The 56,801-nt window shown below is 74.1% G+C and carries 50 protein-coding genes (2 of these 50 running past the window's edge); 30 read left to right on the forward strand and 20 right to left on the reverse strand.

Going from position 1 to position 56,801, the window contains the following annotated elements:
* From serC to G339_RS0100295, 3 genes are all read right to left on the reverse strand, one after another.
* Positions 1-36: the 5' portion of a phosphoserine transaminase gene (gene serC, locus G339_RS0100285; protein WP_019629074.1), read on the reverse strand. 1,101 nt of this gene lie to the left of the window's left edge; only the first 36 of its 1,137 coding nucleotides appear in the window; its start codon is at positions 34-36; its stop codon lies beyond the left edge, outside the window.
* A gap of 68 nt (positions 37-104) precedes the next feature.
* Positions 105-461, reverse strand: a complete 357-nt coding sequence (locus G339_RS0100290) for a hypothetical protein (RefSeq protein WP_157407218.1) — start codon at positions 459-461, stop codon at positions 105-107.
* Positions 462-580: 119 nt separating this feature from the next.
* Positions 581-1,693 carry a citrate synthase 2 gene (locus G339_RS0100295; protein ID WP_019629076.1) on the reverse strand — a complete coding sequence of 371 codons (1,113 nt, stop codon included), beginning with the start codon at positions 1,691-1,693 and terminating at the stop codon, positions 581-583.
* A gap of 127 nt (positions 1,694-1,820) precedes the next feature.
* Between G339_RS0100295 and pdxH the strand changes: the two genes are divergently transcribed.
* From pdxH to G339_RS32030, 5 genes are all read left to right on the forward strand, one after another.
* The gene (gene pdxH, locus G339_RS0100300) at positions 1,821-2,555 is read left to right on the forward strand and encodes a pyridoxamine 5'-phosphate oxidase (protein WP_019629077.1); all 735 of its coding nucleotides are present in this window, start codon (positions 1,821-1,823) and stop codon (positions 2,553-2,555) included.
* Positions 2,552-4,045, forward strand: a complete 1,494-nt coding sequence (locus G339_RS0100305) for an MFS transporter (protein WP_019629078.1) — start codon at positions 2,552-2,554, stop codon at positions 4,043-4,045. Before pdxH ends, G339_RS0100305 begins: the two co-directional genes overlap by 4 nt.
* 165 nt (positions 4,046-4,210) lie before the next feature.
* A complete protein-coding gene (locus G339_RS0100310) occupies positions 4,211-4,912 on the forward strand; it encodes an iron-dependent transcriptional repressor DtxR (protein WP_026341005.1) in 702 nt (233 codons plus the stop codon).
* 206 nt (positions 4,913-5,118) lie between these two features.
* Complete coding sequence (locus tag G339_RS0100315; protein WP_019629080.1) at positions 5,119-7,359, forward strand: ATP-binding SpoIIE family protein phosphatase; 2,241 nt, start codon at positions 5,119-5,121, stop codon at positions 7,357-7,359.
* A 217-nt stretch (positions 7,360-7,576) separates the two neighbouring features.
* Positions 7,577-8,230 (forward strand): zinc ribbon domain-containing protein, encoded by a 654-nt coding sequence (locus G339_RS32030; protein WP_157407219.1) that lies wholly within the window; start codon positions 7,577-7,579, stop codon positions 8,228-8,230.
* Between the two features lie 137 nt (positions 8,231-8,367).
* Here the strand turns inward: G339_RS32030 and G339_RS0100325 are convergent, their stop codons facing one another.
* Together G339_RS0100325 and G339_RS38380 are read right to left on the reverse strand one after the other, a co-directional pair.
* Entirely contained in the window at positions 8,368-9,063 is a 696-nt protein-coding gene (locus tag G339_RS0100325) for a class I SAM-dependent methyltransferase (protein ID WP_019629082.1), read from the reverse strand.
* Between the two features lie 147 nt (positions 9,064-9,210).
* Positions 9,211-9,375, reverse strand: coding sequence for a hypothetical protein (locus tag G339_RS38380; protein WP_169514697.1), 165 nt, complete (start codon positions 9,373-9,375; stop codon positions 9,211-9,213).
* A 109-nt stretch (positions 9,376-9,484) separates the two neighbouring features.
* On the opposite strand from G339_RS38380, the gene G339_RS0100335 reads away from it, so the two are divergent.
* From G339_RS0100335 to G339_RS0100350, 4 genes are all read left to right on the forward strand, one after another.
* Positions 9,485-9,895: a hypothetical protein gene (locus G339_RS0100335; RefSeq protein ID WP_026341006.1), complete on the forward strand. Its 411-nt coding sequence runs from the start codon at positions 9,485-9,487 to the stop codon at positions 9,893-9,895.
* Between the two features lie 144 nt (positions 9,896-10,039).
* Positions 10,040-12,052 (forward strand): MFS transporter, encoded by a 2,013-nt coding sequence (locus G339_RS0100340; RefSeq protein ID WP_019629085.1) that lies wholly within the window; start codon positions 10,040-10,042, stop codon positions 12,050-12,052.
* A gap of 175 nt (positions 12,053-12,227) precedes the next feature.
* Positions 12,228-13,361, forward strand: a complete 1,134-nt coding sequence (locus tag G339_RS0100345) for an acetyl-CoA C-acetyltransferase (protein WP_019629086.1) — start codon at positions 12,228-12,230, stop codon at positions 13,359-13,361.
* A gap of 245 nt (positions 13,362-13,606) precedes the next feature.
* Positions 13,607-14,416: a class I SAM-dependent methyltransferase gene (locus G339_RS0100350; protein ID WP_026341007.1), complete on the forward strand. Its 810-nt coding sequence runs from the start codon at positions 13,607-13,609 to the stop codon at positions 14,414-14,416.
* Between the two features lie 286 nt (positions 14,417-14,702).
* On the opposite strand, the gene G339_RS0100355 is transcribed toward G339_RS0100350, so the two are convergent.
* Positions 14,703-17,582: a helix-turn-helix transcriptional regulator gene (locus G339_RS0100355; protein WP_240489717.1), complete on the reverse strand. Its 2,880-nt coding sequence runs from the start codon at positions 17,580-17,582 to the stop codon at positions 14,703-14,705.
* 41 nt (positions 17,583-17,623) lie between these two features.
* On the reverse strand, positions 17,624-18,658 hold the full coding sequence (locus G339_RS36260) for a CaiB/BaiF CoA transferase family protein (RefSeq protein WP_019629090.1): 1,035 nt from the start codon (positions 18,656-18,658) through the stop codon (positions 17,624-17,626).
* A gap of 110 nt (positions 18,659-18,768) precedes the next feature.
* On the opposite strand from G339_RS36260, the gene G339_RS0100365 reads away from it, so the two are divergent.
* Both G339_RS0100365 and G339_RS0100370 read left to right on the forward strand, forming a co-directional pair.
* The gene (locus tag G339_RS0100365; RefSeq protein ID WP_019629091.1) at positions 18,769-19,638 is read left to right on the forward strand and encodes a biotin--[acetyl-CoA-carboxylase] ligase; all 870 of its coding nucleotides are present in this window, start codon (positions 18,769-18,771) and stop codon (positions 19,636-19,638) included.
* A gap of 46 nt (positions 19,639-19,684) precedes the next feature.
* On the forward strand, positions 19,685-20,713 hold the full coding sequence (locus tag G339_RS0100370; protein ID WP_019629092.1) for an adenylate/guanylate cyclase domain-containing protein: 1,029 nt from the start codon (positions 19,685-19,687) through the stop codon (positions 20,711-20,713).
* Here G339_RS0100370 and bfr read toward each other — a convergent pair.
* Together bfr and G339_RS37315 are read right to left on the reverse strand one after the other, a co-directional pair.
* Positions 20,706-21,203, reverse strand: a complete 498-nt coding sequence (gene bfr, locus G339_RS0100375) for a bacterioferritin (protein ID WP_019629093.1) — start codon at positions 21,201-21,203, stop codon at positions 20,706-20,708. The two genes, G339_RS0100370 and bfr, sit on opposite strands and share 8 nt — an antisense overlap.
* A 109-nt stretch (positions 21,204-21,312) precedes the next feature.
* A complete protein-coding gene (locus G339_RS37315; protein WP_084693058.1) occupies positions 21,313-21,585 on the reverse strand; it encodes a (2Fe-2S)-binding protein in 273 nt (90 codons plus the stop codon).
* Positions 21,586-22,041: 456 nt separating this feature from the next.
* Between G339_RS37315 and G339_RS0100385 the strand changes: the two genes are divergently transcribed.
* Together G339_RS0100385 and G339_RS0100390 are read left to right on the forward strand one after the other, a co-directional pair.
* Positions 22,042-22,713: a response regulator transcription factor gene (locus G339_RS0100385; RefSeq protein ID WP_019629095.1), complete on the forward strand. Its 672-nt coding sequence runs from the start codon at positions 22,042-22,044 to the stop codon at positions 22,711-22,713.
* A 96-nt stretch (positions 22,714-22,809) separates the two neighbouring features.
* The gene (locus G339_RS0100390; RefSeq protein WP_019629096.1) at positions 22,810-24,084 is read left to right on the forward strand and encodes an ATP-binding protein; all 1,275 of its coding nucleotides are present in this window, start codon (positions 22,810-22,812) and stop codon (positions 24,082-24,084) included.
* A gap of 29 nt (positions 24,085-24,113) precedes the next feature.
* On the opposite strand, the gene G339_RS0100395 is transcribed toward G339_RS0100390, so the two are convergent.
* Positions 24,114-24,659 (reverse strand): GtrA family protein, encoded by a 546-nt coding sequence (locus G339_RS0100395; RefSeq protein ID WP_019629097.1) that lies wholly within the window; start codon positions 24,657-24,659, stop codon positions 24,114-24,116.
* A gap of 224 nt (positions 24,660-24,883) precedes the next feature.
* Here G339_RS0100395 and G339_RS0100400 point away from each other — a divergent pair, with 224 nt between their 5' ends.
* Together G339_RS0100400 and purE are read left to right on the forward strand one after the other, a co-directional pair.
* Positions 24,884-26,053, forward strand: a complete 1,170-nt coding sequence (locus tag G339_RS0100400; RefSeq protein ID WP_026341008.1) for a 5-(carboxyamino)imidazole ribonucleotide synthase — start codon at positions 24,884-24,886, stop codon at positions 26,051-26,053.
* Positions 26,050-26,541 (forward strand): 5-(carboxyamino)imidazole ribonucleotide mutase, encoded by a 492-nt coding sequence (gene purE / locus G339_RS0100405; protein WP_019629099.1) that lies wholly within the window; start codon positions 26,050-26,052, stop codon positions 26,539-26,541. The genes G339_RS0100400 and purE overlap by 4 nt, the downstream gene beginning before the upstream one ends.
* Positions 26,542-26,624: 83 nt before the next feature.
* Here the strand turns inward: purE and G339_RS0100410 are convergent, their stop codons facing one another.
* Both G339_RS0100410 and G339_RS0100415 read right to left on the reverse strand, forming a co-directional pair.
* Positions 26,625-27,038 carry a CoA-binding protein gene (locus G339_RS0100410; protein ID WP_019629100.1) on the reverse strand — a complete coding sequence of 138 codons (414 nt, stop codon included), beginning with the start codon at positions 27,036-27,038 and terminating at the stop codon, positions 26,625-26,627.
* 61 nt (positions 27,039-27,099) lie between these two features.
* Positions 27,100-28,374, reverse strand: coding sequence for a UDP-glucose dehydrogenase family protein (locus tag G339_RS0100415; RefSeq protein WP_240489738.1), 1,275 nt, complete (start codon positions 28,372-28,374; stop codon positions 27,100-27,102).
* Between the two features lie 153 nt (positions 28,375-28,527).
* Between G339_RS0100415 and G339_RS0100420 the strand changes: the two genes are divergently transcribed.
* Positions 28,528-29,697 (forward strand): acyl-CoA dehydrogenase, encoded by a 1,170-nt coding sequence (locus G339_RS0100420; RefSeq protein ID WP_026341009.1) that lies wholly within the window; start codon positions 28,528-28,530, stop codon positions 29,695-29,697.
* Positions 29,698-29,761: 64 nt separating this feature from the next.
* Here G339_RS0100420 and G339_RS0100425 read toward each other — a convergent pair whose 3' ends face one another.
* Positions 29,762-31,429 carry an LCP family protein gene (locus G339_RS0100425; RefSeq protein ID WP_019629103.1) on the reverse strand — a complete coding sequence of 556 codons (1,668 nt, stop codon included), beginning with the start codon at positions 31,427-31,429 and terminating at the stop codon, positions 29,762-29,764.
* A gap of 210 nt (positions 31,430-31,639) precedes the next feature.
* On the opposite strand from G339_RS0100425, the gene G339_RS0100430 reads away from it, so the two are divergent.
* Positions 31,640-32,698 (forward strand): glycosyltransferase family 2 protein, encoded by a 1,059-nt coding sequence (locus G339_RS0100430; RefSeq protein WP_026341010.1) that lies wholly within the window; start codon positions 31,640-31,642, stop codon positions 32,696-32,698.
* A gap of 111 nt (positions 32,699-32,809) precedes the next feature.
* Positions 32,810-33,613 carry a hypothetical protein gene (locus G339_RS40750; protein WP_026341011.1) on the forward strand — a complete coding sequence of 268 codons (804 nt, stop codon included), beginning with the start codon at positions 32,810-32,812 and terminating at the stop codon, positions 33,611-33,613.
* 36 nt (positions 33,614-33,649) lie between these two features.
* Here G339_RS40750 and G339_RS0100440 read toward each other — a convergent pair whose 3' ends face one another.
* Together G339_RS0100440 and ispD are read right to left on the reverse strand one after the other, a co-directional pair.
* On the reverse strand, positions 33,650-34,399 hold the full coding sequence (locus G339_RS0100440; RefSeq protein ID WP_019629105.1) for a glycerophosphodiester phosphodiesterase: 750 nt from the start codon (positions 34,397-34,399) through the stop codon (positions 33,650-33,652).
* Complete coding sequence (ispD, locus tag G339_RS0100445) at positions 34,396-35,094, reverse strand: 2-C-methyl-D-erythritol 4-phosphate cytidylyltransferase (RefSeq protein ID WP_019629106.1); 699 nt, start codon at positions 35,092-35,094, stop codon at positions 34,396-34,398. Before ispD ends, G339_RS0100440 begins: the two co-directional genes overlap by 4 nt.
* Positions 35,095-35,191: 97 nt before the next feature.
* On the opposite strand from ispD, the gene G339_RS40755 reads away from it, so the two are divergent.
* The 6 genes from G339_RS40755 (at position 35,192) to G339_RS0100475 (ending at position 40,925) form a co-directional block, all read left to right on the forward strand.
* Positions 35,192-36,619, forward strand: a complete 1,428-nt coding sequence (locus tag G339_RS40755) for a CDP-alcohol phosphatidyltransferase family protein (protein WP_019629107.1) — start codon at positions 35,192-35,194, stop codon at positions 36,617-36,619.
* A complete protein-coding gene (locus tag G339_RS40760; RefSeq protein WP_157407221.1) occupies positions 36,616-37,254 on the forward strand; it encodes a DUF5941 domain-containing protein in 639 nt (212 codons plus the stop codon). Before G339_RS40755 ends, G339_RS40760 begins: the two co-directional genes overlap by 4 nt.
* Positions 37,251-37,982, forward strand: a complete 732-nt coding sequence (locus G339_RS0100460) for a phosphocholine cytidylyltransferase family protein (protein WP_019629109.1) — start codon at positions 37,251-37,253, stop codon at positions 37,980-37,982. Before G339_RS40760 ends, G339_RS0100460 begins: the two co-directional genes overlap by 4 nt.
* Before the next feature lie 85 nt (positions 37,983-38,067).
* The gene (locus G339_RS0100465) at positions 38,068-39,141 is read left to right on the forward strand and encodes an iron-containing alcohol dehydrogenase family protein (protein WP_019629110.1); all 1,074 of its coding nucleotides are present in this window, start codon (positions 38,068-38,070) and stop codon (positions 39,139-39,141) included.
* Positions 39,119-39,988, forward strand: coding sequence for a CDP-alcohol phosphatidyltransferase family protein (locus G339_RS0100470; protein WP_019629111.1), 870 nt, complete (start codon positions 39,119-39,121; stop codon positions 39,986-39,988). The genes G339_RS0100465 and G339_RS0100470 overlap by 23 nt, the downstream gene beginning before the upstream one ends.
* A gap of 28 nt (positions 39,989-40,016) precedes the next feature.
* Positions 40,017-40,925: a glycosyltransferase gene (locus G339_RS0100475; RefSeq protein WP_026341014.1), complete on the forward strand. Its 909-nt coding sequence runs from the start codon at positions 40,017-40,019 to the stop codon at positions 40,923-40,925.
* Between the two features lie 14 nt (positions 40,926-40,939).
* On the opposite strand, the gene G339_RS0100480 is transcribed toward G339_RS0100475, so the two are convergent.
* The 3 genes from G339_RS0100480 to G339_RS0100490 form a co-directional block, all read right to left on the reverse strand.
* Complete coding sequence (locus tag G339_RS0100480; RefSeq protein WP_019629113.1) at positions 40,940-43,351, reverse strand: HelD family protein; 2,412 nt, start codon at positions 43,349-43,351, stop codon at positions 40,940-40,942.
* A 61-nt stretch (positions 43,352-43,412) separates the two neighbouring features.
* Entirely contained in the window at positions 43,413-43,901 is a 489-nt protein-coding gene (locus G339_RS0100485) for an SRPBCC family protein (RefSeq protein WP_019629114.1), read from the reverse strand.
* A gap of 19 nt (positions 43,902-43,920) precedes the next feature.
* Positions 43,921-44,502: an HD domain-containing protein gene (locus G339_RS0100490; protein ID WP_019629115.1), complete on the reverse strand. Its 582-nt coding sequence runs from the start codon at positions 44,500-44,502 to the stop codon at positions 43,921-43,923.
* Between the two features lie 108 nt (positions 44,503-44,610).
* Here G339_RS0100490 and G339_RS0100495 point away from each other — a divergent pair, with 108 nt between their 5' ends.
* A complete protein-coding gene (locus tag G339_RS0100495) occupies positions 44,611-46,569 on the forward strand; it encodes an outer membrane protein assembly factor BamB family protein (protein WP_019629116.1) in 1,959 nt (652 codons plus the stop codon).
* A gap of 157 nt (positions 46,570-46,726) precedes the next feature.
* On the opposite strand, the gene G339_RS0100500 is transcribed toward G339_RS0100495, so the two are convergent.
* Both G339_RS0100500 and G339_RS0100505 read right to left on the reverse strand, forming a co-directional pair.
* On the reverse strand, positions 46,727-47,887 hold the full coding sequence (locus G339_RS0100500; protein WP_019629117.1) for a glycosyltransferase: 1,161 nt from the start codon (positions 47,885-47,887) through the stop codon (positions 46,727-46,729).
* 116 nt (positions 47,888-48,003) lie between these two features.
* Positions 48,004-49,260 (reverse strand): nucleotide sugar dehydrogenase, encoded by a 1,257-nt coding sequence (locus G339_RS0100505; RefSeq protein ID WP_019629118.1) that lies wholly within the window; start codon positions 49,258-49,260, stop codon positions 48,004-48,006.
* 213 nt (positions 49,261-49,473) lie between these two features.
* Here G339_RS0100505 and wecB point away from each other — a divergent pair, with 213 nt between their 5' ends.
* The 5 genes in view from wecB to G339_RS32055 are tightly spaced (at most 37 nt apart) and all read left to right on the forward strand, a layout consistent with a single transcriptional unit that may run on beyond the window.
* Positions 49,474-50,583 (forward strand): non-hydrolyzing UDP-N-acetylglucosamine 2-epimerase, encoded by a 1,110-nt coding sequence (gene wecB, locus G339_RS0100510; RefSeq protein ID WP_019629119.1) that lies wholly within the window; start codon positions 49,474-49,476, stop codon positions 50,581-50,583.
* Positions 50,576-51,373: a hypothetical protein gene (locus G339_RS0100515; RefSeq protein WP_019629120.1), complete on the forward strand. Its 798-nt coding sequence runs from the start codon at positions 50,576-50,578 to the stop codon at positions 51,371-51,373. Before wecB ends, G339_RS0100515 begins: the two co-directional genes overlap by 8 nt.
* Positions 51,313-53,541, forward strand: coding sequence for a glycosyltransferase (locus G339_RS0100520; RefSeq protein WP_019629121.1), 2,229 nt, complete (start codon positions 51,313-51,315; stop codon positions 53,539-53,541). Before G339_RS0100515 ends, G339_RS0100520 begins: the two co-directional genes overlap by 61 nt.
* 31 nt (positions 53,542-53,572) lie before the next feature.
* Entirely contained in the window at positions 53,573-55,159 is a 1,587-nt protein-coding gene (locus G339_RS0100525; RefSeq protein WP_157407223.1) for a hypothetical protein, read from the forward strand.
* A gap of 37 nt (positions 55,160-55,196) precedes the next feature.
* On the forward strand, positions 55,197-56,801 hold the 5' portion of the coding sequence (locus G339_RS32055; RefSeq protein ID WP_157407224.1) for a hypothetical protein. 147 nt of this gene lie beyond the right edge of the window; 1,605 of the gene's 1,752 nt are visible here — the first part of the coding sequence; its start codon is at positions 55,197-55,199; its stop codon lies beyond the right edge, outside the window.

Here is a 56,801-nt window from a genome sequence, read left to right on the forward strand (position 1 = left end):
GGGAATGTCAATGGCTGGATTCGCGCTGTCGGTCACCCACAGGAGGGTACTTGACCTGCCGTGGAGATCACCGTCGAACCCCTGCCCCGCAGGGTCTCCCGGGGTCAGTGCCCGCGCCGGCGGCGCAGCGACCGCAGCGCGAGGACGGCCAGCAGGACGAGCCCGGCGACGAACACGGCGGCCAGCACGGCGGGCGGGTAGAGCCACGGGTCGCCCTTGGACCGCGCCTCGACGGCCGTCCGGATCGAGTCCTGGGCGAGGAAGGCGAGCAGCAGCGCCGCGAGCCACTTCGCGACGGCCCCCGCCCGCGCGTTCGCGCGCCGCCGCCGCTCCTCCCGCTCGGCCTCGAACCGGCGCAGCTCCGCCGTCCGGGCCGCCGCCGCACGCGGGACTTCGGCCGGGCCTGCCTCGGCAGAAGGCCCGATATCCCCCTCAAGCGGCTCATCCACGGCATCCGTCACGCCCCCATGATGACAAACCCCGCCCCGTGCCCCGTCCGCACCACGGGAAGTCCGGGGACGACGAAAGGCCCCCGGCGGACCGGGGGCCTCAAGGCGTTGCGGGGGCGGGTACCGGCGGGTCAGCCGGCGTAACGCTTGAGGGCCTCCGCGGAACCGGTGACGTCGTCGATCGAGCGGCTGCCCGGTCCGGTGTAGCGCGCGCTCGGCCGGACGAGGCGGCCGGTGCGCTTCTGCTCCAGGATGTGCGCCGCCCAGCCCGCGGTCCGGCCGCAGGTGAACATGGCGGGCATCATCGCGGTCGGGACCTGCGCGAAATCGAGGATGACCGCCGCCCAGAACTCGACGTTGGTCTCGATCGCGCGGTCCGGGCGGCGCTCGCGCAGCACCGCCAGCGCCGCGTCCTCCAGGGACTTGGCCGCCTCGAAGTGGGGCGCGTCCAGCTCGCGGGCGGTGCGGCGCAGCACGCGGGCGCGCGGGTCCTCCGCGCGGTACACGCGGTGCCCGAAGCCCATCAGCCGCTCGCCGCCGTCGAGGATGTCGGTGACGACCCTGCGGGCGTCGCCGGACTGCTCCACCTTCTCGATCATTGGGAGGACGCGGGCGGGCGCGCCGCCGTGCAGCGGTCCCGACATCGCGCCGATCGCGCCGGCGACGCTCGCCGCGACGTCCGCGCCCGTGGAGGCGATGACGCGCGCGGTGAACGTCGAGGCGTTCAGCCCGTGCTCGGCCGCCGAGACCCAGTACGCGTCGATGGCCTGGACGTGCTTGGGGTCAGGCTCACCGCGCCACTGGATCATGAAGCGCTCGGTGATGGTGCGGCCCTCGTCGACCCGGCTCTGCGGGACGAGCGGCACGCCCACGCCGCGCGCGGACTGCGCGACGAACGACAGCGCGAGCGCGGAGGTGCGGGCCAGGTCCGCGCGCGCCTGCTCGTCGTCGATGTCCAGCAGCGGGCGCATCCCGTATTCCGGGGCGATCGTGGGCAGGGCGGCCTGCACGTCCACCCGGACGTCGCCGGACTTGACCGGCAGCAGGTGGGGCTCGGCCGGGGCCAGGCCCGGCTCGAAGCTGTCGTCCACCAGCAGGCCCCAGGCGTCGCCGAAGGAGACGCGGCCGACGAGTTCCTCGATGTCGACGCCCCGGTAGCGGAGGGCGCCGCCCTCCTTGTCCGGTTCGGCGATCTCGGTCTCGAAGGCCACGACCCCCTCAAGCCCGGGTTTGAAGTCGGACATGTCGTCCCTGCCTTTCGTCCCCATGAGTGATAAGGCGGTAGCCGTGCCATTGAACCGTGTCGCGCTTACCGGTCAGTATCCAGGTCCCCGCGAGTTCGACGAGTCCCTGGTGAGAGGGTGTGACGCTGTGGAACGCCCCATTGACCGGCCGGCGCACGACCCCGCGCGGCTCCGCGCATCCTACGAAAGCGGTTCCCTGGTGGAAGAGGCCGTCCCCGCCGACCCCCTGGCGCTGTTCGCGGCCTGGTTCGAGGACGTCGTCGCGGCCGGGCTGCCGGAGCCGAACGCGATGGTGCTCGCCACCGCGTCGGCGGACGGCGCGCCGAGCGCCCGGACCGTCCTGCTCAAGGGCTACGGCCCCGCCGGGTTCCGCTTCTTCACCAACTTCACCTCGCGGAAGGGGCTTGACCTGGCCGCGAACCCGCGCGCGGCGCTCGTCTTCCCGTGGCACGCGGCGTCCCGTCAGGTCCGGGTGACGGGCCCGGTGGCGCGGCTCCCCGAGGCCGAGTCGGCGGCCTACTTCCGGACGAGGCCGTACGGGTCGCGCCTCGGCGCGTGGGCCAGCGAGCACCAGTCGTCGGTGATCCCGGACCGGGACGAGCTGGAACGCGGCTACGCCGAGGTAGCCTCACGGTGGCCAGAACTGGACAATGCGGACAGTCGGGCCGACGCTGTCCCGCTGCCGCCGTTCTGGGGCGGCTACCGCGTCGGGCCGGAGGAGATCGAGTTCTGGCAGGGCCGTCCCAACCGCCTGCACGACCGGCTCCGGTACCGCCGCACGCGTCCCGCCCCCCGCCGCGCACCGGCCTCGGGGGAGTCGGACGTTCCCGACGAATGGAAGGTGGAGAGACTGTCCCCGTGACTTCGGAACAGCAGTCAACCCCCTCGGACACTCCTGACGGCTCCGGTCCCTCCGCCAAGGACGACGCCGACGACGCCGCTAGGGACGATGCCGACGACGCTGCCGGAGACGACGCCGAGTACGCCGCTGGGGACGACGCCAAAGACGCCGCCAAAGACGCCGCCGAGGACGCCGCCCCGCGCGCGTCCGGGCTGCGCCGCCTCGCGATCGACGTCCGCCCGCTCGCGCACGGCCCGTTCCGGCGGCTGTGGCTCGGCCAGGGCGTCTCGTTCATCGGCTTCCAGGTCACCGCCGTCGCGGTGCCGGTCCAGGTCTACGACCTCACGCACTCGTCCCTGTGGGTGGGCGTGCTCGGGTTCGTCAACCTGGTCCCGCTGATCGTCTTCGGGCTGTGGGGCGGCGCCATCGCCGACCACGTCGACCGGCGCAAGCTGCTGTTCGGCTCGTCCTGCGTGACGTGGCTCTCCACGCTCCTGCTCCTGGTGCAGGCGCTGCTCGGCCTGGACAGCGTCGCGTTCATCATGGCCGTCGTCGCCGTGCAGGCCGTCGGGTTCGCGATCTCCTCCCCGACGCGGTCCGCGATCATCCCGCGCATCATCGACCGGCCGCTCGTCCCCGCCGCGAACACCCTGAACTTCACCGCGAGCCAGGTCGGCATGCTCGCCGGGCCGCTGCTGGCCGGCGTCATCCTCGCCCGCTGGAACTTCTCCGTCGCCTACGGCCTGGACGCGGTGCTGTTCACCCTCGGCCTGTACGCGGCGCTGCGCCTCCCGTCGATCCCGCCGCTCGGCGAGGTCGCGGGCGCGCCCGGCCTCCGCGCGGTGTTCGACGGGCTGCAGTACCTCGCCACCCAGCCCGTGCTGCTGATGTCGTTCGTGGTGGACATCATCGCGATGGGCGTCGCGATGCCGCGCGCCCTGTTCCCCGAGGTCGCCGACGACCGGTTCGGCGGCGACGGCGCGGTGGGCTGGCTGTTCGCCGCCATCGCGATCGGCGCGGTGCTCGGCGGGCTGTCCTCCGGCTGGATCGGGCGGGTGCGCAGGCAGGGCGCGGCGCTCGTCGCGGCGATCGTGGTCTGGGGCCTGGCCGTCGCGGCGGCCGGGCTCGCACACTCGCTGTGGCTGGCGGTCCTCCTGCTCGCGGTCGGCGGCGGCGCGGACCTGATCTCGGCCGTGTTCCGGCAGACGATGCTGCAGACCTACGCGCCCGACGAGATGCGCGGCCGCCTCCAGGGCGTCTTCACCGTCGTGGTGGCGGGCGGCCCCCGGCTCGGCGACCTGCGCGCCGGGGCGACCGCCGCCGTCGCGGGCGCGACGGTCTCCTGGGTGAGCGGCGGCATCGCGTGCGCGGTGCTGGTCGTGGTCGCGGGCCTGGCCGTCCCCGCCCTGCTGCGGTACGACACCCGGACGGCGCGGGGGCCGGTCGAGACCGCCGCCGACGCGGCCGCGGCCGGTCCGAAGGACCGCGGGGAGCAGGCCCCCGCCGTCTGACCGGAGCCGCCCGTACCCGCCCTTCGGCGTGACGATCGGGACGCCTGGGAAGAAGCGCGAGTTCTCGGACGTTCTTCACTATCCGGCATGGACGGGTTGCGGCTCGCGCCCCTCACGGGGACCTGCGAGCAAGTAGACTCGAGGGTCATAAGTCTGGAGGGAGCTGTGACCTCACACGGCCTGATCGACACCACGGAGATGTATCTCCGGACGGTTCTGGAGCTCGAAGAGGAGGGGATCGTCCCCCTCCGCGCGCGCATCGCCGAGCGCCTCTCGCAGAGCGGCCCGACGGTGAGCCAGACGGTCGCCCGGATGGAGCGCGACGGGCTGCTTCGGGTCGAGGGGGACCGGCACCTGGTGCTCACCGACGCGGGCCGCGAGCTGGCCACGCGCGTCATGCGCAAGCACCGGCTGGCCGAGTGCCTGCTGGTCAACGTGATCGGCCTCCCCTGGGAGGACGTCCACATCGAGGCGTGCCGGTGGGAGCACGTGATGTCGGAGGAGGTCGAGCGCCGGCTGGTCGCGCTGCTCGACAACCCGACCACCTGCCCGCACGGCAACCCGATCCCCGGCCTCGACGAGCTGGGCGGCCACGGCGACGACGTCGACGTCTCCAAGCTCGCCGTGATGACCGCCGTCGCGTCCTCGGGCGGCTCGTCCGCCGTCATCCGGCGGATCAGCGAGCAGGTCCAGGGCGACAGTGATCTGATGCTTAAACTGAAGCAAATCGGGATACAACCGGGACGAGAGGTGACTCTCCGGACAACGGATGACGGAGTGCGGGTGACGGTCGAGGACGAGCCGGACGTGCCGGAGCGGGAGGTCCCCCGGGACATCGCGCAGCACGTCTTCGTGAGCAGGCGCTGACGCTTGCGGCGGGACGGCGGGGCAGTGGGCACGCGCGCCGTGCCGCGGCGGTCTATACCGAAGATCTCCCCACCGGCGCGCCGTTCCACCGCGTCCGCGCCGCGGGTTCGTCGTTCAATACGACGGTGGCCCCCGCGCGCGGCGGGTCCGGGCCGCGCCGGGCGTCGCGGTGAGCTGGGTTCGGGATCGGCCGTCAGGATGGGCAGATGAAGCGCTGGGGGGAGCCGCCGTTCGAGGCGCACCTGCCGCCCGAGACCGTCCTGAACCAGATGGAGATGGCGGTAGTCGTCTGCGACCGCTTCAGCAACGTCATCTACGGCAACGACTTCGCCCGCCGGCTGTTCGGGTTCGGCGGCGACGGCTTCGTCGGCCACTCGGTGCTGTCCCTCGGCATCGCCGAGGAGGACCACGAGCAGGCCACCGAGCTGGCCCGGCACGTGCTCAAGGGCAACGTGTGGGAGGGCACCTTCTGCAGCATGCGGTCCGACGGCGGCACCGTCTACACGCGGGCGCACGCCGTCCCGCTGCGGCACCCGTCCGGCTCCGTCGACGGCATCGTGATCTTCGCGCGCGAGGCGCTGCGCTCCAACCAGCGCGAACAGGACCGCTACGGCCTGCTGGACCGCATCGGCACCCGGCTGGCGGGGTCGCTGGAGCTGGAGAACACGCTCCGCCGCGTCGCCGACACGCTCGTCCCGCAGTTCGCCGACCACTGCTTCATCGACCTGTTCAGCGGTGACCGGCTGATCCGCCGGGTGTCGCGGCACGCGGGCGGCTGGACGCCGCCGCCGGGCACCTGGGCCGAGGTCGGCGAACCGGTGTCGTACCCGCCGGGGCACCACGCGGCCAAGGCGATGCACCGGCGCGACACCGTGCTGGTGGAGGACATGCTGCGCCGCCGCGACCACGACGCGGGCGGCGGCATGGGCATCACCTCGGTGATCTCCGCGCCGCTGCTGGTGCGCGGCGAGCTGCTGGGCGTGATGAGCCTGGCCCTGTCGAACCTGTCCCGCCGCCCCGACCCGCACTACGACGGCTTCGACCGCGACCTGCTGGGCGCCATCGCGAGCCGCGTCGCGCTGTCGGTGGACAACGCGCTGCTGTTCGAGCAGGAGCGCGAGACCGCGCTGGCGTTCCAGAAGCACCTGCTGCCCGGCGAGAGCCCGCCGCTGCTGGACGGGCTGGAGATCGCGTGGCGCTACGAGCCCGCGCGGCCGATCGAGTCGCACGGGCACGGCATCCAGACCCAGGTCGGCGGCGACTGGTACGACGTGATCCCGCTCTCGGCGGGCCGCGTCGGCCTGGTGATCGGCGACGTCGAGGGCCGGGGCGCGCGCGCCGCCGCCGTGATGGGCCAGCTCCGCGCGGCGCTGCGGGCGTTCGCGCAGGACGACAAGCCGCCCGCCGACATCCTGCGCAAGCTCGACGAGTGGGTGCGGACGATGACCCGCCCGGAGCGGACCCGCTCGGGCTGGAACAGCGACGAGCTGGTCCGGCCGCCGCTGGTCTCCTGCACCTACTTCGTCTACGACGCCTGGTCGCGCGTTCTGGAGTTCGCCAACGCCGGGCACGACCCGCCGCTGCTGGTCGTGGACGGCGAGGTCGGCGAGCTGGGCTTCGAGAGCGAGGGCGCCATGCTCGGCGTCCGCGCGCCGGGGCTCGGCGGCGAGATCGTGTTCAACGAGGAGACCGCCGAGCTGAAGCCGGGCTCGACGCTGGTGCTCTACACCGACGGCCTGATCGACCGCCGCCCCAAGGACGACGGCGAGTACCACTCCCGCGAGGAGGCGCGCGAGATGGTGCGCGCCGCGGTGGCGGCGGTGGCGCGCGGCGACGTGGAGACGATCGCGGAGGCCGCGTACGCGGCGGTGCCCGGTGAGATCGACGACGATGTCGCGATCGTGGTGATCCGGACGGCCGCCGACGAGCTGGCCGTGCGCGACCGCGCCTTCCCCGCCGAGCCGATCATGGTCTCGGAGGCGCGCCGGCTGGCGGCGGACGCGTTCGCCGAGTGGGGGATGGGGGAGGACCAGGTCGAGCTGGCGTGCCTGCTGGTCTCCGAGGTCGTCACCAACGTCGTGCTGCACGCGGCGGCCACGCCCGCGCCGCGCCGCGAGCTGGTGCTGGACGGCGGTCCGCCGCCGGTGCAGTTCAACCTGGACGCGTTCGACGAGGGCGACTGGGACCTCGACGGCGGGCTCGGCGGCCTCGGCCGCGACGAGCCGCCCGCCAAGGAGTTCCGGCTGCGGCTCCGGCGCGGCCGGGGCGCGGTCTGGGTCGAGGTCTTCGACGCGGACATGCGGCTGCCGCGCATCCGCAGCGCGGGCGAGACCGACGAGGGCGGCCGCGGCCTGTACCTGGTGGACCAGCTCGCGACGCGCTGGGGCGCGCGCCCGACGCCGGACGGCAAGGCGGTCTGGTTCGAGCTTCCGCTGACTTCCCACTAGGACACCCCCGCGACGCTGTGCTCCGGCCCCCTGCGAGGCCCTGCGCGCTCAAGCCTGCGGCGCGGCGGACGCGCCGCGCAAAATCCGTTTCCCCCTGTGGATAACCCCGGTTGTCGGACCGATTTCGGCCATATCTCCCATTTGTCCAGGCGCCGTGATATCTCGATCAGGCGAGATCCGGTGATCGAAGGTGCAAGGGGGACGGATCGTGGCCGAGATGGTGCCATTCACCAGCAACTACACAGACCAGTCGTCGGAGGACGGCTACCAGTTCGAGTTCCGCTGCAACCGCTGCGGCAACGGCTACGCGTCGAGCTTCCAGCGCTCCGTCACGGGGGTCGGCGGCAAGCTGCTGGAGATGGGCGGCGGGCTGCTCGGCGGGGAGGTGGGCAACAAGGCGTCCTCGCTCGGCTGGGACCTGCGCTGGCTCCGCAACCGCGGCGAGCGCAGCGGCACCCGCGACCGGATGCTCGCGCGGGCCGTCGAGGAGGTCTCGCCGCAGTTCGTCCAGTGCCACCGCTGCTCGCAGTGGGTCTGCCGCAGCGTGTGCTGGAACGGCGAGCGCGGACTGTGCTCGTCCTGCGCGCCCAAGCTCGACCAGGAGATCGCCGGGATGCAGGCCGCCGCGCAGATCCGCCAGCTCGACGAGAAGATCCAGCAGCAGGACTGGACCGAGGGTGTCCAGTACAAGGAGCAGGCCACCGGACTCTGCGGGTCCTGCGGCGAGGAGAGCGGCGGCAACAAGTTCTGCCGCAACTGCGGCGCGCCCCAGGCTTCCGCGCCCGCCGAGACGAAGAAGTTCTGCACCAACTGCGGCACGCAACTGGGCGACGCGAAGTTCTGCGGCGGCTGCGGCTGGCCCGCGGGCTGACCCGCCGCGGCCGGGGACGGCTCCGGAGACGCACACCGGTCCCCGCGCCGATGCCCGGCCGGACACGCCGTTCAGCGCCCCCGCGACGCCGGGTGCGTCCTGACGCCGACGACCCCGTCCCCGGTGGCCGTCTCCGTTCAGCGCCGCCGCAGCGCCACGTGCGCCCAGGACTGGGTGAACCACAGCTCGCCGCCGATGACGCGGGGCCGCGCGCCGGTCGCCGGCCCGCCGTCGACCTCGCTGATCAGCGACGCGCGGATGCGGTCGGCGACGGCCGGGTCCGCGCGGTCCAGCCACGGTTCGAGCGGCCGCTCGGCGGCGAAGGCGTCGAGCCGCCCGATCGTCCCGCCCGCCGCGGCGACCAGCTCGGTCAGCGCCGTCACGGTCGGTCCGGCGGCGGCGTGCCCGGACGCGGTGAGCCGTCCCCGGACGAGTTCGGCCACGACCACCCGCCCGCCCGGCCGGCACACGCGCAGCAGCTCGCGCAGGACGGCGACCGGCTCGCCGAGGGAACTCAGCGACCAGCGGGTCGTGACGAGCGAGAACGCGCCGTCCCGATACGGCAGCGCGGTCGCGACCGCCCGAACCCCGACCGGACCGTCCCCGTCCTCGCCGGGATGCGCGACGCCGTTCGCGCCGTGCGGCGGGGGCGCGGCGTCCACGGCCGTGACGTGCCGGACGCGCGGCCGCAGCGCCGCGGCCAGCGGTCCGGGCCCGCAGGAGACGTCCAGGCACACCTCGCCCGGCAGCGGCGCGGCGAACTCCAGCAGCCGCCGCAGTTCGGAGGTGGTCGAGCGGCCCGGTGTCCGGGCGGTGAGGGCCGGTCGGGCCACGTCGGATCTTCCCCTCGGCTCGGCGGGCCGGGCGCAGGCGCCGTCGCGGAGCGGCGGACGCGGGGCGGTGCGCGGCCCGGTTCGCGAGATATGACTCCCGCGGCCGCCGCCGGGTTCGGGGCCGGTCGCCGGAAACCCCGGCGGGTTTCAGCCGCCGTTGAGGTGCTTCCCGAACAGCGTGAGCGCCACCAGCGCGAACACGACCATGACGGCCGACCGCGTCGGCGCGGGCAGCCGGAGCTTCACGGCCGCCCACCGCACGCAGAACGCGCAGAGCAGCGCCATGACGATCAGTGCGCTATAGCCTTCCATCATGGCCACCTTCGTTCCGGGGGAGGCGCCTTTCCCGAGCAGCCTAATCGCGCGGCCCGTCCTTCACCCCGTGCCCGCCGCGCCCGGCGGCGGGGCTACGCTCACGCCTGTGGCAGATGAGAAGGAAAACGTGAAGAGCGACCGGCTGGACGACGCGGTCGCGGCGGTGGCGCGGGGCCGGCTGGCGCTCGGCGCCGCCGCGTTCGCCGCCCCCGGCCTGACCGTGAAGCTGATGGGCCTCGGCCGCTCGGCGGACGGCGCGGCCGATCCGGGCCGCGACTACGTGACGCGGATGTTCGCGGCCCGCGAGATCGCGCTGGGCGCCGGCTACCTGCTGAGCCGCGGCCCGTCCCGCCGGCTGTGGGTGCGGCTCGGCCTCGCGGTGGACGCCTTCGACACGGTGGCGGCGCTGAAGTCGCGCGGCCGGCTGCCGCTGTGGGTGACGGCGGGCGGCGCGGCGATCTCGGCGGGCGCGACGGCGGTCGGCGCCGCGAAGGTCGCCCGCGACCTCGTGCGCTGACCCGGCTCCCCGTACCGACTTCCCCGACGCCCGCCGGGTCCGCCCCGGCGGGCGTCGGTGCGCGTACGTTCGGACACCCTACGTGTACCAACCGCTACTCAATGGGTAGATCTCCCCCTGACGCGACGTTTCGGGGGGAACTGGATGGCCGCGGACAAGGCGCACGTGGAGAGCATGCCCAGGGGCCGCGAGCTCGCGGTGATCCTCGGCGCGCTCATGCTGTCGATCCTGCTGGCGGCGCTGGACCAGACGATCGTCTCGACGGCCCTGCCCACCATCGTCAGCGACCTCGGCGGCCTCAACCACCTGTCGTGGGTGGTGACGGCCTACCTGCTGGCGTCCACGGCGTCCACGCCGCTGTGGGGCAAGCTGGGCGACCAGTACGGCCGCAAGCGCCTGTTCCAGCTCTCCATCGTGATCTTCCTGGTCGGCTCGGCGCTGTGCGGCCAGGCGGGCGACATGGCGCAGCTCATCACGTTCCGCGCTGTCCAGGGCCTGGGCGGCGGCGGGCTGATGGTGCTGGTCGTCGCCATCGTCGGCGACGTCGTCCCGCCCCGCGAGCGCGGCCGCTACCAGGGCCTGTTCGGCGGCGTGTTCGGCGTGTCGAGCGTCTGCGGCCCGCTGCTCGGCGGCTGGTTCGTCGACAACCTGTCGTGGCGCTGGGTGTTCTACATCAACATCCCGATCGGCCTGGTGGCGCTCGTCGTCATCGCGGTGGCGCTGCGCGCGCCCGCCGAGCGGCACCGGCACCGGATCGACTACCTCGGGACGCTGCTCATCGTCGGCTGGTCGGTGGCGCTGGTCCTGCTCGCGACGTGGGGCGGCACGACGTACGCCTGGGGCTCCGCGACGATCGTCGGCCTCGCGGTCGGCGCGCTCGCGCTCATCGCGCTCTGGGCGCTGGCCGAGCGGCGCGCGGCCGAGCCCGTCCTGCCGCTGCACCTGTTCGCCGAGTCGGTGTTCTCGCTGAGCGCGGCGATCAGCTTCGTCGTCGGGTTCGCGATGTTCGGCGCGCTGACCTTCCTGCCGATCTTCCTGCAGATCGTCCACGGGGTGTCGCCGACGCTGTCGGGCGTCCACCTGCTGCCGATGATGCTCGGCCTGCTCGTCGCGTCGATCGGGTCCGGGCAGATCATCAGCCGGACGGGCCGGTACCGCGTCTTCCCGATCGTCGGCACGCCGATCACCGCGGTGGCGCTGTGGCTGCTGTCGCGCGTCAGCGAGACGTCGAGCACGCTGTCGATGAGCCTGCGGTTCGCGCTGCTCGGCTTCGGGCTCGGGCTCGTCATGCAGGTCCTCGTCATCGCGGTCCAGAACAAGGTCGACTACCGGGACCTGGGCGCGGCGACGTCCGGCGTGACGTTCTTCCGGCAGATCGGCGGCTCGTTCGGCGTCGCGGTGTTCGGGTCGGTGTTCAGCAACCGGCTCGCGGCGAACATGGCGGACCTGGCGCGGCGCGGCGAGCTGCCGCCCGGCTTCGACCCGCGCGCCGTCCAGGGGAACCCGCACCTCATCGACCGGTTCCCGCCCGCCGTGCGCGGCCACTTCCTGCACGCGTACTCCGACGCGATCCAGCGCGTGTTCCTGTGGGCCGTGCCGGTGGCGCTGGTCGCGTTCGTGCTGACGTGGTTCCTGCGCGAGTTCCCGCTCCGCTCCACCTCGCAGGCTCCTGATCTCGGCGAGAGCGTCGGCGGGGCGTCGGCGCGCGGCTCGCGGGAGGAGATCGAGCGGGCGCTGAGCGACCTGATGCGCCGCGATCCGAGCGCGCGCGAACTGTACGGCCGCCTCGGACGGCTCGCCGGGGTGGACATGTCGCCGGGCGGGATGTGGGCGCTGTGCAGCATCGTCCACAACGGCCCGATCGCGTCGGCGGACCTGGCGCACCGCGCCGGGGTGACCGTCGAGCAGGGGCGCCCGTTCGTCGACCGGCTCGTCGAGGACGGCTACGTCGAGCGCGGCGCGGACGGCCTGGCCGCGACCCCGGCGGGCCGCGCCGTCGCCGAGCGGCTGGTCGAGACGCGCGCGCGGGGCCTCGCGCGGCATCTGGACGGCTGGGCCCCGGAGGAGAACCCCGAGCTCGCCGCCCTGCTGGACGAGCTGTCGCGGCAGACGCTCGGCGACGACACGGCGGGCCGCCAGGTCCACGCGGCGGACTGACCCGCCGGGCGCGGGACGCGGGGCGGTGAACTACGCTCGCCCGCGTCGGTCCGGAGTCGAGCGAGATGCAGGTCACACCGTCGGGTGGGCTACTCCGAGGTAACCTGTTGCTGACTAACCGAATCTCACTCGGTTTCGGGACGGAACCCCCAGATCCTGCTTAATTGGAGGCGTAGTGGCCGAGGCGTACATCGTCGGCGCGGTCCGTACCCCCGTCGGCACCAAGAAGGGCGCCCTGAAGGACGTCCACCCGGCCGACCTCGGGGCGCACGTGCTGAAGGAGCTCGTCAACCGCACCGGGGTGGACCCGTCCGCGGTCGAAGACGTGATCATGGGCTGCGTCATGCAGGTCGGCCCGCAGACCCTCGACATCGCGCGGACGGCGTGGCTGTCGGCGGGCCTGCCCGAGAGCGTCCCCGGCGTCACCATCGACCGGCAGTGCGGCTCGTCGCAACAGGCGATCCACTTCGCCGCGCAGGGCGTGCTGTCGGGCACCCAGGACCTCGTGGTCGCGGCCGGCGTCGAGCAGATGGCGAAGGTGCCGATGGGCGCCAGCGTCGTCGCCGGGATGGACCTGCCCTTCGGCGACGACTGGATCGAGCGGTACGGCACCCAGGAGATCTCGCAGTTCCGCGGCGCGCAGCTCATGGTCGAGAAGTGGGGCCTGACCCGCGAGGACCTGGAGAAGTTCGCGCTGGAGAGCCACCGCCGCGCCGCCAAGGCCATCGAGGCGGGCCACTTCGACCGCGAGATCGCCCCGATCGCCGGGCTGTCCAAGGACGAGGGCGCCCGCCCCGACACCACGCTGGAGAAGATGGCGGGCCTCAACCCGCTGCGCGAGGGCTGGGCGATCACCGCCGCCGTCGCGTCGCAGATCTCCATCGGGTCGTCCGCGCTGCTCATCGCCTCCGAGGAGGCCGTCAAGCAGCACAACCTGACGCCGCGCGCCCGCATCCACACCCTCGCCGTCACCGGCTCGGACCCGGTCTACATGCTGACCGGCCCGATTCCCGCGACGGAGAAGGCCCTCGCCAAGAGCGGCCTGTCGATCGACGACATCGACGTGTTCGAGGTCAACGAGGCGTTCGCCCCGGTGCCGATCGCGTGGGCGAAGGACACCGGCGCGTCCCTGGAGAAGACCAACCCCAACGGCGGCGCCATCGCGCTCGGCCACCCGCTCGGCGCGACCGGCGGCATCCTGATGACCAAGATGCTGCACGAGCTGGAGCGCACCGGCGGCCGCTACGGCCTCCAGACGATGTGCGAGGGCGGCGGCCAGGCCAACGCCACCATCATCGAGCGCATCTGACCCGCGCACTTCCGCGAACGGGCGGGACTCCCTCGGGGAGTCCCGCCCGTTCGTCCGTTCGGGAGCGTTGCGGGGCGATGGTCGCTGTCCGTGTCGGTGCGGTTCGTCACCGCACACGCCGTCACCCGCGCCGAAGGAACGCCCGCGGCCTCTACGTCGCTAAACTGGCCCGACTTTCCCATCGCCGGGATCGGTCCGCGCGACCTTGATCCGAAGAGCGACGCACGCATCTACGAGCGGACATCATGCAGTCACGAGGTCAGCAGAAAACCCTTACCGGAAAGCTCCTCACCCTCCTCAGCAGCCGGCGGGCACCGGGCCCGGGGGCCCACGGCGACGACGTCGTCCAGCCCGCCGCCGGGGACGGCGCGCTGGAGAACCACCTGGGCGGCGACGAGGCCCGCAACTACCGCCGCTACGAGTACGACATGGTCGCCCCCCATGTGGGACGGTCGATGCTGGAGATCGGTTCGGGCCTCGGCCACTTCTCCGAGCAGTTCGCGCAACGGCTGGACTACCTCGCCGTCAGCGACAACGACCCGTACTGCGTGGGCGAGCTGCGCAAGCGGTACGCCGCCGACGACGGCGTCGAGGTCGTCGACCTGGAGCTGCCCGCCGAGATCGTGCTGCGGCAGAAGGTCGACACCGTCGTCATGATGAACGTCCTGGAGCACATCAAGGACGACGTCCGCGCGCTGCGCGACCTCGCCGACGTCACCCTGCCCGGCGGCCGGATCGTCATCTGGGTGCCCGGCTACATGCAGCTCTACGGCGACTTCGACCGCAAGGTCGGGCACGTCACCCGCTACACGCCCGACACGCTGCGCGCGGCCGTGGAGGCGGCGGGGCTGGAGGCGGAGGTCCTCAAGCCGATCAACCTCCTCGGCGGGATCGCCTGGTGGGCGGCCGTCCGGCGCGGCGGCGCGGGCTATCCCGACCCCCGGCTCGTCAAGATCTACGACCGGACCGTCATCCCGCTGACCCGCGTGATCGAGCGCGTCGTGCGGCCGCCGTTCGGCCAGACGGTCTTCTGCGTGGCGCGCGTTCCGTCCTGACTCGGAGGGCGCCGGGCGGGTATGCGTACGTACCGCCCGATGTTTTTTAGGTATCCCGATACGTGGCCGTCCCGATGGCGGACGCCGCGGCGCGCCGGAAGACTGTGCCGTGGCCGGACGGGCCGGGGGCCGCCTCTCCGAGCGGAGATGAGCCGCGTTCATCCGCGGGTCCTGGTCGGGACGGCCGGCCACTGAAGTTCCCGTGTGGTCCGACGGTCAGGGGACGGGGGTCCGGGAGGGGAGGCCCCCGTCCCGCTGACTGGCGGGACGGGCCGGGCGGCACCGGTCACGAGTCGGCCGCGGCCCCGTCGAACAGCGCGAGCCGGTGCGCGGTCGCGGCGGCCTCGCCGCGGTTGGCGACGCCGAGCTTGCCGAGGATGTTCGAGACGTGGACGCTCGCCGTCTTCGCCGAGATCGACAGCGCGGCCGCGATGTCGCGGTTGCTGCGGCCCTCGGCGAGATGGCGCAGGACCTCGTGCTCGCGCGGCGTCAGCCCGAGCGGCGTCGCGCCGCGCGGCCCGCGGACGCGGCGGGCCAGGTCGTCCAGGCGCGCGCAGAGCGGCGCGGCGGCCAGGCGGCGGGCGAGGCCGACGGCCTCGGCGAGGCGTTCGGCCGCGGTCTCGTGCGCCGCGGCGGCGAGCGCGCACCGCACGGCCTGCTCCAGCGCCAGCGCCCGCTCGTACGGGCGGCCCAGCCGCTTCCACGCCTCGGCGGCGGCGTCCCACGGCGCGATGTCGCGGCCGCCGCGCGCATGACCGGCCTCGGCGGCGTACGTCATCGCCCACGCCTCCTGCGCGGGGCCGCGCACGTGCAGGTCGCGCGCCCGCTTCTCGATCGGCGCGAGCGCCTGTTCGACGGCGTCGGCGTCCGGCGCGAACATCGCCGCCGCCCGCGCGCCGAGCACCAGGACGGGCCAGGCGTAGCGCGCGTCGTCGGGGAGTCCCGGGGTCGCGACGACCTGCGCGACCGGCCGCAGCGCCTCCTCGGGCAGGTCGCGCGCGAGCGCGATGCCCGCCTGGAGCCGCAGCGTGGCGAAGTAGTCCTGCGTCTTCAGCCACCGCGTCTTCACGCCGAGGACGCCGAGCGCGGCGTCCAGGTCCGTCGCGGCGGCGTCCAGGTCGCCCCGCGCGAGCGCGATCTCGCCGGCGATGACGAGCAGCGAGGTGCGGATCGTGACGGCCGGGTCCTGCGCGAACGCGTCGCGCAGCACGACCAGCGCCTCGTCCCAGCGGCCCAGGGACTGCAGCGGCTCGGCCCGGTTGATGCTGAGGAAGCTGCCCTGCGTCCGGGCCACGCCGAACTCGCGCGCCTGCTCGATGCCGCGCCGCGCGACGGCGGCGGCCTCCTCGTGCCGGCCCGCGCCCTCCAGGTAGTGGGACTTGATGACGGCGAGGCGCAGCGTCGCGCCCGCGGAGTCGGCGCGGCGGACGGCCTCGGCGACCTCGTCGATGCGGTCGATGTCGCTGTCGTAGTCCATGTCCACGCAGAACAGCGTGACCAGGGCGTGCGTCTCGGCGGCGCCGTCCCCGAGCCGCCGCGCGATCTCCAGCGACTCGGTCGCTGCGCGGCGCGCGTCGTCGATGCCCGTGGTCAGGCGGCCGTACTGGGCGAGCGTGGACAGGGCGCGGGCGCGCAGCACGGTCGGCTCGTCCAGCGCGTCGACCGCCGCCTGAAGGTCCTCGATGAAACCGGGCCGGGCGAGCTGGTGGAGCATCGCGCCGCGCAGCATCAGCAGCGCGGCGCGGCGCTCGGAGCGGGCGTCGCCGAGGGCGCGCAGCGCCGCGCCGACGAGCTTGATGCCGCGCTCGTACTCGCCCGCCGACTCGGCGGCCGCCGCGGCGCTCTCCAACACCTCGACGTGGTCCGCGCCGATGCGCTCGGCCGCGTCCGGAACCCGCTCCCACAGCTCCAGCACGCGCGACAGCATCGCCAGGCACTCGGCGTACGCGACGGCCTTGCGCGCGTCGGCCGCCGCCCGCCACGCGCTGACCAGCGCGGACGTCGCGTCGTGGGCCGCGAGCCAGTGGTGGCTCAGCTCGACCCAGAGCCGCCCGGCGGGGACGAGGCCGGGATCGCGTTCGAGGGCTTCGGCGTAGCGGGTGTGCAGGCGCGTGTACTCGCCGGGCAGCAGGTCGTCGTGCAGCGTCTCGCGGATCAGCGCGTGCCGGAACGCGTAGCCGTCGCCGTCCACGACGAGCACGTTCGCGGCGACGGCGGGCCGCAGAACGCGGGTGAGCGCGCCGTCGTCCAGGCCCGAGACGGCCGAGAGCAGGCGGTGGTCGATTCGGGTGCCGCCGCCCGCCGCGTCCCGCAGGACGTCCTGCGTCTCCTCCGGGAGCCGCTGGACGCCCGCCAGCAGCAGGTCGCGCAGCGACTCGGGCAGCTCGCACGCCAGGGTTCCGTCGGCGTCCAGCAGCGCCTCGATGAACAGCGGATTGCCCTCGCTGCGCGCGTGGATGCGGCTCACCAGGTCGTACTGGGGCGCGTCGCCGAGGATGACCTCCGTGAGCTCGGCGACCTCGTGGCGGGTGAGCCGTTCCAGGTCGAGCCGCTGGACGCGGTCGAGCCGCGACAGCTCGGCCAGCAGCGGCCGGAGCGGATGCGTGCGGTGCAGCTCGTCGGTCCGGTACGTGACGAGGATCAGCAGCGGCGCGGCGCCGAGATTGCGGATCAGGAAGGCCAGCAGGTCGCGCGTGGAACGGTCCGCCCAGTGGGCGTCCTCGACGGCGAGGACCACCGGGCCCTCCGCCGCCAGGCCCTCCAGCAGGATCAGGACCAGCTCGAACAGCCGGGCGCGCTCCTCGCCGGACGGCGCGTCGGTCTCCGGCTCGCCGAACTCCGGCAGCAGGCGCGCCAGGCCGCCGGTGTCGCCGCGCGGGAGCAGGCGGGCGATGCCGTCCGGGCCGATGGAGCGGACGAGACCGCGCAGCATCGTGGTGAACGGGGCGAACGGGAGGCCGTCGGAGCCCAGCTCCAGGCAGCCGCCGACGAGCGCGCGGCTTTCGTCGTCCAGGTCCGCGACGAACTCCCGGACCAGGCGGGTCTTGCCGAGGCCGGCCTCTCCGCCGACGAGGACGGCCCCGGGCGCGTCCGCGAGGGATCGGCGCAGCACGTCCAGTTCGGCGCCTCGGCCGACCAGGACGGGACTCGTCAACGGGGTGGTCACCACACCAGCATGCCAGTCGAAACCGACAAATCGCCTCCCAATTACCGCCGCGGCCAGTCCAGGCCCCGGTGCCCGTCGAGTTCGGGGGCCGCGCCGCCCGTCCGCGGCGCGTGGACCTCGGTGCGGAAGGGGCTGCCGTCGATCACGCCGCGTTCCCGGAAGTGCGGGTGGCGGGCCGCCTCCTCGCGGGTGAGGCAGGGCGCGGCGGGCGCACCGTGGCGCGCGAGCAGGGCCAGCGCCTCGTCGCGGTCCAGCGCGGCGACCGTGTCGGTGATCTCGCGATCCAGCGCGGACGCGTCCCGCAGCCGTTCGGCGAACGGGACGCCGACGCGGTGGTCGAGCCCCAGCGCCGCGCAGGTCGCGTCCCACAGGCGCTGCTCGGAGACGACGCCGAGCGTGACGCGCCCGTCCCGGGCGCGGTAGACGCCGTAGCCCGGCAGCGGCCGCTCGCCCGGCCCGTCGCCCCGGCGGCGCGCGGACGGCACGGTCGCGACCCAGTTCGCGAGGACGTCGGCCAGGCCGAGGTCGAGGCGTTCGCCCGCGCCGGTCTCCCGGGCCCGCAGGCACGCCGCGGTGATCGCGAACGCGGCCGTCGCCGCCGCGGCCATGTCCGCCAGCGGCAGGTCGTCCGCGGACGGCGTGGGCGCGTCCGCGGGCAGCGCCCCGGCGAGCGCGCGGTAGTTGACGTCGTGGCCGGGCGTCTCGGAGAGCGGCCCGGACGCGCCGTAGCCCGACAGCGAGCAGTAGACCAGCGCCGGGTTGCGGGCGCGCAGCGCCGCGTGCCCGACGCCGAGCCGGTCCGCGACGCCCGGCCGGTAGCCCTCCACGACCGCGTCGGCCCCGGCGGCGAGTTCGTGGCAGCGCGCGCGGTCGCGCTCGTCCTTGAGGTCGAGGACGACCGAGCGCTTGTGCCGGTTGAGCGGCCCGAAGTGGCCCGGGAAGGCGCGCATCGGCTCGCCGCCGGGCGGTTCCACCTTGAGGACGTCCGCGCTGTGCTGGGCGAGGAGGAGCGTGGCGTACGGGCCCGGCCGCCACATCGTGAGGTCGAGCACGCGCAGGCCGTCGAGCAGTCCCATACCGGGGACGCTGCCCGGTCCGCCGCACCATGTCAAGCGAGCGCTTGGTTATGTCGTGACGCGGCCCGCCGCCTCGGGGCCGCCGGGACGCGTGAGGTTGGATGGGGGAGATGAGCGACTCACCGTACGCCGACCTCGCCCGGCCGCCGCTCCACGTCGGCGCGCTGCGCCGGGCGCTCGTCCGGCCCGGCGCGCTGTGGACCGACCTGCGCGTCGTCCCCGAGACGGGCTCCACCAACGCGGACCTGACCGCCGCCGCCCGCGACGGGGCCCCCGAGGGCGCCGTCCTCGCCACCGAATCGCAGACGGCGGGCCGCGGCCGTCTCGGCCGCCCCTGGACCGCCCCGCCCCGCTCGGGCCTGGCGTTCTCCGTGCTGGTCCGCCCGGCCGTGCCGATCACGCGGCTGAGCTGGCTGCCGCTGCTGACCGGCGTCGCCGTCGTCGCGGCCGTCCGCCGCCTCACCGCGTTCGACGCCGAGGGCGAGCGGTTCTTCGCGGGCGGCGACGCCGCCGTGGAGGCCCGGCTGAAGTGGCCCAACGACGTGCTCGTCGGCGACCGCAAGCTCGCGGGCATCCTCGTGGAGAAGGTCGGGGACGCGCTGATCGCGGGCGTCGGCCTGAACGTCGGCCTGCGCGCCGAGGAACTGCCGGTCCCGACCGCGACATCGCTGGCCGTCGAGGGCGCGCCGCGCGCCGACCGGAGCACGCTGCTGCGCGGCATCCTGCGCGAGTTCGAGAACCGGTACCGCGCCTGGACGCGCTGCGACGGCGATCCCGAGGAATCCGGCCTGCGCGCCGACTACAAGGAGATCTGCGCCACTCTCGGCCGGACCGTGCGCGTCGAACTGCCCGGCGACCGGACGCTCGTCGGCACGGCGGGCGACATCGACGCGGCGGGCTGCCTGGTCGTCCGGGGTCCGGACGGCGACGAGAGCGTCAGCGCCGGCGACGTGGTCCACGTGCGACCCGCTGAGGGCTGATCTGTCACGATATGTCGCGCAAGGCAACGGGCGGAGGGGGCAAGAGATGTCACCGGAGTTGCCGGATCCCCGACAGATCGAAGAACTGCTGCTCGGCGGCGAGCTGGAGTACACCCGCAAGGACGCCGTGCGGCTGTCCGGCGTCAGCCGCGCCTTCTCCGGCCGCGTCTGGCGCGCGTTCGGCTACCCCTCCATGCCGGACGACGCCGTGGCGTACACGCGCGGCGACGTCGCGGCGCTCGGCCGCATCCACAAGCTGATCGAGGAGGGCGTCCTCGACGAGGACAGCGCGATCCGGCTCGTCCGCGCGTTCGGGCAGACGATGGCGCGGCTCGCCGAATGGCAGGTCAACCTGCTGTCGGCGATGATCGCCGACCGGCCCGACGACGCCCCGACCGCCGAGTCCGTCGACCGCATCATGCGGATCGCCGACGAGTACATCGAGGACTTCGAGCCCCTGGTCGTCCACGCCTGGCGCCGCCAGCTCGCCGCCGCGGGCACCCGCGGCATCGCGGTCGCCGCCGCCGGGGCGGGCGAGCGCCAGCCGGGCGGCCCGCTGCGCCCGCACGCCGCCGTGGGCTTCGCGGACATGGTGTCGTTCACGCAGATGAGCCGCGAGGTCGACGAGATCGAACTCGCCCGCGTCGTGGAGTGGTTCGAGGAGACCGCGTCCGACATCATCGCCGCCTGCGGCGGGCGGCTGGTCAAGACGCTGGGCGACGAGGTCCTGTTCAGCGCCGAGTCGCCGCGCACCGGCGCGGAGATCGCGCTGACCATCGCCGCCGAGATCAAGGACGAGACCGAGATCCCCGACGTGCGCGTCGGCGTCGCCTACGGGCCGGTGCTCGCGCTGATGGGCGACGTGTTCGGCACCACCGTCAACCTCGCCGCCCGGCTGACCTCGCTGGCCCGGCCGGGCGCCGTGGTCGTCGACGAGGAGCTGGCCGCGCGGCTCGCGGACGAACCGGGACTGCGCGTCACCCGGATCGTCCGCCGCCCCGTCCGCGGCCTCGGCATCGTCCAGCCGTACGTGCTGCGCCGCGCGCTGCCCCCCGAGGAGGGACCCGTCAGTTGACCTTCGGGGAGTCCTCGCCGGGCGCCTCGGTGAGGCGGAGCAGGTAGTTCTGCTCGCCGAGCTGCTCGACCAGGAACAGCTCGGTCTCCAGGTAGTCGATGTGCTCCTCCTCGTCGCGGAGGATGTCCTCGAAGATGTTCGCCGAGGTGATGTCCCCGCGCGAGCGCATCAGCTCGACGCCCGGCTTGAGCCGCGCGACGGCCTCCAGCTCCACCTCCAGGTCGGCCTTGAGCTGCTCCACGACCGTCTGGCCGATGCGCAGCGTGCCGAGCTTCTGGTAGTTCGGCAGCCCCTCCAGGAAGAGGATGCGGTTGGTGAGCCGCTCCGCGTGCCGCATCTCCTCGAACGACTCGTCGCGCGTGTGCTTGGCCAGCCGCCCGTAACCCCAGTTCTCCTGCATCTTGGAGTGCAGGAAGTACTGGTTGATCGCGGTCAGCTCCGCGGTGAGCTGCTCGTTGAGCAGCGCGATGATGTCCCTGTCGCCTTCCATACCGCGTCATGTTTCCATGTCGGGGGTGGTTTTGGACAGCACAAGAGCCCGCCTGGCGCGTGTCGTCCCCGTCACGGGGGCGCGCGGCGGGTTCGCCGGGGGAGGGGGTTCAGGCCGCCGTCACCGACTCCCTCCCGGCGTCCGCGAACACCGTCAGCGGGGCGCCGTCGGGCGCGCGGTGCTCGCGCCCGGCCGTCTCGGGGCTGTCGCCCGTCCCGTCGCGGTACTCGCTGATCAGGCCGTACAGGCGGCGGGTACACGAGCCGCAGCCCGGCTTCATCCCGCACGCCGCCTTGACCTCGCGCGCCGACGTACACGCGCCGCCGGCCATGCAGCCTCGAACATCCTCTTCTGTCACCGCGTGGCAGATGCAGACGTACATGGGATGGATGACCTTTCAGCGGCTGCGCGGCGTCCGCGCGGGTCGGGAGGGGTCTTAGGGCCCCCTCATTAAGGTTAGGCTCCCCTAAGATAACCGAAGGATGTCCCGGTTGGCCAGTGACCTGCGGTTCGTTGTGATCTAACCCTCGGGCGCGGGAGCCGTCCCCCCGGCGGCCGGGACCGCGCCCGGTCCGGGCGGCCATCGTCCGCGACACGCCGGAATCGGCTTCCTTCGGGCGGCTTGGCGGGGAGTCGCCCGGCATCGGACCACCCCGCGGGCGACGGAAATGACCGCTGTGGGCCCCGCGTCCGTCCGGCGAACCGGGGTAATAAATAGCCCTATCCATGCATTCTGTGGAATTTATGTGTGTTCGTGGAAGTACTACGAGTGGCAAACCGCAGGTCAAGAGCGCGGATCACGCCAGGAAACGTTCATGAATGGCCATACGATCGGTTCATGACCTCAGTACTGCTCGCCGAGGACGACACGTCCATCTCCGAGCCTCTCGCCCGTGCGCTGCGGCGCGAGGGGTACACCGTCGAAGTCAGCCCGGACGGGCCGCAGGCCCTGGAGCGGGCGCTCGGGGGCGGCGTGGATCTCATCGTCCTCGACCTCGGGCTGCCCGAGCTGGACGGGCTGGAAGTGGCGCGGCGGGTCCGTGCCGAGGGGCACGGCGTGCCCATCCTGATCCTGACCGCCAGGGCGGACGAGGTCGACACCGTCGTCGGCCTGGACGCCGGCGCCGACGACTACGTCACCAAGCCGTTCCGGCTCGCCGAACTGCTCGCCCGCGTCCGCGCGCTGCTGCGCCGCGGCAGCACCGAGACTCCGATCGTCCAGGGGGTGCGGATCGACGCCGAGTCGCGCCGGGCCTGGATGGGCGACCAGGAGCTCCAGCTCACCACCAAGGAGTTCGACCTGCTCCGGGTGCTCGTCCGCGACGCGGGAAAGGTCGTCACCCGCGAGCAGATCATGCGCGAGGTGTGGGACACCAATTGGTGGGGTTCCACCAAGACCCTCGACATGCACATTTCCTGGCTGCGCCGCAAACTCGGCGACGACGCCGGCAGCCCCCGCTACATCACGACCGTGCGGGGCGTCGGCTTCCGGTTCGAGCGCGGGGACTAGCCGCTCCGTTCCTCCAGGTCCGGCGGCCGGGCCGGCCGTCCCGAGCGGCCCACGGCCCGGTCGCGCGGTCCCGGCACCGATCCGAAGGAGCCCTCGATGAGGCGCCGACTGCTGCTGTCGACGCTCGCGGTGGTGATCGTCGCGATCCTGCTGCTCGGCATACCCCTCGCCTACACCACGCACAGGCTCATCTACGAGGAAGCCCACCAGTCGCTCGGCCGGGAGGCCGCGTCGATCCTGGGCGGGGTCGCTCTGAACCTGGAATCGCGGGAAGGGCTCGACGAGCGCAAGATCGCGGACGCCTATCCGAACCGATACATCGTCATCAGACTGGCGGACGGGAAGACCGTGACGGCAGGCCGCAAGTACGCGCCCGGCAGAGCACTCACCGCGGAGGGCGCGACCGCCGTCGCGCGGGTCAGCATCCAGCAGCCCGTCGAGGACGTGCGGAACAAGGCGCTGCGCCAACTGCTGCTGATCGGCAGCCTCGCCGCGCTCGGCATCGCCGTCACGGTCGGGCTGGCGATGTTCCAGGCGCGCAAGCTGACGCTGCCGCTCGTCGACCTCGCCGAGACCGCCGACCGGCTCGGCAGCGGGAACGCCCGGCCGCGGCGGCGGCGCTACGGCATTCCCGAGGTCGACCGGGTCGCGGAGGTGCTCGACCGCAGCGCGGTGCGCATCGCGGACCTGCTCGCCGCGAGCCGCGAGTTCGCCTCGGACGCCAGCCACCAGCTCCGCACGCCGCTCACCGCGCTGTCGATGCGGCTGGAGGAGATGATCGACGCCGCCGAGTACCCCGACGTCGTCCGCGAGGAGGGCGCGGCGGCCGTCGCGCAGGCCGAGCGGCTCGTCGCCGTCGTCGAGCAGCTCCTGGCCCGCGCCCGGCACGACCGCACCGGCGACGCCGTCGCCGCCCCGATCGACCGGATCATCACCCAGCAGGTCGAGGAGTGGCGGCCGATCTTCCGCCGCGACGGACGGGACCTGCGGATCACCGGCGACGACGGGCTCGTGGGCCTCACCAGCCCCGAGGGGCTGTCGCAGATCATCGCGACGCTGCTGGACAACTCGCTGGTCCACGGGGCCGGGACGGTCACGATCAACACCCGGCGCGGGGCGTGCTCGGTGGTGGTCGAGGTCGGCGACGAGGGGCCGGGCATCCCGCCGGAGCTGGAGCCGCGCGTCTTCGAGCGCAGCGTGAGCAGCGGGAAGGGCACCGGGCTCGGCCTGTACCTGGCCCGGTCGCTGGCGATCGTGGACGGGGGGCGGCTGGAGCTGATCAGCTCGCGGCCCGCCGTGTTCGGCGTGTTCCTGCGGCCCGCCGCGGACGCGCTGCTCGCCGTGGAACGCGTCGTCAGCGGGCCCGCCTGACCGGGAACGGTCCGAGGGGCGGGGCGCGGTCAGGTGATGCTGGTGAACTCCGCCTGGCCCTGCGGGCGGGGCGGCTCCAGCGCGCCGGACGAGGCGGTCGCCGCGGCGCCGTCGGCCGCCGCCGCGCCGGCGTCCGGGCCGTCGGCCGTCGGCAGGAACACCCAGCGCTTGTACGACCAGTAGCGGAACAGCGTCGCCGCCGCCGTCCCGATGACGAGGGACACGTTGTAGGCGACGGGCCCGCGCATCTCCAGGCCGAACTTCACCGCGCCCTGGAACAGCCACGTGATCACCAGGCCGACGCCGTTCAGCGCGAAGAACAGCACGTACTCGCGGCCGAGGCCGCTCTGGTCGCGGTGGCGGAACGTCCAGTACCGGTTGGCGACGTACGCGAACGTCGCCGCGATGACGGTGGCGATCCCGGTGGAGGTCAGCTCCCCGACGTGCAGCCCGACGTGCAGCCCGTTCCCGATCCCCAGCGTGATCAGGAACGAGATCGCGCCGATGCTGCCGAACTTCGCCAGTTCGTACACGATGTGAGCGAAACGCCGGTACAGATGCGCGAGCAGGCTCACGAAGCGAAACCGTCCTTCCGGCCCCCCGGCCGTGGTGGAGTCCCCCGGTGATGCGAAGGCGCCCGTAAGTCAGGGCACATTGAGGATAGACGCCCCAGAGCGCCGTCACGGCGGAACACCGGATGTACCGCCGTGGGCATCTCCGTCCGGCATGCCCCGTTACGTTCGGTGTACGCGCGCCCGGGCGCTTCTTTGGGCCGATCGGGCGGATAACCTTGCTGACCGTGACAGAAGCAGCGCACGTCCCGGTCGTGGGCATGGTCGGCGGCGGCCAGCTCGCCCGGATGACGCAGCAGGCGGCCATCGCGCTCGGCGTCCCGCTGCGCGTCCTCGCCGCGAACCCCGACGACTCCGCCGCCAAGGCGGTGTCCGACGTCCGGCTCGGCGACGACCGCGCCCTGCCCGACCTGCTCGGCTTCGCCAAGGGCTGCGACGTGGTCACCTTCGACCACGAGCACGTGCCCGGCGCGCACATCGAGGCCGTCGAGGCGTCCGGCGTCCCGTGCCGGCCCGGCCCGGCCGCGCTGCTCCACGCGCAGGACAAGGGCGTCATGCGGGAACGGCTGGCGGCGCTCGGCGCGCCCTGCCCGGCGTTCGCCCGCGTCCCCGCCGACGACCCGGCCGGGTTCCTCGCCGGGTTCGCGCGCGAGCACGGGCTGCCGGTCGTCCTCAAGGCCGCGCGCGGCGGCTACGACGGCAAGGGCGTCTGGGTCACCGACGACCTCGGGCTCGCGGCGCGGCTCCAGGCCGAGGGCGTGGACCTGCTCGTCGAGGAGAAGGTGCCGTTCCGCCGGGAGCTGGCCGCGCTCGTCGCGCGCTCCCCGTACGGGCAGGGCGCCGCGTACCCGATCGTGGAGACCGTCCAGGAGGACGGCATCTGCGTCGAGGTCATCGCGCCCGCCCCGGACCTGGCCGAGGACCGCGCCGCCGAGGCGCAGCGCCTCGCCCTCGACCTCGCCGAACGCCTCGGCGTCACCGGGCTGCTCGCCGTCGAGCTGTTCGAGACCGAGGACGGGCTGCTGGTCAACGAGCTGGCGATGCGCCCGCACAACTCGGGGCACTGGACGATCGACGGGGCCCGGACGTCGCAGTTCGAGCAGCACCTGCGCGCCGTCCTGGACCTGCCGCTCGGCTCCACCGAGCCGACCGCCCCGTGGACGGTGATGGCGAACGTCCTCGGCGGCGACGACCCCGACGTCTTCCCGCGCTACTTCCACGTGATGGCGCACGACCCGAACGTCAAGGTCCACATCTACGGCAAGGAGTCCCGGCCCGGCCGCAAGATCGGGCACGTGACCGCGACCGGCGCCGACCTCGCCGACGCGCGGGAGCGCGCCCGGCACGCCGCCGACTTCCTGCGCTGGGGCCCCGCCATGAAGGAGAGGCAGCGATGAGCCCGATCGTCGGCGTGGTGATGGGCAGCGACTCCGACTGGCCGGTCATGAAGGCCGCCGCGGACGCGCTGGCCGAGTTCGACGTGCCGTTCGAGGCCGACGTCGTCTCCGCGCACCGGATGCCCCACGACATGATCGCCTACGGCGAGCGGGCCGCCGGGCGCGGGCTGCGCGTGATCATCGCGGGCGCGGGCGGAGCCGCCCACCTGCCGGGGATGCTCGCCTCGGTGACGCCGCTCCCGGTGATCGGCGTGCCGGTGCCGCTGAAGTACCTGGACGGCATGGACTCGCTGCTGTCGATCGTCCAGATGCCCGCGGGCGTCCCGGTCGCGACGGTCGCGGTCGGCGCGGCGCGCAACGCGGGGCTGCTGGCCGTCCGCATCCTCGCCGCCGCCGATCCCGCGCTGCAGGAGCGCATGCGGGAGTTCCAGCGGGACCTGCACGCGCAGGCCACCGCCAAGGGCGAGAAGCTGCGCGCGTCCCTCTGACCCGGTGAACGCCGCGCGCCCCGGTGCGGGCGGGCACGGGCGGGCGGGCGGTGCGCGCGTCAGCGGGGCGCGCGGTGCGGATGTCAGCGGGGCGCGCGGCGGTTGCGCTCCACGGCCGGGCAGCGGTTCATCACGACGTCGAGCCCCGCGTCCCGCGCGCGCCGGGCCGCGTCCTCGTCGATGACGTCGAGCGGCAGCCAGACGGCCTTCGCGCCCGCCGCGACGGCCTCGTCGATGACGCCGCCCGCGAACTCCGACCGCCGGTAGACGCCGACGACGTCGATCGGCACGGGAACGTCGGCCAGCGACGCGTACGCCGTCTCGCCGAGGACGTCCTTCCGGTCGGGATGCACCGGGATGATCCGCGCGCCCGCGCGCTGCGCGAGCCGGGCCTGCCGGTACACCTCCCGCAGCGGGTTGTCGCTCAGCCCGACGAAGGCCCACGTCCTCGCCCCGAGCAGCTTGTCGATGACCGCTTCATCCGCGAATTCGCTCATGTCGGGTGCAACCGCGGTCGGCCGTCCCGTCTTCCTCGCCCGGGACGGCCGCCGAAAACCGTCAGGGGCGGCCGAGCGCGCGGTAGATCCAGCCCGCCGCGCGCCACGTCTCCGGGTCGAGGGCGTTGCGGCCGTCCACGATGTTGCGCTCCGCGACGACGGACGCCAGCGCCGCCGGGTCCATCTCGCGGAACTCCTTCCACTCGGTGAGCAGCAGGACGGCGTGCGCGTCGCGGGCGGCGTCGAGCGCGGAGTCGCCGAACTCCAGCGTCGGCTGGGCGCGGCGCGCGTTCTCCATCGCGCGCGGGTCGTAGACGGTGACCTTGGCGCCCTGCGCGCGGATCGACGCGGCCACGTCGAGCGCGGGGGAGTCGCGGACGTCGTCGGAGTTGGGTTTGAACGCCGCGCCGAGGACGCCGACCGTCCGGCCGATGAACGAGCCGCCGAGCAGGTGCCGGGCGAGGTCCACCATGCGGATGCGGCGGCGGATGTTGATCTCGTCGACCTCGCGCAGGAACGTGAGCGCCTGGTCGACGCCGAGCTCGCCCGCGCGGGCCATGAACGCGCGGATGTCCTTCGGCAGGCAGCCGCCGCCGAAGCCGAGGCCCGGGCCGAGGAACTTCCCGCCGATGCGGTCGTCGTGCGACAGGGCCTCCGACAGCTTGGTGACGTCGGCGTGCGCGGCCTCGCAGACCTCCGCCATCGCGTTGATGAACGAGATCTTGGTGGCCAGGAACGCGTTCGCCGAGACCTTGACCAGCTCGGACGTCGCGTAGTCGGTCGTGATGAACGGCGTCCCGGCGGCCAGCGGGTTCGCGTACACGACGCGCAGCGCCTCCTCGGCGCGCGCGGCGGCGGCCGGGTCGCCCGGGAGGCCCACGACGATGCGGTCCGGGCGCTGGGTGTCCTGCACGGCGTAGCCCTCGCGCAGGAACTCGGGGTTCCACGCCAGCAGCGCGTCCTCGCCGACCGGGGCGAGCTTGGCGACGCGGTCCGCGAGGCGCGCGGCCGTCCCGACCGGCACCGTGGACTTGCCGACGATCACCGCGGGGCGCCGCAGCAGCGGGGCGAGGGCGCTCACCGCGTCCTCGACGTAGGTGAGGTCCGCGGCGTACTCGCCGGTGCGCTGCGGCGTGCCGACGCACAGGAAGTGGACGTCGCCGAACTCGGCGACCTCCGCGAACGACGTCGTGAACCGCAGCCGCCCGCTCTCCAGCCCGCGCCGCAGCACCGGCTCCAGGCCGGGCTCGTAGAACGGCAGGTCGCCCGCCGACAGCCGGGCGACCTTGCCCCCGTCCACGTCGAGCCCGAGCACCTCGAAACCGAGGTCGGCCATGCACGCGGCGTGCGTGGCACCGAGGTAACCGGTCCCGATCACCGTCAGGCGGAGCGCCAAGGCGACTTCCTCTCTCGTTGCGGTGTCCCCGCGCGCGGGGACGGCCGGACCTGCGATGTCCGGCCGAAGATACTGCCGGGTAGCATTCCCGGTATGAGTCCCGACTTTCCTGCCTACGCCCCGTCGGAGGAGCACGAACTCCTTCGGCGGACGGTGCGCGAGCTCGCCGACGCCAAGATCGCCCCGTTCGCCGCGGCGGTGGACGAGGAGTCCCGCTTCCCCCAGGAAGCGCTGGACGCGCTGGTGCAGAACGAGCTGCACGCCGTTCACGTCCCGGAGCAGTACGGCGGCGCCGGGGCCGACGCGCTGGCCACCGTGATCGTGATCGAGGAGGTCGCGCGCGCGTGCGGGTCCTCGTCGCTGATCCCGGCGGTCAACAAGCTCGGCACCGTTCCGGTGCTGCTGTCCGGATCGGACGAGCTGAAGAAAAAGTATCTGACTCCGGTGGCGCGCGGCGAGGCCATGTTCTCCTACGCGCTGTCCGAGGCCGAGGCGGGGTCGGACGCGGGCGGCATGAAGACGCGCGCCGTCCGCGACGGCGACCACTGGGTGCTCAACGGCGCCAAGATGTGGATCACCAACGCGGGAGTGTCGGAGTACTACACGGTCATGGCCGTGACCGACCCGGAGAAGGGCGCGCGCGGCATCTCGGCGTTCGTCGTCGAGAAGTCCGACGAGGGCGTGTCGTTCGGGCCGAAGGAGAAGAAGCTCGGCATCAAGGGCTCCCCGACGCGGCAGGTGATCCTGGAGGACGTCCGCATCCCGGCCGACCGGATCATCGGCGCGGAGGGCACCGGCTTCAAGACCGCGCTGGCCACCCTCGACCACACGCGCATCACGATCGCCGCGCAGGCGCTCGGCATCGCGCAGGGCGCGCTGGACTACGCGATCGGGTACGTCAAGGAGCGCAAGCAGTTCGGCAAGGCCATCGGCGAGTTCCAGGGCGTCCAGTTCATGCTGGCCGACATGGCGATGCGGCTGGAGGGCGCGCGGCAGCTCACCTACCACGCGGCGATCAAGTCCGAGCGCGCGATGCACGGTGAGAAGATCCCGGACCTGACGTTCGTGTCGTCGGCGTGCAAGGCGCTGGCCTCCGACGTCGCGATGGACGTCACCACCGACGCGGTGCAGCTCCTCGGCGGCTACGGCTACACGCGCGACTTCCCGGTCGAGCGGATGATGCGCGACGCCAAGATCACGCAGATCTACGAGGGCACGAACCAGATCCAGCGGATGGTCATCGCCCGCCAGCTTCTGAAGTAGGACGACGCGTTCCGCCGCGCCCCCGCCCGGCCGGGCGGGGGCGCGGACGTGTTCTCGGCGGCCGTCAGCGGCAGAGCTTCTTCGTCGCGGTCGCGGCGTCCACGTCGTCGTCCCCGCCGGGCGACGCGGTCGGCGTCGGGGACGCGAGCTTCACCTTCTTGGCGCCGTCCCAGTCCTCGCCGACGAGCACCTGCACGCGCGACCCGAGCGACGCGACCTCCTTGGTCTTCGCCCCGGGGATCGCCGCCGCGAGCGTCTTGGCGGAGTCCGCCCGGCCCGGCCCGTACTGGATCAGCGTCCTGGCCAGGCCGCGCCGCGCCACGCCCGGCACCACCGTCGCCGCGAACCCGACGTCGCGCAGGTCGCCCGCCGCGCGCGCCGCGAGCCGGGGCGTGCCGACGGCGTTCAGCACCCGGACGGTGATGTCGCCCGGCCGGACCGTCGGCAGGTCCTCCTTCGGCGCGGTCGCGGTCGGGCTCGCGGACGGCGACGCGGGGGCCTTCACCAGCGGCCGGTCCTCGCGGACGCGGCCGAACAGCTCGTCGGCGCGGCGCTCGTCCCACAGCACCGTGGACTGCGGCGTCGGGGCGTTCCACAGCACGACGTTGTAGTCGTCGTTGGACAGCGGGACCTTGGCGAACGTGACGCTGTCCGTCGACAGGCCCTTCATCTGGTCCGCGAGCTTGGGCAGGTTCTTGGCGAGCTTGTCGTCCACGCGCAGCGACTTGAGCACCGCGTTCAGGAACTTCGCCGACTTCACCGGGTCGCTGAGCGTCTTGGTGGACAGCGCCTGCTTCATCATCTGCGCCATGAACTGCTGCTGGCGGTCGATGCGGCCGAGGTCGCTGCCGCCGGTCAGCGTGTACCGGGCGCGGGCGTAGCCGAGGGCCTTCAGCCCGTCGAGGTGCGAGGTGCCCGCGGGGAGCCGCAGGCCGCTCTTGGCGTCGTCGATCGCCTGCTCGGTGCAGATGTCGACGCCGCCGAGCGCGTCCACCATGTTCACGAAGCCGTAGAAGTTGACCTCGACGTAGTGGTCGATCGGGACGCCCGTCGCCTGCTTGATCGTCTTGACCGTGAGGTCCGGCCCGCCGAACTGGTACGCCCACGTCAGCTTCCCGCGCCGCGCCGGGACGGGCTGCCCCTTCGCTCCCTCGGTGCCGTTGGAGCGGTGCGCGGGGATCATCACGTTGGAGTCGCGGGGGAGGTTCACCACCGACACGCGGTCGTGGTCGCGCGACAGGTGGACGAGCATCATCGTGTCGGAGCGCTCGCCCGCCTCGTGCCCCAGCGCCGCCGCCTTCTGCTGCGCCTTCGTCAGTCCCTCGCGGCGGTCGACGCCCGCCACCAGGATCGTCATCGCGCCCTTCGGGCCGGCGCCCGGGCCGAGGCCGCCGACCGACACGCGGTCGATCGCGCCCGTCACGTAGCTCTGGAACGCCCACGCGCCGCCCGACGTCAGCAGCACGAACGCCGACATCACGCCCGTGGCCGTCAGGAACCGCCGCTGCCGGCGCGCCGCGAGCGCCGCGCGCGGGCTCAGCGTCGGGCCGGGGCGGCGCGGGCCGCGCGGGGTCTCCACCGACACGCGCGGCGCCGGCGCGCCGTCGATCGTCACGCCCTCGCCGGGCGCGTCGCCGCCCGCGGGCGTGCCGCCGGGACGCGGCCGGAAGTAGCGCTCCAGCGGGTCGCCGCCCCGCCCGGCGCCGTCTCCCGCGTCGTGCCCGTCTGCCATGCGCCCGCCGCCTCCCCAAGATCACCGGCCGTCGTGGATCGCGGCCGCCCACCACTCTAAAGTGGGGAAGACCGGACCGTTCGGTACTCGGGGTCCGTGTCCCCGGCCATCCGGTAACGTTGCGCCGTCTTGACCGGCGTCCGGCGTCGCGCCGACCGCGTCGCAGGCAGCGAGCCAAGAGAGGAACGGGGCGGTCGACGCCCCACGAGTATGAATCCGTCTCCCCACGCGCAGAGCGCCCACCCCGACCGGGAACCGGGCGCGGGTCCGGCAGCAGGCGACCGCACCTGGCCCGCCGTGTCGGTGGTCATGCCCGTCCTCAACGAGGAGCGGCACCTCACCGACGCCGTGCGGCGCATCCTGGACCAGGACTATCCCGGCGAGCTCGAACTGGTGCTGGCCGTCGGCCCGTCCCGCGACCGCACCGAGGAGATCGCGGCGCGGCTCGCCACCGAGGACCCCCGGCTCGTCGTCGTCCCGAACCCCACCGGGCGGACGCCGCAGGGCCTCAACATCGCCATCAAGGCGTCCCAGTACTCGATCATCGTCCGGGTGGACGGGCACTCGCTGCTGCCCGGCGACTACGTCCGCGCCGCCGTCGAGACGATGGAGGAGACCGGGGCAGACAACGTCGGCGGGATCATGGCCGCCGAGGGCACGACCCCGTTCGAGAAGGCCGTCGCGCGCGCGATGACGTCCCGGCTCGGCGTCGGGAACGCCCGCTTCCACACCGGCGGCGAACCCGGCGAGGTCGAGACCGTGTACCTCGGCACGTTCCGGCGCAGCGCGCTGGAGCGCGTCGGGTACTACGACGAGACGTTCGTCCGCGCGCAGGACTGGGAGATGAACCACCGCATCCGGCAGACCGGCGGGCGGATCTTCTTCACGCCGCGGATGCGGGTCACCTACCGGCCGCGCCCGAACCTGCGCGCGCTGGCCCGGCAGTACTTCCACACCGGCCGGTGGCGGCGCGTCGTCGGCCGCGAGCACCAGGGCACGCTGAACCCGCGCTACCTCGCGCCGCCCGCCGCCGTCGTGGCGATGGTCGCGGGCGCGGTGGCGGGCGCGTTCGGGTTCTGGCCGGGCTGGGTCCTGCCCGGCGGCTACGCCTGCGCGATCATCGCGGGCGCCGCCGTCGAGGGCCGCGGCCTGCCGGTGTCGGCGTGGGTGCGGCTGCCGCTCGTCCTGGCGACGATGCACGTCTCCTGGGGCGTGGGGTTCCTGACGAGCCCGCCCCGCCTCGGGCAGCCGACGCCCGCCAAGGGATGACCCGCGGACGGCCGCCCGCTCCGGGCGGCCGTCCGAACCTCGGGACCGGGACTGGCGTCTGACCCCGCGAGGGGCGGATCATGGCGATCGTCCCTTTCGAGGAGGTCGTCCATGCCCAACGGAGCCCGGCACGCGCTCGGGGCGCTCGTGGGAATCGCCGCCACCGGCGTCGCCTTCGGTCTGCTGCTGTTCGCGTCGGACCGCGCGATGCGCATCTACCGCTACTGGGTGATGGGCGGCGACGACAAGGCCTCGGTGATCCTGCCGCTGCTCGCCGTCGGCGTGCTGCTCGGGCTCGCGGCGGGCTCGCGGCTGTCGCCGCTCGCGTCGCTGATCCCCGGCGTGGTCTACACGCTCATCGGCCTGTTCGCCGTGCTGTCGCCGCAGAACGCGACGAAGTTCGGCCACGACGTGCTCGGTTCGGGGCGGATTCAGAACGCGTACCTGACGGTCACCTCGACGGGCCTGCTGCTGGTCGTCGGCGCGCTCCTGATCGTCGCGTCGCTCCCGCCCTCGCGCTGGCGCGCCCTGCCGCGGCTCCGGCCCGGCGTGCCGCCCGGCGCGCGGCCGCCGGTCGCGCCCGGCGGGTACTACGGGGAGCCGCAGCCGGGCGTGCCGAACCCGTACGGACCTCCCGCGCCCCGGCCCGGCCCGGCGGACGCGCCGCAGCCGTACGCCCCGTTCGGCGGCCCGCCGCCCGCGCCGCAGCTCCCGCCGCCGTCGCGGCCGGACGCGCCCGAGCCGTACGGCCCGCCGCCCGGCGCCGCGCCGAACCCGCCTGGTGCGCGCCGCGACGCGCCGGACCCGTACGGCCCGCCGAATCCGCCCGCCGCCCGGCCCGACACGCCGAAGCCGGCGGACGACGATGACGACGAGCCCGGCGAGTGGACCCGCATGTACGGGGGCGGCCGCTGACGGGAGGGCGGTCCGCGGGGGCCGCCGCGCCCGGGGTCAGGCCAGCGCGGTGAGGACGCCCGGGATCTCGTTGACGACCATCGCGTCCACGCCCGCCTCGGCGTAGCGCGCCGCGTCGGCCGCCTTCGGGCACCAGACCATGAAGTCGAGTCCGGCCTTGTGCGCCACGTCGACGTTGTGCTCCAGGGACCGCAGCCGCGTGTCCGGGTGCTCGAACCCGCACGACGCGGTGTGCAGCGCGACGGCCTGCAACCCGAGCCCGGCGGCGGCCGACACGCCGTGCCACATCGGGAACCGCAGCCAGGTCAGCAGCCCGGCGGGCACCTCCGGCACCTCGTCGCGCAGGTACACCAGCAGCGACGGGTCGAACGACGTCACCACGAGCGGCCGCCGCTTGGCCTCCCGCCGCAGCAGCGGGGCGAGCAGCGCGCCGGTGCGCCGGGACGGGGCGTCCACGGCGTCCTCCAGGACCGTCTTGATGTCCAGGTCCAGCGCGATGTCGGTGGGCAGCTCGGCGAAGACCTCCTCCAGCCGGGGCAGCCCGGACGCCGCCGCGTCCCGTTCGACGATGAAGCCGCCGTCCGGCGTCGTCGGGTCGTGGCGCAGGACGAGCGTGTCGTCGGACGTGCGGGTCACGTCGATCTCGACCCACGACAGGCCCGCCTCGGCCGCCGCCAGCAGCGACGGCAGGGTGTTCTCGGCGACCGTGCCGCCGCCGGCGACCGGGACGTCGCCCGACCCCGAGCCGCGGTGGCCGATGACGGTGGGCGTCTGCTGGAAGATCACACTGTCTCCGTCTCTGTGGCGAGGTGTTCGGCGACGACGATGTCCAGGGGATGCGTCACCTTGAGGTTGCGCTCGGCCCCCGCGACGACCCGGATCGGCACGTCCGGCAGGTATCGGTGGACCACGCCGCAGTCGTCGGTGGCGACCAGCTCGGGATCGGCGAGCGCCCGCTCGTAGGCGGCGCGGATCACGCCGAGCCGGAACCCCTGCGGCGTCTGGAACCGGACGAGCGTGTGCCGGGCGGGCATCGCGGCGACCACGCCGTCCGCGACCTCCACGATCGTGTCGGGCGTCGGGACGCCCACCGCGACCGCGTCGGCGTCGTCCAGCGCGGCCAGCACCCGGTCGATGACGGCCGCGTCCACGAACGGGCGCGCGGCGTCGTGGAACAGCACCCGCGCGTCGTCCGGCTCGCCGTCGAGCGCCGCGAGGGCGGCGGCGGTGGACGCGGTGCGCGTGTCGCCGCCCGCGACGATCCCGGCGACCTTCCCGTACGGCGCGGTGAGCGCGGCGGCGGCGCGGACGTGCCCGGCCGCCATCACCACGACGACCGCGTCGATCCCCGGGTGCGCGTCGAACGCCTCGACGGCGAGCGCGAGGATCGGCCGCCCGCCGACCTCGATGAGCTGCTTGGGGCGGCCGGCGCCCATCCGCTGCCCGACACCGCCCGCCAGGACCACGGCGACCGTTCGCATCGACCCTCCTCGATACCCCCGGTTCGCGCGACCGAACCGCTACGCTCTGCAATCGTCCACCGAGCCCGACCAGCGAAACCGCCGAGCGGAGGCGCCGATGACCGTCGCCGTGATCATCGCGACCGCGCGGAGCCGGTACGGTCCCGGCCCGGCCGCGGCCTTACCGGGCGGCGGCGCGACGCTGCTCGCGGGGCTCGTCGAGAGGCTCGCCGCCCTCAACGTACCGGACCCCCGCGTCGTGACCCGGCCGGAGTTCGCGCCCGCGCTGCGCGCCGCCGGGCACCGCGTCACCGAGTGCGCCGACGAGCGCGCCGACCTGCGGGAGATCGCGCGGCTGGCGCGGGCGGCGGACGGCGGCGTCGCGGTGCTGCCGGGCGATCTCGCGGCGGGCGGGCCCGTCCTCGAACGGCTGCTGGACGGTCCGGCGGCGTCGGCGGTGACGGCGCCGCTCCCGGCGGAGTCCGGCGCGGTCCCGGTCCGCACGGCGGGCGGGCGCGTCGTGGCGGCGGGGTCGATGACGCACCGCGTGACGCTGCCCGACGCCGCGTTCGTCGGCGCGCTGTACGTCCCGCCGGACCGGGTCGGCGCGCTCGCCGCCGCGGCGGACCGCCTCGCGGGGCTGCTGGACGACGGCGCGCTGCCCGCGCAGGACGTCGTGCCGCTGCTGCTCGTGGCGCTCGTCCGGGCCGGGGAGCCCGTCGCGGCGCGCCCCGCCGGGCCCGCGCCGTGCCTGCGGCCGGGCACCGGGGAGGACGCGCGGGCGGCGCTGCGCGACCTGGCGGCCCGCGACGAGGACGCCGACCGCCTCGCCGCCGCGGTCAAGTCCCCGGACGGGCCGGTCGCGACCCTCGGCGCCGGCTACGGCCCTCTGATCACGGCGTGGGCGGCCCGCCGCGGCCTCACCCCGAACACGGTCACCTCGATCTCCTTCGGCGCGGCCGCGCTCGCCGCGTTCTGGTTCGCCGACGGCACGCGGTCCGGTTCGGCCATCGGCGCGGTGCTGCTGTTCGCGTCGTTCGTTCTGGACTGCGTGGACGGCCAGCTCGCCCGGTACACGCGCGCGGCCACGCCGCTCGGCGCGTGGCTGGACGCCGTCTGCGACCGGCTCAAGGAGTTCACCGTCTACGCGGGCCTCGCCGCGGGCGCGGTCGCGGCCGACCCGCGCGACGGCTCGGCCTGGCGGCTGGCGGCGGCGGCGCTGGGGCTGCTGGCCGTCCGGCAAGCGATCGGCTTCTCCTACGCGGCGCGTGCCGACCCGCCGCGCGTGCTCTCGCTCGTGGAGCCGACCGACGTCAGCCCGTACCGCGCCGGGCCGTCGCCGCTGCGGCGCGCGCTGTCGCTGGAGCTCGGGGAGCGCTTCCTGCTGATCTCGGTCGTGACCGCGCTGGCCGGGCCTTGGTGGACGCTCGTCGCGCTGCTGTCCTGGGGCGGCGCGGCCGTGTGCGCCTCGCTCGCCGGGCGGGTCGCCCGGTCCGCCGCGCGGCCCGCGGCCGCCGGGCCGCTGGAACGGACGGTCGCGCCGTGACCGCCGTCCTCGGGACCACCGGTGGGGCGGCCGGGCCCGGGTCGCCGCTGCGGCTCCAGCGCGACGACGGCGCGGTCTGCCGCGTGCTCGGCGGGCTCGCGCGCGGCCAGCTCCCGCCGCTGCCGGGCGCGCTCGTCGCGCTCGCCGTCACGGCGGTGCTGCTCGCCACCGGAGTGGGGGAGCAGCACGGCGGCGCGCTGTTCGCGCCCGCCGTCGTCCTGCTGCTCACCGGGCCCGCCGCCGAGCACGCCCACGATGGGCGGTTCGACTGGCTCGTCCCGCCCATCGTCCGCTCGATCGAGTATGGTTACCTCGCTGTCCTGGGGTTCGCACAGGGCGTTCCGGCGCCGTTCACCTACGTGCTGCTCGCCGTGCTCGCGTTCCACCACCACGACGTGGTGTACCGCGCCCGTCAGGGACTCCGGCCGCCCGCGTGGGTCTCCCGCGCCGGGCTCGGCGGGGAGGGCCGGATGCTCGTCGCGGCCTTCGCGGGCCTCCTTGGGCTCCTTCCGTTCGCGTACGCTTCCCTCGCCGTCTACCTTGGCGTGGTGTTCGGCGGCGAGAGCGTCCGGACCTGGGCGCGGACACCCTGCGGCAGCGGCGTGACGGTCGACCTGGAGGAAGAGGAAGCATGATCGGGATGGTGCTGGCGGCGGGAGCGGGCCGGAGACTGCGGCCCTACACCGACACGCTGCCGAAGGCCCTGGTGCCGGTCGACGGCGAGACGACCATCCTGGACATCGCGCTGGGGAACCTGTCCTCGGTCGGCCTGACCGAGATCGTCATCGTCGTCGGCTACTGCGCGGGCGCGGTCGAGGAGCGCAAGGCGGCGCTGGAGGAGAAGTACGGCGTCTCCATCACGCTCGTCCACAACGACAAGGCCGAGGAGTGGAACAACGCCTACTCCATGTGGCTCGCCCGGGAGCACTTCGCCAGGGGCGTCCTCATGGTGAACGGCGACACCGTCCACCCGGTGAGCGTCGAGCGGACGCTGCTGGACAACCGCGGCCCCGACATCCTGCTCGCCGTCGACAACGTGAAGCGGCTCGCGGACGAGGAGATGAAGGTCATCCTCGACGACGCCGGGCGCCTGCGCCGCATCACCAAGCTGATGGACCCCGCCGACGCGGCCGGGGAGTACATCGGCGCGACGCTCATCGAGCCCGCCGCCGCCGACGCCCTCGCGGACGCCCTCAAGGCGACCTGGGAGGCCGACCCCGACCAGTACTACGAGGACGGGTACCAGGTGTACGTGGACCGCGGCGCGACCATCGCCGTCGCCCCGATCGGCGACGTCGCGTGGGTCGAGGTCGACAACCACGACGACCTGGAGAAGGCCCGCACGATCGCCAAGACCTACTGACCGGCCGGCCGGGGCGCCCCCGCGTCCCGGCGGGACACGGCGCGCCGGCCGGGACGCACGCGGCCGGCGCCCGAGAGGGAGGCCCATGCCCCTGCTGACACGGATGCTGACCGCGCCGCTGTCCATCGACGTCCGGCGCGGCGCCGTCGCGGCCCTCGGCGAGCTGCTCGCCGACCGGCGCATCGCCACCGAGGGACGCGTCGCCATCGCGGTCGGCCCCGGCCAGGGCGAGAAGATCGCCGAGCACGCCCGCGAGTCGCTGGCCGCCTGCGAGGTCTTCCAGGTGGAGGGCGGCACCGTGGACGCCGCCGTCGCGCTCGGCTCGCGGCTGCGCGCCGGTTCGTACGAGGCCGTCGTCGGGATCGGCGGCGGCCGCACGATCGACGCCACCAAGTACGCGGCGACGCTGTCGGGCATCCCGATGGTGTCGGTCGCGACGAACCTGTCGCACGACGGGATCTGCTCGCCCGTCGCGTCCCTGACGCACGAGAAGGGCAAGGGGTCCTTCGGCGTCGTCATGCCGCTGGCGATGGTGGTGGACCTCGACTACGTCCACGCCGCGCCGCCCCGGCTCGTCCGGGCCGGGATCGGCGACGTCGTCAGCAACTTCTCCGCCGTCGAGGACTGGCTGCTCGCCGCCGAGCACTGCGGCGAGAAGGTCGACCGGATGGCGCTGACCGTCGCCCGGACCGCCGCCGAGGCGTTGCTGCACCAGCCGGGGACGATCGACTCCGACCGGTTCCTCACCGTCCTGGCCGAGGGGCTGGTCCTGTCGGGACTCGCGATGTCGTTCGCGGGCGACTCGCGGCCCGCGTCCGGCGGCGACCACGAGATTCTCCACGCGATCGACCAGCTCTACCCGAACACCGCGAACCACGGGGAGCTCGCGGGCATCGGCGCGGCGTTCTGCTTCCACCTGCGCGCGACGCGGCTCGGGGACGGCGCGGAGCGGCTCGCGGAGATCGTCGCGTGCCTCGACCGGCACGGGCTGCCCAAGCTGCCCGAGGACGTCGGGCTGACCGTCGAGGAGTTCACGACGGCCGTCCGATACGCCCCGCGCACCCGCCCCGGCCGCTATACGATCTTGGAGCATCTCGACCTCGACGAGGCTGCGACCCGCAAGGCGGTGGAAGAGTATGTCCAGGCCCACGGAGGCTGAGCTGCCGGAGCGCGAGACGCCGGACGACGGCGGCGAGCCGCGTCCGCCCCGCCGGGCCGCGCGGGTCGCCGACATCCGGCGGCACGGGCAGCCGCCCGGCCTGAAGGACCGCCGCAACGAGGAGCACTGGGCGGGCCGCATCTACATGCGGTCGCTGTCGCCGTACTTCGCCTGGGCGGCGCTGCGCCTGGGGTTCTCCCCGAACCAGCTCACGTACCTGATGATGGTCTGCGGCGTCCTCGCGGGCGCCGTCGTGTCGCTGCCCGCCTCCGGCACCGGCGCGCTGTGGACGGCGCTCGGCGGCGCCGTGCTGATCCAGCTCTACCTGCTGCTCGACTGCATCGACGGCGAGGTCGCCCGGTACCTGCGGCAGACGTCCGTCGGCGGCGTCTTCCTCGACCGGATCGGGCACTACCTGTCGGAGGTCGCACTGCTCACCGGCCTCGGCTTCGCCGCGCAGGGCGGCTGGGACACCGGCGGCTACGTCGAGCTGGGGCTGCTCGCCGCGCTCGGCGCGGCGCTGATCAAGGCGGAGACCGACAACGTCGTGGTGGCGCGGGCCAAGTCGGGACTGCCCGCCGACCCGTCCGGCGGCGACCGGGCGCTGCGGCCCCGGTCCACGCGCATCGCGCTGGCCCGGCAGGCCGCCTCGATGCTGAAGTTCCACCGGATCATCGGCGCGGTCGAGCTGTCGCTGCTGATCGTCGCGGCGGCCCTCCTGGACGTCGTCCTCGGGACCGACACCCCCGCCGCGACGCGCGTGCTGACCGTGGCGGTCGCCGTGGTGGCGGTGCTGCAGACGCTGCTGCACCTGATCAGCATCCTCGCCTCCCGCAGATTGAAGTGAAAGGCGCGCAGTGACCCCGCAGGACCAGATGGAGAACGCCCCCGCGCGCGACGGCGGACTGCTCAGCGTCGTCGTGCTGACGATGGGCAACCGCCCGGTCGAGCTGGCGCGCGCGGTGCGCAGCGCCCTTGAGCAGGAGCACGTCGAGGTCGAGGTCGTGCTCGTCGGGCAGGGCGTCTCCGGCGACTGGCGGCCCGGCGACGACCCGGTGTTCGACGACAAGCGGGTGGTGCTCGTCCGGCTGCCCAAGAACGTCGGCATCCCCGCGGGGCGCAACCGGGGCGTCGAGGCGTCCTCGGGGGACCTGATCCTGTTCCTCGACGACGACGGCTGGTACCGCTCGCCGCGCCTCGGCGCGCACCTGCGGGACCGGTTCGCCGCGGACCCGTCGCTCGGCGTCGTGTCGTTCCGCGTCCGCGACCCCGAGGGCGGGCGCGGCGAGCGGCGGCACGTCCCCCGGCTCCGCGCGGGCGACCCGGAGCGGTCCTCGGCGGTGACGACGTTCCTCGGCGGCGCGTGCGCGATGCGGCGCAGCGCCTTCGACGCGGGCGGCGGCCTCCCGGAGGACTTCTTCTACGCCCACGAGGAGACCGACCTCGCCTGGCAGGTCCTGAACGCGGGCTACCACATCGTGTACGACGCGGCGGCGGTGATGTACCACCCGGCCGTCCTGCCGACGCGGCACGAGATGTTCTACCGCTACAACGCGCGGAACCGCGTGTGGCTGGCCCGGCGGAACCTGCCGTGGCCGCTGGCGCTGACGTACCTCTCGGTGTGGGTCGCGATGACGGTCCTGCGCGAGCGGAAGCCGAGCGCGCTCAAGCCGTGGTTCGCCGGGTTCGCCGAGGGCTGGCGCAAGCCCGCCGGGCCGCGCCGCCCCATCTCCTGGAAGACGGCCTGGCGCATGACGCGCACCGGCCGCCCGCCGATCATCTAGCGCCGCGGCCCGTCTCAGGCGGTCAGTTCGGTGAGCCAGCGGTCGTCGGCCGTCAGGACGTGCAGGTACTGCGTGGCGCGGGAGACGGCGACGTAGAGGACCCGCAGGCCGCGCGGGGACTGCTCCGCGACCGTCTCGGGGGCCGCGATCACCGCCGCGTCGAACTCCAGGCCCTTGGCCTCCAGGACGTCCAGGACCTGCACGCGTTCGGGGAAGCCCTCGGCGAGGCGGGCGCGGGCCGCCTCGGTCCAGGCGTCGCCGTCCGGCAGCGGGACGATCACGCCGATCGTGCCCTCGACCCGGTCGAGCAGCGCCTCGGCCGACGCGCGGACCGCCGCCGCCAGCCCGTCGGCCGGAACCCGGCGGATCTCCGGCGCGATGCCCGACGTGCGGACCGCGCGGGCGGGCCGCGCCTCCGGCAGCGCGAGCGCCAGCACGCGCGCCGACACCGCCGCGATCTCCGTGGAGTTGCGGTAGTTCGTGGTCAGCTCGTACTCGTGCCGGGTGCGGCGGGCCGGTTCGCGGCGCGCGCCCCGGCGGCGGTTCTTCGACCCGGTGCCGCCGCCCAGGGCGGCGTCCATCGCCCGGCGGGCCGCCGCCAGGTCCTCCCAGGCGCTCTGCGCCGGGTCCTCGACCACGGTCCAGCTCGCCTGCCTGCCCCGGCGGCCCAGCATCCGCCACTGCATCGGGGAGAGGTCCTGCGCCTCGTCCACGACGACGTGCGCGTACTCGGGGCGCTCCTCGACCACGCCGTCGTCCACCCGGCGGGCGCGTTCGAGCCGTTCGATCGACGTCGTCAGCTCGCGCATCTCGGGTTCGGCGTCGTCGTCGGCGACCTGCTGGCCGGTGAGGATGTTCACGCCGTCGACCACGAACGGATCGTCGTCGTCGGCGGGGCGGCGGGCCGGGCGGGGGAGCGGGCCGAGCAGGGCGTCCAGCTCGTCCAGCAGGGCGACGTCCTGGTAGCTGGCCCGGCCCGGCAGCGCCGCCCACGACTCCGCGAGCGCCGGGACGTCCGCGCGCGGGACCTCCCGGCCCGCCGCGCGCCGCAGCCGGCCGGGATCGGCGAGAGCGGCGAGCACGTCGAGCGGGCGGCGGATCGGCCACCACGCCTGGAGGAAGTCGGTGAACGCGCGCTGCCCCCGGACGCGGGCGTCGAAGTCGGCGCGGCTCCCGGCGGCGGGCGCGGCGCGGCCGCCGGACGGCCCGTCGATCTCGCCCAGGCCCTCGGCGGCCAGCAGCGCGCCCCACACGGCGGAGCCGTCGTCGGCGGCGTCCCGCGCGGCGGCCTCCCGGCCGCCCGCAGCGCCGAACACCGCCCACAGGGCGTCGAGCAGCGCGGCGGCGACGCGGCCGCGCGCGCCGTTCACCGCGCCCCGGTTGCGGCGGTGCAGGTCGGCGCGGAGCCGGTCGAGGCCGGGGCGGTCCAGCCGGACGACGATGCCCCGGTAGACGACGCGCAGCTCGTCCGGCGCGTCCGGCGGCTGGTCAGCGACGGCGCGGCGCAGCACCGCCGTCATCTCCTCCGCGCCCTTGATCCGCGCGACGGCGGGCGCGTCGTGGACGGACGCGGTCACGCCCGGCACGAGGTCGCCGAGGGACCGCAGCGTCGCCGAACCCTCGCCGAGCGACGGCAGCACCCGCTCGATGTAGGCGGTGAAGCGGCGGTTCGGGCCGACGACGAGCACGCCCCGCGACCCGAACTTGCGGCGGTGGCGGAACAGCAGGTACGCGACGCGGTGCAGCGCGACGGCCGTCTTGCCCGTGCCGGGAGCGCCGCGCACCAGGACGGTGCCGTCGGCGGGGGCGCGGATGACCTCGTCCTGCTCGCGCTGGATCGTCGCGACGATGTCGCGCATCGCGCCCTCGCGCGTGCGGGCGAGGGACGCCAGGAACGCGCCGTCCCCGACGACCGTCAGTCCCTCGGCGGCGTCGGGGTCGAGAAGGTCGTCCTCGATGTCCACGACCGCGTGGCCGCGCGAGTGCAGCACGCGGCGGCGGATCACGCCGCGCGGGTCCTCGGGCGTCGCCCGGTAGAAGTCCTCGGCGGCGGGAGCGCGCCAGTCGATGACCAGCGAGTCGTGCTCGCCCGTCCGGACGCCGATGCGGCCGATGTAGCGGACCTCGCGGCCGTTCTCGATCCGCGCGGCGGCCTCGGACGGCTCGTCCCGGTCGCGCGGGACGAGGTCGAGGCGGCCGAAGACCAGGCCGTCGTCCGCGACGTCGAGGGCCTGGGCGCGCAGCGCCGCCTGGTGGACCATCGCGTCGCGGTCCACCAGCGAGCCCTTGGTCCCGGCGAGCGACTGCCGGTACCCCTCGCGCAGCAGGGCCTGGGCCTCGGCGCGCATCTCGTCGAGCCGCGCGTAGGCCCGGTCGACGTACCGCTGCTCGGCGGCGATCTCCTGGTCCTTGACCGGGGACGGCATGGCGGGCTGCTCCTTGAAGACGGGAAGGGGACAGCTTATTGCGTCGCCCCCGCGCCGTCCGTCAGGAGGCGGCCGCGGCCTCCGCCTCGACGGCCGCCTTGATCCGGGCGAGCGTCGTGCGCATCCCGGCGCGGTTGCGCTCGGCGCGGTCGGGCGCGGCGACGCCGGTGAAGACGCGGCCGAGCAGGGAGACCAGGCCCGCGCCGCGGTGGTCGCGCCGCAGGTCCTCCCAGTACTCGGCGAGGCGGACCGAGCCGCCGCCGATGTCCTCCACGCGGTAACCCCACAGGGCCACGGGCAGCCCGAAGCTCGTCACGCGGAACGCGTAGTTGCGGCCCGGTTCGGCGACCGTCACGCGGCAGTCGGTGAACCAGACCCGCGCGCCGATGCGGTTGAAGCCGGTGAACTTCCGGCCGCCGCCGCGCACCAGGACGGCGAACAGCTCGGGACTCCACTCGCGCATGCGGCGCGGATCGGCGACCGCCGCGTACACCGCCTCGGGCGGGGCCGCCACGACGACGCTCTCCTCGGCCACCCACTCGCGTTCCATGACGGTCCTCCTCCGGGGGTCAGCGCAGGTGAGCGTACTGCCGCGCCCACTCGGCGTACCAGTCCGCGTACCAGGAGCCCGGCGGGGCAAGCGGCAGGACGTAGGTGACGGTCTCGGCGTAGTAGCGGCGCTGGAAATCGGGCGGCATCTGCTCCAGCCGCTGGACGTTGCTGATCCGGTCCGCGAGCTTCACCTGCACGGCGCGCGGCGGCGCGTCCCGCAGGCGGCGCAGGTACGCGGCCTTCGCGGCGCGCTTGGCCTGCCGGCCCGGCCCGGTCGCCGGGGGCTTGGTGACCCAGTCGACGAGCTCGGCGACGTCCGCGCCGAAGCGGGCCTCGACGTCGGAGACGGTCGCGGACGTGTCCTCCACCACGTCGTGCAGCAGCGTCGCGGCGAGCACGCCGTGGTCGGTGACGCCCGCGCCGACGGCCTGCGCCTCCAGCGCCTCCAGCAGGTGCTCGACGTACGGGGCACCGGTGGGGCGGGTCTGGTCGCCGTGCCAGGCGAGCGCGGCGGCGGCCGCGTCGTCGAGGGCGGCGGGATCGACGGGGAGTGCGGCGCGGGCGTCGTCCCACGTCCGCCACGAGGTGAAGATCCGCATGCGCGGCTCCCTGTTGGATCGGGGCGTGTCGCGCTCGGCGCGCGCACAGGGCAGGCTGGAGGCTCGGAGATTTCTCGCCGCAAACGGTACGGGAGGGAGGCGGCGGTCGTGGCGCTGCGCCGGTTCCCCCGCGGGCCCGCGCGCAGGCTCCCGGTCCGCCGCGGGCTGGTCGCCGGGCTGCTGGCCGTCGCGCTCGGCGTCGGGGCGGCCGCCTACTCGGTGGACCGGTTCGTGCTCGGCGCGGAGTGGTGGCAGGTGCGGCACTCGGTGACGGACGCGCCCGTCCGCGCGCAGCTCGACCTCGGGCCGCCGCCGGGGCCGCTCGCGGTGAGTTGGGAGCGGTCCGAGCGCGTTCCGTCCGGCGGCGCGGGCGCCGTCGCCTACGCGGTGGCGGACGGGCAGGCCGTCGCGGTGTCCGGGCACGGCCTCGACGTGCGCGACGCCCGCACCGGTGCCGCCCGCTGGGGGTACCGCCGGATCGGCTGGACGCTCGCGGCGTGGGCGACGACCGGGACGCGGATCGTCGCGTCGTTCGTGCGGGGCGACCGGCGCGGCGACCGGCAGACCGTCGCGTTCGACGCGCTGTCGGGCGGCGTCCTGTGGCGGCGCTCGGGCGACCTGCCCGCGTCGGCGGCGCGCGAGACGCTGCGCTGGCCCGCCGGGTCGGGGAACGTCGTGACGACCGGGCCGGACCGCGCCGAGCTGTACGGCCGGTCGGCGGCGACGGGCGACCGGCGCTGGACGCTGCCGCTGCCGCGCGGCTGCCGCCTGTTCGAGGACGCCGCGCAGGCCGCCGACGCGACCGAGACGATCGTGGCCGTCGCGCTGGACTGCGCGGGCGGCGGGCGGCTGCTGGCCCTCGACCCGGCGACGGGCCGGTCCCGGTGGGTGCGGGACCTCGGCCCGGGCGGCGCGCCGCAGGTCGCCGTGCGCGGCGGCGCGGTGCTCGCGGCCGACGGCACGGCGCTGCGCGCGTTCGCGGCCGACGGGTCGACGCTCGCCGTGTGGAAGGGCGACGACGTCTGCGGCGACACGATGTGCCCCGCCGTGCTCGTGGACGGCGGGCCGCTGATCGTCGCCTACCAGCCCGCCGCCGACGATGACGGCGACGGCACGCGGTCCGGGCGGATCGAGGCCGTCGATCCCGGCTCCGGGCGCTCGCTGTGGCGGCGCGACGCGCCCGCGTACGCGGCGCTCGCGGCGGCGGGCGGCGCGGTGTACGCCCTGCGGCCCCGGCTCGCGGACGCGCTGCTGCCCGCCGGGATCGACGTCGTGTCGCCCGGGGACGGGTCGGTGCGGCCGGTGCCCGCGCCGTTCGTCCTCGACCCGGCGCTCGACGGCGTCCGCCCGTGGCTCGCGGCGGCGGGCGGGCTGCTGTACGCGGCCGTGCCGGAGGCCGCGCCCCGGCCGACCGGCGCGGCGCGGCTGGTGGCGCTGCGCGGCGGCCAGGAGCGGGTCGGCCCCGCCGAGCTGGGCGGCGTCCCGCCGCACGACTGGCCGGACGCGTGCGCGCTGCTCGGCCGCGCCGACCTCGCGGCGGTGCGGATGCCCGCGCACCGCGTCGCGGCGGAGCACGTCACGGTCGGCGGGACGCGGCTGCCGCGCCCGGTGTCGTGCCTCTACACGCCGAAGGAGCCCGCGAAGGGCGCGCCCGCGGGCGGCTGGGGCGAAAGTCCGCTGCTGGTGTCGGTGCGCTGGGTCGCCCCGGACGGGGGCGCGGCGTCGGGGATGCTCGACGCGCTGCAGGCGGTGCAGGCGCAGGCGCGGCGGCGCGGCGACGTGGGCGCGGACGAGGCGTACGAGCTGGGTCCGCTGTCCGGCACGGTCGCGCTGCGGGTGGACCGCACGGTCGTGGTGGTGCAGGCCGCGCGTCCGCAGGGCGCGGCGGTGCGGCTCGCGCGCGCGGTCGCGGCCCGGCTGCGGGCGATGGACGCGCCGCGGACCGGCCGATCCGGCGACCCGAAGAAGCAGCCGCGAGACCCGGCCCGGGATCTACCGCGAAACGCGGCCCCGAGCATGGCGGCGGACGGTAGGAGCCTTCCAGCGCGGCCTGGGGAGTCCGGTTAGCGCCGATGGGAGGCGCGCGGTCCGGATGAACGAGCTCGGCGGCACGGGAGTTCCGGGGCGGACCGAAGAGCCAGGCGACGGCGCACGCTTCGCCGCAGCGCAGGCGGACGGGCCGCCGTGCCGGGCGGAGTCCGGCCGAGTTCGGCGGCGGAGCGCGTCAGACCGCGCTCGCCGGGCTGTCGGCCTGCGTGCCCGGCTCCGCGAGCGGCGCGCGCCGGACGGCCGGGGCGGCGGCCTCCGCCGCCCACGCCTCCAGGTGCGCGACGAACGACTCGGCCTGGAGAGGCCAGTGGTACTTCGCCAGCGCCGTCTCGTGGCCGCGCTTGCCGCAGCCGACGCGCAGCTCGTCGTCCGCGCACAGCCGCCGCACGGCGTCCGCGACGGCCACCGGGTCGCCGTACGGGACGACGATCCCCGCGCCCGCGTCCTCGACGAGCGCCGCGGCGGCCGGGTTCGGCGTGGTGATCACCGGCAGGCCGCGCGCCATGTACTCGACGACCTTGGTCGGCATCGAGTGCCGGTGGTTGGGGTTGTCGTGCAGGAGCGCCAGCCCCGCCGTCGCGCCCTCGGCGATCCGCAGCGCCCGGTCGTTCGGGACGAACCCGTACCAGCGGACGACGCCCGTGCGCTGGGCGTCGCGCAGCGCGGGACGCACGTCGGGGTCGGCGGGGCCGATCAGCTCGACGGTCACCCCCTCGGGCGCGAGCAGCCGCGCGGCGGCGATCATGTCGTGCGCGCCGCGCGCGGCCGACAGGTGCCCGACGTGGACGACGCGGCGGTCGCCGGGCGGCGCGGGCGGCAGGTCCGGCACGTAGGTCGTGTTGGGCACGACCGGGTGCGGGCCGCGGAACCGCTCCCGGTACGCCTCCTCGGCGAGCAGCAGCCGGTGCCGCCGCTCGGTCCGCAGCTCCACGTGCCGGACGAGGGGCCGCAGCAGCGGCACCAGCGGCCTCGGCAGCCAGCCCTTGCCCGCGAGCGCGGCGGCGGTGTCCTCGTGGACGTCCCACACGACCGTGCGGCGGCGCACCGCGCGCGGCAGCCCGACGAGCAGCTCCGGGTCGTGGAGCAGCACGATGTCGGCGTAGCCGGCGTGCTCGGTGAGCGCGCGGTGCGCGGCCCGCACCGCCGCCGCGCGGTGGCGGCCGGTCGCGCGCGGCACGTCCACCGGGCTGACGCGCCGCCACGGCGTCGCGTTGCACGCGCGGAAAGGCGCGATGTAGGTGACCTCGTGACCGGCGTCGAGCAGCGCCCGAATCTGCCGGTGCAGGATTCTGGCGTCCTCGGGGTGATGCACGACCGTGCAAACGCAGATCCGCATTCGCCTCACTCCGGGAAAAGTACGATCAATCGTTGATCCGGACTCTTCGCGATTGTCGGAAATTTCTCGCAAAGAGGGTGTGTCCGGCAGGTGGACGGCGCCGGAAGACATGACCGTCACAACATTTCCACCGTCGGCTCGGAAAGGCCGCGCGTGCGGCCCCGCGTGTCGAACAGCAACCGGGCGTCGCGGGCGAGCGCGTCCGGGTCGTACTCGCGGTGGTCGGTGAGGACGATCGCGAGGTCCGCGCCGGCGAGGCCCTCCGCCAGACCGACGGCCGGAACGGCCGAGCCGTCGACCTCCCAGTCGCGCACGTACGGGTCGTGGAAGACCAGCTCCGCGCCGAGCCGCGCCAGCCGCCGCGCGACCGGCCGCGCCGGGGACTCGCGCTGGTCGGCGATGTCGGCCTTGTAGGTGACGCCGAGCAGCAGCACCCGCGAGCCCTTCAGCGCGCGCCCCTGCTGGTTGAGGAGCTGCTGGGCGCGTTCCGCGACGTAGCGCGGCATCCGGTCGTTGATCTCCTGCGCCAGTTCGACGAACCGGAACGGGTAGCCCAGCGAGCGGACCTTGTACGACAGGTAGTTCGGGTCGATCGGGATGCAGTGCCCGCCGACGCCCGGCCCCGGCCGGAACGCCTGGAAGCCGAACGGCTTGGTGGCGGCGCAGTCGATCGCGTCCCACAGGTCGATGCCCAGCTCGTGGCAGAACACCGCCATCTCGTTGACCAGGGCGATGTTGACGTGCCGGTAGGTGTTCTCCAGCAGCTTCGCCATCTCGGCCTCGCGCGTGCCCCGCGCCTGCACGACACGGTCCACGAACCGCCCGTAGAAGCCGGCGGCCGCCGCGGCGCACGCGGGCGTCAGCCCCCCGACGATCTTGGGCGTGTTGCGGACGCCGTACTCGGCGTTGCCCGGGTCGATGCGCTCCGGCGAGAACGCCAGGTGGAAGTCGGTGCCCGCCGACAGGCCCGACTTCTCCAGGATCGGCCGCACGACCTCGTCGGTCGTTCCTGGGTACGTGGTCGACTCCAGGACGACGAGCGCGCCGGGCGCCAGGTGGGCCGCGGCCGTCTCGGCCGCCTGCGTGACCGCCGACAGGTCGGGGCCGCCGTCCGGCGACAGCGGCGTCGGCACGCAGATCACGATCGTGCGCGCCTCGGCCAGGACGGCCTGGTCGGTCGTCGGTGCGAAGCCCGCCGCGAGCATCGCCGCGACGTCCTCGGCCGACACGTCGTCCACGTGCGAGCGGCCCGCCCGCAGCCCCTCGACGACGGCCTCGCTGCGTTCCAGTCCGGCCGTCGACAGCCCCGCCGCGCACGCCTCGCGGACCAGCGGGAGCCCGACGTAACCGAGCCCGATGACTACGAGATCCACCGGGCACCTCCTTTCACGGTTCTTGCGATCACCCGGAAATTCCGGTCTCCACTTTCGGACGTTAGATCACGTCTCTTCGGTTCCGGCCCCCTCACCTTGCGATTTCTCCGGTTGTTCACCTTTCCGCCACGCCGGGTTCCGTTCCTTCGCGACGGGTGGTGGCATCACTTGGTATGAACGGGTGAAATGCCGGATGACTGCGAGGAAGAGGCGATGACAGAGAACGGTGCCGGAGCGCGCGACGGCGGGATCGTCCTGCACGTCCTCGGGGCGCGCCCCAATTTCGTGAAGGCCGCGCCGGTGGTGCGCGCGCTGGAGGCGCGGGGGGCGGCGCAGGCCGTCGTCCACACCGGCCAGCACTACGACGAGCGCATGTCGGAGGTGTTCTTCACCGAGCTGGGCCTGCCGGAGCCGGACGTCAACCTCGGCGTCGGGTCGGGCGGCCACGCCGCGCAGACGGCCGCCCTGCTGACCGGCCTGGAGGCCGAGTTCCTGCGCCGCGCGCCGCGCCTGGTCGTGGTGTACGGCGACGTGAACTCCACGATCGCCGCCGCGCTCGCCGCCGCCAAGATCGGCGTGCCGGTCGCCCACGTCGAGGCCGGGCTGCGCAGCTTCGACATGACGATGCCCGAGGAGGTCAACCGGCGGGTCACCGACCAGCTCTCCGACCTGTGCCTCGTCACGAGCCCCGAGGCGGTCGGGCACCTGGCGAACGAGGGCGTGGCCGTCGAGCGCATCCACTTCGTCGGCAACCCGATGATCGACACGCTGCTCGGCAACCTCGCCCGGTTCGACACCGCCCGCGCCCGCGCCGAGCACGCCCTGCCCGACCGGTACGTGCTCGCGACGCTGCACCGGCCCGCGAACGTCGACGACCCGGCGACCGCCGCCGACCTCGTCGGGCACCTGCACGGCGTCGCGGACCTCGCGGACGTGGTCATCCCCGTCCACCCCCGAGGCCGGGCCGCGCTGCTGGCCGCCGGGCTGGACGAGCACCCGCGCGTCCACGTCCGCGAACCGCTCGGCTACCTCGACTTCCTCGCCGCCGTGCGCGGCGCGGCGGCCGTCGTCACCGACTCGGGCGGGCTCCAGGAGGAGACGACCGTCCTCGGCGTGCCGTGCCTGACCGTCCGGCCCAACACCGAGCGGCCCGCCACCATCACCCACGGCACCAACCGCCTGGTGACGCCCGCCGAACTGGTCCCCGAGGCGCGCAAGGCGCTCGCGGCCCCGCCCGTCCCGGCGAACCGCCGCCCACCGCTGTGGGACGGGCACGCCGGACCCCGAATCGCCGACGTGATCATGGAGTTCGTCCGTGGCTGACCGTTCCGACCTGCCCGACGACCCCGCCGCCGAGGCCGCGCGGGAGCGCCGCAGGGCCGCCCGGCTGCGCGCCCTGCTGAAAGACCGCGAGCAGCGCCTCGGCGAGCTGGAGCGGCGGCTCGCCGCGCTGGAAGGGTCCACGACCTACCGCTTCGGGCGGATCGTCGCCTCGGCGGCGCGGGCGCCCGGCAAGCGCGGCGTCCGGCTGCCGCGCGAGCTGTACCGGCTGTGGCGCGACCGGAACGCGCCCGTCCGGGCAAACGGGACGGGCGGCCGCGACACCGCGCGGTTCGACGAGCCCGTCCGCGCCGAGGACCGCCTGCTCGTCGCGACGCCGCCCGCCGGGGAGGCGGTGCGCGGCCCGATCGTCGCGGGCGTCCTCGGCCCCGGCACCGCCGACGCCCTCGCCGAGCACGCCCGCGTCGTGCCGGTCTCGCCGCACGACGGGCGGGTCGTCCTGGCCGACGCCGACCTGGACGCCCTGGTCGTGGACGCCGCCGCCGGCGCGCCCGGCGGGCCGTGGGCGTACCTCGGCGTGCCGGGGCAGTTCGACCGCGACCGCGCCCTGGCCGACCTGCGCCGCGTCGCCCGTTCGCGGAACCTGCCCGTCCTGCTCTACCGGGCGCCGGACGTCCAGGTCCCGCCCACCCTCGCCGTCCTCGACTGGGACGCCACCGTCACGAGCCCGTCCGGGCTCACCGCCTACGACCCCGACCACCAGGAGACCCCGTGCGACCCACCGAGCACACCCGGCGACCGCGCGCCCTCGTCTACGGCGATGTCGATCTGAACCTGATCGACGGATCGGCCGTCTGGGCGCAGGGCATGGTCCAGGCGCTGGCGCGTGCCGGATGCGCGGTGACGCTCGTCCTGAAGGCGCCGGTGCGGACCGGGCGCCTGGTCGACCCGCTGCGCGCGCTCCCGGGCGTCACCGTCCACAGCCCGCACGCGGCGGGCCGCATTCCGGCGAAGGTCCCGATGCCGCCGCGCTGGGCCGCCGCCGTCCTCGGCGAGCTCGACGCCGCCGACCCGTTCGACCTCGTCGTGGTGCGCGGCCGGACGATCGCCGCGAAGCTCGCCGCCGGGCCCCTCGCCGGACGGCTGTGGACGTACCTCACCGACATCCCCCAGTCGGCGGACGAGATGACCCACGCGGCGGCCGCCGAACTCGGCCGGATCGCGGACGCCTCGCGCCTGCTGCTCTGCCAGACCGAGGAACTGCGCGGCTTCCTGGAGGCGGCCGTCCCGGCGACGGCGGGCAAGAGCGAGCTGTTCCCGCCCGTCGCGGTGCTGCCCGACCGGATCGTCCCCGCGCAGGACCGGCCCGTCACGGCCGACCGGCCGCTCCGGCTGGTCTACACGGGCAAGTTCGCGCCCCGATGGAACACGCTGGAGATGACCCGGCTGCCCGCCCTGCTGGCCGAGCGCGGCGTCGCCGCCGAGGTCCACATGGTCGGCGACAAGATCCACGAGGACCCGGACGACCCGTCGTACGCGGCCCGGATGGAGAACGCGCTCGCCTCCGCGCCCGGCGTCGTCCGGCACGGCGGCCACCCCCGCGCCGAGGCGATGCGGATCACGGCGGGCTGCGACATCGGCCTGTCGTGGCGGCACCCGGCGCTCGACGCCGGCCTTGAGCTGTCCACGAAGCTGCTGGAGTGCGGACTGCTCGGCGTGCCCGTCGTCGTCAACCGGACGCCCATGCACGAGCGGTTGTTCGGCGCGGACTACCCGCTGTTCGCCGCGACCGAGGACGACGTCGTGGACGTGCTCGCGTCCGTCCGCGCCGACCCCGACCGGTACGCGCTCGCCGCCCGCCGCTGCCGCGCCGCCGCCGAGGGCTTCACGCTCGACGCGGCGGCGGACCGGTTGCGCGGCTGCCTCGCCCGGGTGTTCCCCGAGCCGTCCGACGCCGTCCTGGCCGCCGCGCCCGGCGGGCACAAGCTGCGCGTCGGCGTCGCCGGGCACGACCTGAAGTTCTTCACCCGCCTGCTGGACTACCTGCGGTCCCGGCCCGACATCGAGGTCCGCGTGGACCACTGGGCCGCGCTGAAGGCGCACGACCCCGAACGCGGCCGGGCGCTCATCGAGTGGGCGGACGTCATCGTCTGCGAGTGGTGCGGGCCGAACGCGCTCTGGTACGCCGAGCGCAAGCGGCCCGGCCAGCGACTCCTCGTCCGGCTCCACCGCTTCGAGCTGTACGCCGACTGGCCCAAGCAGCTCGACATCGACGCCGTGGACCAGGTGATCTGCGTCAGTCCGCACTACGCGGACCTGACCGTCGCCACCACCGGCTGGCCGCGCGAGAAGGTCACCGTCATCCCCAACTGGGTGGACGACACCCAGCTCGACCGGCCCAAACTCGCCGGAGCCGAGCACCACCTCGGCATGATCGGGATCGCGCCCTCGCGCAAGCGCCTCGACCTCGCGCTCGACGCCGTCGAGGACCTGCGCCGCGACGACCCGCGCTTCGTCCTGTTCGTGAAGTCGAAGCTGCCGTGGGACTACTGGTGGATCTGGCGGAAGCCCGAGGAACGCGCCCACTACGAACGGCTCTTCCGCCGCATCCGCCGGTCCCCGCTGCTCGCGGGCGGCGTCGTCTTCGACGCGTACGGCCACGACGTCGCCGCGTGGCTGCGGCGCGTCGGGTTCGTCCTCTCCACCAGCGACGACGAGAGCTTCCACCTCGCCCCCGCCGAAGGCATGGCGTCCGGGGCCGTCCCGGCCCTGCTGGACTGGCCCGGCGCGGACACGATCTACGACCGCCGCTGGATTCACGCCACGACGTCCGCGATGGCCGACTCGATCGCCGCCTCGGTCGCGGGCGGGACGTGGGAGACCGACCGCGCGGACGCCCGCGCCCAGGTCCGCGCCGCGTACGGGCTCGACGAGGTGTGCCGCCAGTGGATCGACCTCATCGCCGCCGCGAAGATCAACGATGCGGTACCGGCGGTTTGATCATGTGACCCGCGCCTATAGCCTTTCGAACGTGGGGGAGGAGAAAACCACCGGATCGGGTTCGACGACGCTGCGTGCCGAGGGCGCGCGCCGGTCGGCTCCAGACGGACCGGGCCGTCCCGCGCCCTGGTGGCGCGGACCGTACGCGGTGCTCGTGGCGTGCGTGCTCCTGTGGGCCGTCCTCGTGACGGTCCGCCACCAGTGGGCGGGGGACTTCCGGCTCCATCTGGCGACCATCGACGGATTGCGGCGCGATCCGCTGGATCCCCGCGATCCGATGGTCGGAGCCGGTGAGGGCAGCCCGTACTACTCGCCCTACACGGTGTTCCTCGCGTTCGCCGGATGGGGCGTCGGCGCGCGGACCGTGCTGGAGATCGCGGGCCTCGTCAACATCGCGTTGCTGCTCACCGGTTTCTGGCGGCTCGTCGGACGCCGGGCGGGAGCCTTCCCGGCGGTCCTCGCCGTGGTCTTCACGCTGCTGCTGTGGGGCACGGAGCCGCGCGACTGGAGCGGGTTCCTCGACCTGTACTCGCTGTCCTGGACGCTGACCTACCCGAGCACGTTCGCCACGGCGCTGATGCTCCTCACCTGGGATGTCGCGCTCTCATGGCTCGACCGCCCCGGCGGATGGCGGCGGCCCGCGCTGCTCGCCGCGCTGTGCTGGGTCATCGTCCTCACCCACCCGTTCACGGCGATCAACACGGTGATCGGCCTCGTCGCGTTCGCCCTGTGCCACTTTCCCCGCCTGCGGTCCGCGCTCACCTGGGCTTCACTGCGCTGGTTGCTGGCGGCGGGCGCGGTCGCCGTGGCGGCGGTCTTCGTATGGCCCTGGTCGGACATCACGACGCTCCTCGGCGCTTCCGGCGACTTCTCGGAGATCCACCGCCCACTGATCGACGACATCACGCGCGACTGGGGACTCCCCGGCTATCTCTTCGCCCTCATCGGTCTGCCCGCCCTCTTCTTCGCCGGGCGGCGGCCGCTCGGCCGTGAACTCCAGGCACTGTTCGCGGGCGCGCTGCTCGTGCTCGCCGTGGGTGTCCTGGTGCTCGGCAACTACGGCTACGGGCGCGTCATACCCGCCGTCCTCCTGCCGCTGCACCTAGCCCTCGCCATCCGGCTCGGCACCGCGACGCGGCGCGTTCCGGCGCGGGTCGCGTACGGGGTCGCGACGTTCGTCGTATGCCTCGCCGGGCTCGACGCCAACGCGGGCGGCCTGCTTCGCGCATGGGATGTTTCGTACGATGTCCTGAAAGATTGGAACGTTCACACGAAGGTCCAGACGCCGTACGACGCGCTGGCCCGCGACATCCGGCCGGGCACCGTCGTCATGACGAACGTCAACTGGGCGGGCCGGGTCGTGAACGCTCACGGCGCGTACACCGTCAGACCGTCTTGGCCCTACCCGTTCGTGAACGAGCAGGAGCGGCGTGACGACGTCGCCGCCTTCTTCCGGAAGACCGCATCTCCCGCGGAGCGGAGCCGCATCGCGGACCGGTACGACGTCTCCTGCGTCCTCGCCGCACGGTCCACCGCGCCGATGAAGAAGGGCGCTCTGCCCGGCTTCGATACGCGGAAAATGTCCGGGAAACAAGTACTCGTCTGCCGTCGCGCGTAATGCTTCATCTCGCGTACACGCTCGGTAGGCTCCCAACGTGAGGCTTCGCCGTTCCCCCCGACTCCCGGTTGCGCGATCGGCCGGTGAGGGACGTGGCCGCCTTCTGCGGCACCCCGTCCGCGCGGCTCTTGGAGCGACGCGCTTCGCCGGCTGGCACCTGCTCGCCATAATCGTTCTTGCCGGCGGCATCGCTGTCCGTACCGTCGCCGTCCTCGGATACCCAGGGGCGCTGTGGTTCGGCGACTCCTACCATTACCTGCGCGACGCCACCCAGCTCACGCCCGGTGAACTACGGCCGAGCGGCTATTCGTTGTTCCTCTGGCTCTTGCGGCCGCTCCACAGCCTGACGGCCGTCCTCGCCGTGCAGCACGCGCTCGGAATCCTGTTCGGGGTCATGGTCTACGCGCTGGTGTGGCGCGCGGGCCGCGCCGCCTGGCCGCTGACGGACGGCTCCGGCCTGCTGGGGTGGCGGCACTGGCTGCCAGGTCTCGTGGGCGCGGTGCTCATCACGCCGATCGTCCTCCCCACCCACGAAATCTCGCTCGAACACGGTCTGTTCGCCGAAACGTTCTTCACGTTCCTGTTGCTCACCGCCTTCCTCATGGTGTTGTGGAAACGCCGGATGCCGTGGTGGGTCGGTGCCCTCGCCGGTCTCCTCATAGGCGCGTCGGCCGTCACGCGTACGCTGGGGCTCCCGTTCATCGCGTTGCTGTTGCTGGGCATGCTCGTCCGCCGCGCGGGCTGGCGCGCGATGGTCGCCGCGACCGTCGCGTTCGCGGCCCCGGTCGTCGGCTACATGTTCTGGTTCCAGTCGGTGTGGGGCGACTTCGCGACGTCGAAGGCGAGCGGCATCTTCCTCTACGGTCGCGTCGCGGAGTTCGCGGACTGCGCCGTCATCAAGCCCGACGCGCGGCTCGCGGCGCTGTGCCCCAAACACACCGACCCGCGCATCTCCGCGGCGTACTCGGTGATGTGGGCGCACGACTCGCCTTTCCGCGGGATGCCCGACGCGCAGACGAACAAGGAGAACAACGAACTGGCGAGCGAGTTCGCGCGCGAAGCGATCCTCGCGCAGCCCGGCGACTACATCCGCGTGGTCGTCAACGACACGCTTCGCTGCTTCAAATGGGAGCGCACGTTCTACCCGAACCCGTGGACCCAGCGCTCCTACGTCTTCCCCGTGGGCGAACGGTGGCCTGACTCCCAGCGGGTGCTGGCCGAGCAGTACACCGGGAACGACAGCGGCGAGAGCCGGGTCGTCCAGCCGTGGTCGGGCCGCATGCTGCGCTACCAGGCGCACATCTGGATGCCTGGAACGATCCTCGGAGCGATCTTCCTTGCCGCACTCGTCGTGCCGCTGTTCCGGATGCGCATCCCCGGCCGTCGACGGAACCGCCGCGCGCTGCTGGACTGGATCCAGGGGCCCATGATCCCGTGGGGCGTCGGACTCGGACTGCTCGTCGTCCCTGCCGCGACGGCGGATTTCGACTACCGGTACGTGCTGCCGGCCGTTCCGTTCGCGTGCCTCGCGCTCGGCCTCGCGCTCCTGACGCCGAAACGGTCAGAGGCGGCCATCGCGGAAGCTCGGCCGGCCGCCGCCGAGTCCGCCGAGCACGCTGGAGACGCCGAAGCCGCTGTGATC

The sequence above is a fragment of the Actinomadura atramentaria DSM 43919 genome, from assembly GCF_000381885.1.
Classification (GTDB): domain Bacteria; phylum Actinomycetota; class Actinomycetes; order Streptosporangiales; family Streptosporangiaceae; genus Spirillospora; species Spirillospora atramentaria.

Bases quoted from the DNA above. Each gene is read 5' to 3' on its own strand.
- G339_RS0100340 (WP_019629085.1), top strand. From the start codon at position 10,040: ATGGCCGCGGACAAGGCGCACGTGGAGAGCATGCCCAGGGGCCGCGAG.
- G339_RS32030 (WP_157407219.1), top strand. From the start codon at position 7,577: ATGGTGCCATTCACCAGCAACTACACAGACCAGTCGTCGGAGGACGGC.
- G339_RS40755 (WP_019629107.1), top strand. From the start codon at position 35,192: ATGACCGTCGCCGTGATCATCGCGACCGCGCGGAGCCGGTACGGTCCC.
- G339_RS0100490 (WP_019629115.1), bottom strand. From the start codon at position 44,502: ATGCGGATCTTCACCTCGTGGCGGACGTGGGACGACGCCCGCGCCGCA.
- ispD (WP_019629106.1), bottom strand. From the start codon at position 35,094: ATGCGAACGGTCGCCGTGGTCCTGGCGGGCGGTGTCGGGCAGCGGATG.
- G339_RS36260 (WP_019629090.1), bottom strand. From the start codon at position 18,658: ATGGGACTGCTCGACGGCCTGCGCGTGCTCGACCTCACGATGTGGCGG.
- G339_RS0100365 (WP_019629091.1), top strand. From the start codon at position 18,769: ATGAGCGACTCACCGTACGCCGACCTCGCCCGGCCGCCGCTCCACGTC.
- G339_RS0100470 (WP_019629111.1), top strand. From the start codon at position 39,119: ATGTCCAGGCCCACGGAGGCTGAGCTGCCGGAGCGCGAGACGCCGGAC.
- G339_RS38380 (WP_169514697.1), bottom strand. From the start codon at position 9,375: ATGGAAGGCTATAGCGCACTGATCGTCATGGCGCTGCTCTGCGCGTTC.
- G339_RS0100425 (WP_019629103.1), bottom strand. From the start codon at position 31,429: ATGGCAGACGGGCACGACGCGGGAGACGGCGCCGGGCGGGGCGGCGAC.
- G339_RS0100390 (WP_019629096.1), top strand. From the start codon at position 22,810: ATGAGGCGCCGACTGCTGCTGTCGACGCTCGCGGTGGTGATCGTCGCG.
- G339_RS0100370 (WP_019629092.1), top strand. From the start codon at position 19,685: ATGTCACCGGAGTTGCCGGATCCCCGACAGATCGAAGAACTGCTGCTC.
- purE (WP_019629099.1), top strand. From the start codon at position 26,050: ATGAGCCCGATCGTCGGCGTGGTGATGGGCAGCGACTCCGACTGGCCG.
- G339_RS0100350 (WP_026341007.1), top strand. From the start codon at position 13,607: ATGCAGTCACGAGGTCAGCAGAAAACCCTTACCGGAAAGCTCCTCACC.
- G339_RS0100460 (WP_019629109.1), top strand. From the start codon at position 37,251: ATGATCGGGATGGTGCTGGCGGCGGGAGCGGGCCGGAGACTGCGGCCC.
- G339_RS0100420 (WP_026341009.1), top strand. From the start codon at position 28,528: ATGAGTCCCGACTTTCCTGCCTACGCCCCGTCGGAGGAGCACGAACTC.
- G339_RS40750 (WP_026341011.1), top strand. From the start codon at position 32,810: ATGCCCAACGGAGCCCGGCACGCGCTCGGGGCGCTCGTGGGAATCGCC.
- wecB (WP_019629119.1), top strand. From the start codon at position 49,474: ATGACAGAGAACGGTGCCGGAGCGCGCGACGGCGGGATCGTCCTGCAC.
- G339_RS0100315 (WP_019629080.1), top strand. From the start codon at position 5,119: ATGAAGCGCTGGGGGGAGCCGCCGTTCGAGGCGCACCTGCCGCCCGAG.
- G339_RS0100475 (WP_026341014.1), top strand. From the start codon at position 40,017: ATGGAGAACGCCCCCGCGCGCGACGGCGGACTGCTCAGCGTCGTCGTG.
- G339_RS0100500 (WP_019629117.1), bottom strand. From the start codon at position 47,887: ATGCGGATCTGCGTTTGCACGGTCGTGCATCACCCCGAGGACGCCAGA.
- G339_RS0100465 (WP_019629110.1), top strand. From the start codon at position 38,068: ATGCCCCTGCTGACACGGATGCTGACCGCGCCGCTGTCCATCGACGTC.
- G339_RS0100385 (WP_019629095.1), top strand. From the start codon at position 22,042: ATGACCTCAGTACTGCTCGCCGAGGACGACACGTCCATCTCCGAGCCT.
- G339_RS0100410 (WP_019629100.1), bottom strand. From the start codon at position 27,038: ATGAGCGAATTCGCGGATGAAGCGGTCATCGACAAGCTGCTCGGGGCG.
- G339_RS0100485 (WP_019629114.1), bottom strand. From the start codon at position 43,901: ATGGAACGCGAGTGGGTGGCCGAGGAGAGCGTCGTCGTGGCGGCCCCG.
- G339_RS0100415 (WP_240489738.1), bottom strand. From the start codon at position 28,374: ATGGCCGACCTCGGTTTCGAGGTGCTCGGGCTCGACGTGGACGGGGGC.
- G339_RS37315 (WP_084693058.1), bottom strand. From the start codon at position 21,585: ATGTACGTCTGCATCTGCCACGCGGTGACAGAAGAGGATGTTCGAGGC.
- G339_RS0100430 (WP_026341010.1), top strand. From the start codon at position 31,640: ATGAATCCGTCTCCCCACGCGCAGAGCGCCCACCCCGACCGGGAACCG.
- bfr (WP_019629093.1), bottom strand. From the start codon at position 21,203: ATGGAAGGCGACAGGGACATCATCGCGCTGCTCAACGAGCAGCTCACC.
- G339_RS0100480 (WP_019629113.1), bottom strand. From the start codon at position 43,351: ATGCCGTCCCCGGTCAAGGACCAGGAGATCGCCGCCGAGCAGCGGTAC.
- G339_RS0100295 (WP_019629076.1), bottom strand. From the start codon at position 1,693: ATGTCCGACTTCAAACCCGGGCTTGAGGGGGTCGTGGCCTTCGAGACC.